At 71.0% G+C, this 52,333-nt stretch carries 44 protein-coding genes and 1 riboswitch (1 of these 45 running past the window's edge); of the genes, 16 read left to right on the forward strand and 28 right to left on the reverse strand.

The features are described from left to right. The 8 genes from AB0G84_RS23100 to AB0G84_RS23135 all read right to left on the reverse strand — a co-directional run. Positions 1-393 carry the 5' portion of a GNAT family N-acetyltransferase gene (locus tag AB0G84_RS23100; RefSeq protein ID WP_361323801.1) on the reverse strand. The gene continues 453 nt to the left of window position 1, outside the view, so the window shows 393 of its 846 coding nt (coding positions 1-393); the start codon lies at positions 391-393; the stop codon falls past the left edge of the window. Between the two features lie 197 nt (positions 394-590). Next, on the reverse strand, positions 591-1,748 hold the full coding sequence (gene ispG / locus AB0G84_RS23105) for a flavodoxin-dependent (E)-4-hydroxy-3-methylbut-2-enyl-diphosphate synthase (RefSeq protein ID WP_361323803.1): 1,158 nt from the start codon (positions 1,746-1,748) through the stop codon (positions 591-593). A 185-nt stretch (positions 1,749-1,933) separates the two neighbouring features. Beyond that, positions 1,934-3,235 carry a site-2 protease family protein gene (locus tag AB0G84_RS23110; RefSeq protein ID WP_361323806.1) on the reverse strand — a complete coding sequence of 434 codons (1,302 nt, stop codon included), beginning with the start codon at positions 3,233-3,235 and terminating at the stop codon, positions 1,934-1,936. Next, on the reverse strand, positions 3,232-4,497 hold the full coding sequence (gene dxr, locus AB0G84_RS23115; RefSeq protein ID WP_361323809.1) for a 1-deoxy-D-xylulose-5-phosphate reductoisomerase: 1,266 nt from the start codon (positions 4,495-4,497) through the stop codon (positions 3,232-3,234). Before dxr ends, AB0G84_RS23110 begins: the two co-directional genes overlap by 4 nt. Positions 4,498-4,607: 110 nt before the next feature. Then, entirely contained in the window at positions 4,608-6,527 is a 1,920-nt protein-coding gene (locus tag AB0G84_RS23120; RefSeq protein ID WP_361323812.1) for an acyl-CoA dehydrogenase family protein, read from the reverse strand. 621 nt (positions 6,528-7,148) lie between these two features. Then, positions 7,149-8,609: an aldehyde dehydrogenase family protein gene (locus tag AB0G84_RS23125; protein ID WP_361323814.1), complete on the reverse strand. Its 1,461-nt coding sequence runs from the start codon at positions 8,607-8,609 to the stop codon at positions 7,149-7,151. Between the two features lie 444 nt (positions 8,610-9,053). Continuing rightward, positions 9,054-10,748 (reverse strand): PucR family transcriptional regulator, encoded by a 1,695-nt coding sequence (locus AB0G84_RS23130; protein WP_361323817.1) that lies wholly within the window; start codon positions 10,746-10,748, stop codon positions 9,054-9,056. Positions 10,749-11,220: 472 nt separating this feature from the next. Then, positions 11,221-13,704, reverse strand: coding sequence for an ATP/GTP-binding protein (locus AB0G84_RS23135; protein ID WP_361323819.1), 2,484 nt, complete (start codon positions 13,702-13,704; stop codon positions 11,221-11,223). A 284-nt stretch (positions 13,705-13,988) separates the two neighbouring features. On the opposite strand from AB0G84_RS23135, the gene gabT reads away from it, so the two are divergent. Continuing rightward, positions 13,989-15,338, forward strand: a complete 1,350-nt coding sequence (gabT, locus tag AB0G84_RS23140) for a 4-aminobutyrate--2-oxoglutarate transaminase (protein WP_361323822.1) — start codon at positions 13,989-13,991, stop codon at positions 15,336-15,338. A 599-nt stretch (positions 15,339-15,937) separates the two neighbouring features. Continuing rightward, a complete protein-coding gene (locus AB0G84_RS23145) occupies positions 15,938-16,663 on the forward strand; it encodes a phosphatase PAP2 family protein (RefSeq protein WP_361323825.1) in 726 nt (241 codons plus the stop codon). Between the two features lie 178 nt (positions 16,664-16,841). Here the strand turns inward: AB0G84_RS23145 and AB0G84_RS23150 are convergent, their stop codons facing one another. From AB0G84_RS23150 to AB0G84_RS23175, 6 genes are all read right to left on the reverse strand, one after another. After that, positions 16,842-18,257 (reverse strand): FAD-dependent oxidoreductase, encoded by a 1,416-nt coding sequence (locus tag AB0G84_RS23150; protein WP_361324095.1) that lies wholly within the window; start codon positions 18,255-18,257, stop codon positions 16,842-16,844. Positions 18,258-18,277: 20 nt separating this feature from the next. Next, entirely contained in the window at positions 18,278-19,126 is an 849-nt protein-coding gene (locus tag AB0G84_RS23155; RefSeq protein ID WP_361323828.1) for an ABC transporter permease, read from the reverse strand. Then, on the reverse strand, positions 19,126-20,064 hold the full coding sequence (locus tag AB0G84_RS23160) for an ABC transporter permease (RefSeq protein WP_361323831.1): 939 nt from the start codon (positions 20,062-20,064) through the stop codon (positions 19,126-19,128). The genes AB0G84_RS23155 and AB0G84_RS23160 overlap by 1 nt, the downstream gene beginning before the upstream one ends. Then, positions 20,061-21,224 carry an ABC transporter ATP-binding protein gene (locus tag AB0G84_RS23165; protein ID WP_361323834.1) on the reverse strand — a complete coding sequence of 388 codons (1,164 nt, stop codon included), beginning with the start codon at positions 21,222-21,224 and terminating at the stop codon, positions 20,061-20,063. Before AB0G84_RS23165 ends, AB0G84_RS23160 begins: the two co-directional genes overlap by 4 nt. A gap of 55 nt (positions 21,225-21,279) precedes the next feature. Next, the gene (locus tag AB0G84_RS23170) at positions 21,280-22,527 is read right to left on the reverse strand and encodes a spermidine/putrescine ABC transporter substrate-binding protein (protein WP_361323837.1); all 1,248 of its coding nucleotides are present in this window, start codon (positions 22,525-22,527) and stop codon (positions 21,280-21,282) included. Between the two features lie 208 nt (positions 22,528-22,735). Continuing rightward, a complete protein-coding gene (locus AB0G84_RS23175; protein ID WP_361323839.1) occupies positions 22,736-24,265 on the reverse strand; it encodes a gamma-aminobutyraldehyde dehydrogenase in 1,530 nt (509 codons plus the stop codon). A 204-nt stretch (positions 24,266-24,469) separates the two neighbouring features. Here AB0G84_RS23175 and AB0G84_RS23180 point away from each other — a divergent pair, with 204 nt between their 5' ends. After that, positions 24,470-25,114, forward strand: a complete 645-nt coding sequence (locus AB0G84_RS23180; RefSeq protein ID WP_361324098.1) for an NADAR family protein — start codon at positions 24,470-24,472, stop codon at positions 25,112-25,114. 52 nt (positions 25,115-25,166) lie between these two features. After that, positions 25,167-26,189 carry an adenosine deaminase gene (locus AB0G84_RS23185; protein ID WP_361323842.1) on the forward strand — a complete coding sequence of 341 codons (1,023 nt, stop codon included), beginning with the start codon at positions 25,167-25,169 and terminating at the stop codon, positions 26,187-26,189. 112 nt (positions 26,190-26,301) lie between these two features. On the opposite strand, the gene AB0G84_RS23190 is transcribed toward AB0G84_RS23185, so the two are convergent. Further along, entirely contained in the window at positions 26,302-27,483 is a 1,182-nt protein-coding gene (locus tag AB0G84_RS23190; RefSeq protein ID WP_361323845.1) for a spermidine/putrescine ABC transporter substrate-binding protein, read from the reverse strand. A gap of 134 nt (positions 27,484-27,617) precedes the next feature. After that, positions 27,618-29,072 (reverse strand): gamma-aminobutyraldehyde dehydrogenase, encoded by a 1,455-nt coding sequence (locus AB0G84_RS23195; RefSeq protein ID WP_361323848.1) that lies wholly within the window; start codon positions 29,070-29,072, stop codon positions 27,618-27,620. Between the two features lie 178 nt (positions 29,073-29,250). Between AB0G84_RS23195 and AB0G84_RS23200 the strand changes: the two genes are divergently transcribed. From AB0G84_RS23200 to AB0G84_RS23215, 4 genes are all read left to right on the forward strand, one after another. Beyond that, positions 29,251-29,736 (forward strand): Lrp/AsnC family transcriptional regulator, encoded by a 486-nt coding sequence (locus AB0G84_RS23200; protein WP_043266334.1) that lies wholly within the window; start codon positions 29,251-29,253, stop codon positions 29,734-29,736. A gap of 2 nt (positions 29,737-29,738) precedes the next feature. After that, positions 29,739-31,100, forward strand: coding sequence for an aspartate aminotransferase family protein (locus AB0G84_RS23205; protein WP_361323852.1), 1,362 nt, complete (start codon positions 29,739-29,741; stop codon positions 31,098-31,100). A gap of 245 nt (positions 31,101-31,345) precedes the next feature. Beyond that, entirely contained in the window at positions 31,346-32,089 is a 744-nt protein-coding gene (locus AB0G84_RS23210; protein WP_361323855.1) for an ATP-binding cassette domain-containing protein, read from the forward strand. Continuing rightward, positions 32,071-33,243 (forward strand): hypothetical protein, encoded by a 1,173-nt coding sequence (locus AB0G84_RS23215; RefSeq protein WP_361323858.1) that lies wholly within the window; start codon positions 32,071-32,073, stop codon positions 33,241-33,243. The genes AB0G84_RS23210 and AB0G84_RS23215 overlap by 19 nt, the downstream gene beginning before the upstream one ends. A gap of 341 nt (positions 33,244-33,584) precedes the next feature. Here the strand turns inward: AB0G84_RS23215 and AB0G84_RS23220 are convergent, their stop codons facing one another. After that, complete coding sequence (locus AB0G84_RS23220; protein ID WP_361323861.1) at positions 33,585-34,016, reverse strand: protein-tyrosine phosphatase family protein; 432 nt, start codon at positions 34,014-34,016, stop codon at positions 33,585-33,587. Between the two features lie 110 nt (positions 34,017-34,126). Next, the gene (locus AB0G84_RS23225; protein WP_361323864.1) at positions 34,127-34,549 is read right to left on the reverse strand and encodes a RidA family protein; all 423 of its coding nucleotides are present in this window, start codon (positions 34,547-34,549) and stop codon (positions 34,127-34,129) included. Between the two features lie 192 nt (positions 34,550-34,741). Between AB0G84_RS23225 and AB0G84_RS23230 the strand changes: the two genes are divergently transcribed. The 3 genes from AB0G84_RS23230 (at position 34,742) to AB0G84_RS23240 (ending at position 37,651) form a co-directional block, all read left to right on the forward strand. Beyond that, positions 34,742-35,149, forward strand: coding sequence for a MarR family transcriptional regulator (locus AB0G84_RS23230; RefSeq protein ID WP_361324101.1), 408 nt, complete (start codon positions 34,742-34,744; stop codon positions 35,147-35,149). 208 nt (positions 35,150-35,357) lie between these two features. Then, positions 35,358-36,464, forward strand: coding sequence for an LOG family protein (locus AB0G84_RS23235; RefSeq protein WP_361324104.1), 1,107 nt, complete (start codon positions 35,358-35,360; stop codon positions 36,462-36,464). 110 nt (positions 36,465-36,574) lie between these two features. Continuing rightward, positions 36,575-37,651 (forward strand): hypothetical protein, encoded by a 1,077-nt coding sequence (locus tag AB0G84_RS23240; protein ID WP_361323867.1) that lies wholly within the window; start codon positions 36,575-36,577, stop codon positions 37,649-37,651. Between the two features lie 156 nt (positions 37,652-37,807). On the opposite strand, the gene AB0G84_RS23245 is transcribed toward AB0G84_RS23240, so the two are convergent. From AB0G84_RS23245 to rlmN, 4 genes are all read right to left on the reverse strand, one after another. Next, the gene (locus AB0G84_RS23245; RefSeq protein WP_361323870.1) at positions 37,808-38,935 is read right to left on the reverse strand and encodes an ABC transporter ATP-binding protein; all 1,128 of its coding nucleotides are present in this window, start codon (positions 38,933-38,935) and stop codon (positions 37,808-37,810) included. Beyond that, complete coding sequence (locus tag AB0G84_RS23250) at positions 38,936-40,585, reverse strand: iron ABC transporter permease (RefSeq protein WP_361323873.1); 1,650 nt, start codon at positions 40,583-40,585, stop codon at positions 38,936-38,938. 68 nt (positions 40,586-40,653) lie between these two features. After that, positions 40,654-41,757, reverse strand: coding sequence for a thiamine ABC transporter substrate-binding protein (locus AB0G84_RS23255; RefSeq protein WP_361323876.1), 1,104 nt, complete (start codon positions 41,755-41,757; stop codon positions 40,654-40,656). A gap of 108 nt (positions 41,758-41,865) precedes the next feature. Next, positions 41,866-42,009: riboswitch (TPP riboswitch) on the reverse strand. A 33-nt stretch (positions 42,010-42,042) separates the two neighbouring features. Next, entirely contained in the window at positions 42,043-43,149 is a 1,107-nt protein-coding gene (gene rlmN, locus AB0G84_RS23260) for a 23S rRNA (adenine(2503)-C(2))-methyltransferase RlmN (RefSeq protein WP_361323879.1), read from the reverse strand. A gap of 296 nt (positions 43,150-43,445) precedes the next feature. On the opposite strand from rlmN, the gene AB0G84_RS23265 reads away from it, so the two are divergent. Both AB0G84_RS23265 and AB0G84_RS23270 read left to right on the forward strand, forming a co-directional pair. Next, on the forward strand, positions 43,446-43,667 hold the full coding sequence (locus AB0G84_RS23265) for a hypothetical protein (protein ID WP_361323881.1): 222 nt from the start codon (positions 43,446-43,448) through the stop codon (positions 43,665-43,667). A 143-nt stretch (positions 43,668-43,810) separates the two neighbouring features. Further along, positions 43,811-44,197 (forward strand): hypothetical protein, encoded by a 387-nt coding sequence (locus tag AB0G84_RS23270; protein ID WP_361323884.1) that lies wholly within the window; start codon positions 43,811-43,813, stop codon positions 44,195-44,197. Positions 44,198-44,274: 77 nt separating this feature from the next. Here AB0G84_RS23270 and AB0G84_RS23275 read toward each other — a convergent pair whose 3' ends face one another. Then, a complete protein-coding gene (locus AB0G84_RS23275; protein WP_361323887.1) occupies positions 44,275-44,898 on the reverse strand; it encodes a TetR/AcrR family transcriptional regulator in 624 nt (207 codons plus the stop codon). Between the two features lie 69 nt (positions 44,899-44,967). Here AB0G84_RS23275 and AB0G84_RS23280 point away from each other — a divergent pair, with 69 nt between their 5' ends. After that, on the forward strand, positions 44,968-45,195 hold the full coding sequence (locus AB0G84_RS23280) for a hypothetical protein (RefSeq protein WP_361323890.1): 228 nt from the start codon (positions 44,968-44,970) through the stop codon (positions 45,193-45,195). Further along, positions 45,192-45,362: a hypothetical protein gene (locus AB0G84_RS23285; protein ID WP_361323893.1), complete on the forward strand. Its 171-nt coding sequence runs from the start codon at positions 45,192-45,194 to the stop codon at positions 45,360-45,362. The genes AB0G84_RS23280 and AB0G84_RS23285 overlap by 4 nt, the downstream gene beginning before the upstream one ends. A 154-nt stretch (positions 45,363-45,516) precedes the next feature. On the opposite strand, the gene AB0G84_RS23290 is transcribed toward AB0G84_RS23285, so the two are convergent. The 5 genes from AB0G84_RS23290 to rpsB all read right to left on the reverse strand — a co-directional run bounded on the left by AB0G84_RS23290 (position 45,517) and on the right by rpsB (position 50,227). Continuing rightward, positions 45,517-46,692, reverse strand: coding sequence for a phosphatidate cytidylyltransferase (locus AB0G84_RS23290; RefSeq protein WP_361323896.1), 1,176 nt, complete (start codon positions 46,690-46,692; stop codon positions 45,517-45,519). Then, a complete protein-coding gene (frr, locus tag AB0G84_RS23295) occupies positions 46,692-47,249 on the reverse strand; it encodes a ribosome recycling factor (RefSeq protein ID WP_361323899.1) in 558 nt (185 codons plus the stop codon). The genes AB0G84_RS23290 and frr overlap by 1 nt, the downstream gene beginning before the upstream one ends. 176 nt (positions 47,250-47,425) lie before the next feature. Next, positions 47,426-48,196 (reverse strand): UMP kinase, encoded by a 771-nt coding sequence (gene pyrH, locus AB0G84_RS23300; protein ID WP_033269446.1) that lies wholly within the window; start codon positions 48,194-48,196, stop codon positions 47,426-47,428. Positions 48,197-48,406: 210 nt separating this feature from the next. Further along, positions 48,407-49,243 carry a translation elongation factor Ts gene (gene tsf, locus AB0G84_RS23305; protein WP_361323903.1) on the reverse strand — a complete coding sequence of 279 codons (837 nt, stop codon included), beginning with the start codon at positions 49,241-49,243 and terminating at the stop codon, positions 48,407-48,409. 105 nt (positions 49,244-49,348) lie between these two features. Continuing rightward, positions 49,349-50,227, reverse strand: coding sequence for a 30S ribosomal protein S2 (gene rpsB / locus AB0G84_RS23310; RefSeq protein ID WP_361323905.1), 879 nt, complete (start codon positions 50,225-50,227; stop codon positions 49,349-49,351). Positions 50,228-51,206: 979 nt separating this feature from the next. Between rpsB and AB0G84_RS23315 the strand changes: the two genes are divergently transcribed. Then, a complete protein-coding gene (locus AB0G84_RS23315) occupies positions 51,207-52,103 on the forward strand; it encodes a M23 family metallopeptidase (RefSeq protein WP_361323907.1) in 897 nt (298 codons plus the stop codon). The last annotated feature ends 230 nt before the right edge of the window (positions 52,104-52,333 follow it).

Here is a 52,333-nt window from a genome sequence, read left to right on the forward strand (position 1 = left end):
CGTGCTGGTGACCATCAGGGGCTGGTGGGCACGGATCTCCCGGGCCGGGCCCCAGTAGGGCTCCAGCAGCGACCACAGCTCGGCGGTGGGCTCGGCGGGCCCGACGATGGAGGAGCAGCGGCGGCCCTGGCGGCGGGCGCGCTCGGCGAAGCCGCGGACGGCCTCGGGGGTGGCACAGACCGGGACGAGGTTGGCGCCGGCGTAGCAGAGCGACTCCAGGCGGCCGCCGGCGTACCAGCCCCACATCTCGCCACCCAGCCGCCAGGGGTCGAGGCCGGCGATCTGGACGCGGGCGGCGACGAAGGCGTTGGCCACCGGGTCGCGGTCGAGGACCGCAAGCGCGTCGTCGAGCTCCCCGGGTTCGAGGACCTTGATGGCGGGGGTGGTCAGCACGTCTCGGAATGCCTCACCGATACGGGCCTGGGAGGCCAGGCGGAAGCAGGTCCTGGCACTTTACCTCCACCTGGGCGGGTGCACCCCTCCCGCGGTGGGGGCCCGGTGGGCACCCGTCGTACGCGGGCGGTCCCGGACGGCCGCGAGCCCCACCGCCTGGGGCGGGCGGCGGGGCTCGGTGGTGGTTCCGACGGCGGTCAGCCGGCGGCGGTGACGATCGGCTCGCCGGAGGCGATGCCGTCGGCCTCCATCTGCGCGGCGATCTTCATGGCCTCTTCGATGAGGGTCTCGACGATCTTCGACTCGGGGACGGTCTTGATGACCTCGCCCTTGACGAAGATCTGGCCCTTGCCGTTGCCGGAGGCGACGCCCAGGTCGGCCTCGCGGGCCTCGCCGGGGCCGTTGACGACGCAGCCCATGACCGCGACCCGGAGCGGCACCTCCATGCCCTCCAGGCCGGCGGTGACCTCGTCGGCGAGCTTGTAGACGTCGACCTGGGCGCGGCCGCAGGACGGGCAGGAGACGATCTCCAGGCGGCGCTGACGGAGGTTGAGGGACTCCAGGATGGAGATGCCGACCTTGACCTCCTCGGCGGGCGGCGCCGAGAGCGAGACCCGGATGGTGTCGCCGATGCCCTCGCTGAGCAGCGCGCCGAAGGCGACCGCGGACTTGATCGTGCCCTGGAAGGCCGGGCCGGCCTCCGTGACGCCGAGGTGGAGGGGGTAGTCGCACTGGGCGGCGAGCTGGCGGTAGGCGTTGACCATCACGACCGGGTCGTTGTGCTTGACCGAGATCTTGATGTCGCGGAAGCCGTGCTCCTCGAAGAGGGACGCCTCCCACAGCGCGGACTCCACCAGCGCCTCGGGGGTGGCCTTGCCGTACTTCTGCAGCAGGCGGCGGTCCAGGGAGCCGGCGTTGACGCCGATCCGGATCGGCGTGCCGGCGTCGGAGGCCGCCTTGGCGATCTCCTTGACCTTGTCGTCGAACTGCTTGATGTTGCCGGGGTTGACCCGGACCGCGGCGCAGCCGGCGTCGATCGCGGCGAAGACGTACTTCGGCTGGAAATGGATGTCCGCGATGACTGGAATCTGGGACTTCTTGGCAATCACCGGCAGCGCATCGGCGTCGTCCTGGGTCGGGCAGGCGACCCGGACGATCTGGCAGCCGGAGGCCGTCAGCTCGGCGATCTGCTGCAGCGTGGCGCCGATGTCCGACGTCCGCGTGGTCGTCATCGACTGCACCGAGACCGGTGCGTCTCCGCCCACGGCGACCGTACCGACCTGGATCTTGCGGCTGACACGGCGGTCAGCGAGCTTGGTCGGTACGTCCGGCATTCCCAGCGAAATGGCAGTCATCTGGCGAGCAACCCCAAGGTATGGATCAAGGTCCCGAATCGGCGGGCTCCGGCCTCCGAGGTTACGGCACACGCGTTCCCCCAGGCACATCGTCCCCCCGTGGCCCCCCGAAAGGAGACGGCCGGACACCTCCAAACGCCACGGAGGTGTCCGGCCGTCGCCAAACCGCATTTTCGGTCGGGTTGTCAGGTCAGCTTCACCGGATTCACCACGTCGGCGACGAGCACCAGCAGGGTGAAGCAGATGAAGATCCCGGCGACGACGTAGGCGACCGGCATGAGCTTCGCCACGTCGAAGGGGCCCGGGTCGGGGCGCCGGACGATCTTGGCGAAGGCCCGCCGGATGGACTCCCACACGGCGCCGGCGATGTGCCCGCCGTCGAGCGGGAGCAGCGGCAGCATGTTGAACAGGAACAGCGAGAGGTTGAACCCGGCGACCAGGAAGAGCATCGTCGCCACCCGCTGCTCCGGCGGGATGTTCAGCGAGAAGACCTCGCCGCCGACCCGCGCCGCACCGACCACGCCCATCGGCGAGTCCTGCTTGCGCTCGCCGCCGTTGAAGGCCGCGTTCCACAGGTCCGGGACCTTGGCGGGCAGGTTGACCAGCGACGAGACGCCCTGCTCGACCATGTTGCCCATCCGGTCCACGGACTGGCCGAAGGTCTGCTGGACGACGCCGCTGGCCGGGGTGAAGCCGAGGAATCCGGCGGTGACGAACTCGCCGGGGACGTAGCCGCCGTGCCCGTCGGTCTTGGCGACCTTGTTCTCGATCAGGTCGGCGTGCAGCGTCCTGCGGGCGCCGTGCCGCTCGACGACCAGCGTCGCGGGACCGGTGGTGTCACGGATCTGCTGCTGGAGGGTGCCCCAGTCCGGGACGTCGTGCCCGTTGAACGAGACGATCTTGTCGCCGGCCCGCAGCCCCGCAGCCTTGGCCGGGGAGTCCTTGGCGCCGGACGGGCACTTGTCGGTCTTGGCGGAGGCCGAGATCACACAGTCCGAGACCGAGCCGACCTGGGTGGTCTGGGTGTTGATGCCGAAGCCCATCAGCACGCTCATGAAGATCACGACCGCCAGGATCAGGTTCATGAACGGCCCGGCGAACATCACGATGATGCGCTTCCAGGGCTTACGGGTGTAGAAGAGCCGCTTCTCGTCGCCGGGCTGCAGCTCCTCGAAGGCCGCCGACCGGGCGTCCTCGATCATCCCGCGGAACGGCGAGGTGGACCGGGCCTGCAGCTTGCCGTCGTCCCCGGGCGGGAACATCCCGATCATGCGGATGTAGCCGCCGAGCGGGATGGCCTTGATGCCGTACTCGGTGTCGCCCTTCTTACGGGAGAAGATCGTCGGCCCGAAGCCCACCATGTACTGCGGCACGCGGATACCGAACAGCTTGGCCGTGGAGAGGTGGCCGAGCTCGTGCCAGGCAATGGAGAACAGCAGGCCGACGACGAAGACGACTATGCCGAGGATGGTCATCCAGGTCGTCATGCGCGAGCCTCCGAAGGTGTCCGTGCCGCACGGGCGGCCAGTTCGCGGGCGCGGGCACGCGCCCAGGTCTCCGCCTCCAGGACGTCCGCGACGGTCAGGGAAGTTCCCCGCGCGGGCGTTCCGTGTGCGGCGACCACATCGGCGACGGTATCCACAATCCCGGTGAAGGGCAGCCCGCCCTTGAGGAACGCATCCACGCACTCCTCGTTCGCGGCGTTGAAGACGGCCGGGGCGGTGCCGCCCAGATCGCCGACGTGGCAGGCGAGCGGGACGGAGGGGAAGGCCGCCTCGTCGAGCGGGAAGAACTCCCAGGTCTGCGCCTTGGTCCAGTCCACACCCGGTGCGGCGTCCGGGACCCGCTCGGGCCAGCCGATGCCCAGCGCGATCGGCATCCGCATGTCGGGCGGGCTGGCCTGGGCGAGCGTGGAGCCGTCGGTGAACTCCACCATCGAGTGGATGTAGGACTGCGGGTGGACGACGACCTCGATGCGGTCGAAGGGGACGTCGAACAGCAGATGCGCCTCGATGACCTCCAGGCCCTTGTTGACCAGGGTCGCCGAGTTGATGGTGACGACCGGGCCCATGGACCAGGTGGGGTGGGCCAGCGCCTGCTCGGGGGTGACACCGGCCAGCTCCCGCTTCGTACGGCCGCGGAACGGGCCGCCGGAGGCGGTGACGACGAGCTTGCGGACCTCGGCCCGGTCGCCGCCGGCCAGCGCCTGGAAGAGCGCGGAGTGCTCGGAGTCGACGGGGATGATCTGGCCGGGCTTGGCGACGGCCTTGACCAGCGGTCCGCCGACGATCAGCGACTCCTTGTTGGCGAGGGCCAGCACCCGGCCGGCCTTCAGGGCGGCCAGGGTGGGGGCGAGGCCGATGGAGCCGGTGATGCCGTTGAGGACGGTGTGGCACTCGGAGGCGGCCAGTTCGGTGGCCGCGTCCGGGCCGGCGAGGATCTCCGGCAGCGGCTCGCCGGCGCCGTACCGCTCGGTCAGCGCCGTGCGCAGCGCGGGCACCGCGTCCTCACGCGCCACCGCGACCGTGGCCACCCGCAGTTGGTGCGCCTGCTCGGCGAGCAGCTCGGTGCGGCCGCCGGCCGCGGAGAGTGCGGTCACTCGGAACCGGTCGGGGTTGCGCAGCACAATGTCGATCGCCTGGGTGCCGATCGACCCGGTCGAGCCGAGGATCACAAGGGAACGGGGGCCATCGGAGTCGCCGGCGGCCGGCTCGAAGCGCAGGTGCGGATGGGCGAGGGAGTCCGTCATGGGTCCATTGTGGCCGGTCGGCGTGGTGCCGTGGACACACAGGTCACGCCGAGGGACCCGGCCGGCGGATCTTCACCGGGCGGGCCCCTCGGCGTGACGTCACACCGGGCTCAGCGGATCGGGCGGTGGACGTTGTCCTTCAGGCTGGGGCCCGGGGAGGCGTCGGCGATCCAGGGACCCTCCCCGCTGGGGTCGACCACGCCCTCCTCCAGCCAGGTGTAGGTGCCGTCGAGGACGCCGGAGACGACCTTGCGGTCGAGTTCGTCGGTGTTGGTCCACAGCCGGCCGAACAGCTCCTCGATCCGGATCCGGGCCTGCCGGCAGAACACATCGGCCAGTTGCTGCGCCTCCCGACCGTGATCGCCGGTCTCGCGCAGGTACTCGGCCCGCACACAGGCGGCGCTCATCGCGAAGAGCTCGGCGCCGATGTCGACGATCCGGCCGAGGAAGCCCTGCTTGGTCTCCATCCGGCCCTGCCAGCGGGACATCGCGTAGAAGGTGGAGCGGGCGAGCTTGCGCGAGGTCCGCTCGACATACCGCAGGTGCCCGGCGAGCCGCCCGAACTCCTGGTACGTACGCGGGAGTTGGCCCGGTCCGGCGACCAGCTTGGGCAGCCAGCGGGCGTAGAACCCGCCCGCCTTGGCCGCCGCCCGGCCCTTGTCGGCGAGGGTCTTGTCGGGGTCGATCAGATCGCCGGCGACGGACAGGTGCGCGTCCACCGCCTCCCGGGCGATCAGCAGGTGCATGATCTCGGTGGACCCCTCGAAGATCCGGTTGATGCGCATATCGCGCAGCATCTGCTCGGCCGGTACCGCGCGTTCCCCGCGGGCGGCGAGCGAGGGGGCGGTCTCGAAGCCCCGGCCGCCGCGGATCTGGACCAGCTCGTCGGCCATCAGCCAGCCCATCTCCGAGCCGTAGAGCTTGGCCAGCGCCGCCTCGATGCGGATGTCGTTGCGGTTCTCGTCGGCCATCTGGGACGAGAGGTCGACGACCGCTTCCAGGGCGAAGGTGGTGGCGGCGATGAAGGAGATCTTGGCGCCGACGGCCTCGTGCTTGGCGATCGGCCGGCCCCACTGCTCGCGCGCCGCCGACCACTCACGGGCGACCTTCAGGCACCACTTGCCGGAGCCCACGCACATCGCGGGCAGCGAGAGGCGTCCGGTGTTGAGCGTGGTCAGCGCGATCTTCAGGCCGGCGCCCTCGGGGCCGATGCGGTTCGCGGCGGGGACCCGGACCTGGTGGAAGCGGGTGACGCCGTTCTCCAGTCCGCGCAGACCCATGAAGGCGTTGCGGTTCTCGACGGTGATGCCGGGCGAGTTCGCCTCGACGACGAAGGCGGTGATGCCGCCCTTGTGGCCCTCGGAGGCGGGCACCCGCGCCATCACCACCAGCAGGTCGGCGACCACGCCGTTGGTGGTCCACAGCTTCACCCCGTCGAGGACGTAGTCCTCGCCGTCCGGCACCGCCAGGGTCGCCAGCCGGGCCGGGTCCGAGCCGACGTCGGGCTCGGTCAGCAGGAACGCCGAGATGTCCGTACGGGCCAGCCGCGGCAGGAACGTCTCCTTCTGCTGCTGGGTGCCGAAGAGCTTCAGCGGCTGCGGCACACCGATCGACTGGTGCGCCGAGAGTAGCGCGCCGATGGCCGGGCTGGCCGTGCCGACCAGCGACAACGCCCGGTTGTAGTACACCTGGGTGAGCCCCAGACCGCCGTACTTCGGGTCGATCTTCATGCCGAGCGCGCCGAGCTCCTTGAGCCCGTTGACGGTCTCGTCCGGGATCTTCCCCTCGCGCTCGATGCGGGCGCCGTCGATCTGCGTCTCGCAGAACTCCCGCAGCGTGGCGAGGAACTTCTCGCCGCGGCGCACGTCGTCCACCGCGGGGGTGGGGTGCGGATGGATGAGGTCGAGCCGGAAACGCCCCAGGAACAGTTCCTTGGCGAAGCTGGGCTTGCGCCAGTCCTGCTCGCGGGCCGCCTCGGCGACCTGGCGTGCTTCGCGCTCGGAAACGTTGCGGATGGACGGAGCGGTCATCAGGAGCTCACCTCGCCGCGGAATCGGGAGTTCTGCGCCGGCGGGCCGGTCGGGCCGCTGGAACAGCGCTACTTGTGAGAGTTACCCGATCCGCACGGGTTGCACCACTGGAGGTACGGGTTGAGCGGGGCCGTACGGCGGCTCCTGGCCATATGGCACATACGCCCCGCCGCGGCCGGGCCGGCACGGCCGGCATCGGCCGTTCGGGGGGGGCGGCATACCGCCCTGATGGCTCTGATGGCTCCGGTGGCTCCGGTAGCCCTAGTGGCCCTGGTGACCCTGAGGGCCCTGAGGGGGACCGGGCCACACCTCGCCCCGGCGCGAGGGGGCGTGGTGCCGGTCGGGACCCGAAGGGCGGGGCGGGAGCCGACGGGCGGGGCGGGATCGAAGGGCGGGGCGGGACCCGGGCCCGGGAAACGGGTGACGCGGCGCGCTCCGGGAACAGGGTGTCGGAGCGCGCCGCGTCGGGGGCCGGCACCGGGGTGCGTCGGCCGGGGCCCGGACGGGGTACGGCCGGCGGGGCGGCCGTCGCTGTCCACCGGTCCGGACGGGCCCGGGTGGAGCGGTGTGGTGGTGCGGTGCGGTGGAGCGGTGCGGTGCGGTGGTGGCGCTGACGCCTGGTTACAGCGCCAGCCCGGTGAGCACCAGCACCCGCTCGTAGGTGTAGTCCTCCATCGCGAAGCGCACGCCCTCGCGGCCCACACCGGACTGCTTGACGCCGCCGTAGGGCATCTGGTCGGCGCGGTAGGACGGCACGTCGCCGATGACCACACCGCCGACCTCCAGCGCCCGGTGGGCGCGGAAGGCGGTCTGGGTGTCGTGGGTGAAGACACCGGCCTGGAGGCCGAACTTGGAGTCGTTGACGGCCGCGAACGCCTCGGCCTCCCCGTCGACCTTGGTCAGTGCGAGCACCGGGCCGAAGACCTCCTCGCAGGCGAGGGTGGCGTCGGCGGGCACGTTCTCCAGGACGGTCGGCGCGTAGGAGGCGCCGTCGCGCTTGCCACCGGCGAGCAGCTTCGCGCCGCGCTCCACGGCCTCGTCCACCCAGGCCTCGACGCGCTTGGCCGCGTCCTCGTTCACCAGCGGGCCGACCTCGGTCGCGTCGTCCGACGGGTCGCCGGTGACCTGCGCCTCGACCGCCGCGACGATCTTCGGCACCAGCCGGTCGTAGACCGAGGCGTCCGCGATGACCCGCTGCACGGAGATGCAGGACTGGCCACCCTGGTAGTTCGAGAAGATCGCGATGCGCTGCGCCGCCCAGTCCAGGTCCGCCTCGGAGGACCAGTCGGGCAGCACGACGGCCGCGCCGTTGCCGCCCAGCTCCAGGGTGCAGTGCTTGCGCGGCACCGAGTCGAGGATGGCGTAGCCGACCTTCTCGGAACCGGTGAAGGAGACCACCGGCAGCCGCTCGTCCTGGACCAGCGCCGGCATCCGGTCGTTGGGCACCGGCAGGATCGACCAGGAACCGGCCGGCAGGTCGGTCTCGGCCAGCAGCTCGCCGATGATCAGGCCGGAGAGCGGGGTGGCCGGTGCAGGCTTGAGAATGATCGGGGCGCCGGCCGCGATGGCCGGGGCGACCTTGTGGGCGCAGAGGTTCAGCGGGAAGTTGAACGGGGCGATGCCCAGGACCGTGCCGCGCGGGAAGCGTCGGGTCAGCGCGAGCCGGCCGGCGCCACCCGCGTCGGTGTCCAGGCGCTGGGCCTCGCCGCCGTTGAAGCGGCGGGCCTCCTCGGCGGCGAAGCGGAACACCGAGATGGCCCGGCCGACCTCGCCGCGCGCCCACTTCATGGGCTTGCCGTTCTCCGCGGAGATCAGCTGGGCGATCTCCTCGGTGCGCTCCACCAGGCGGCGCTGCACATGGTCCAGGGCCGCGGCACGCACATGCGCGGGGGTCGCCGCGAACTCCTCCTGGACCGCGACGGAAGCCGCGATGGCCTCCTCGACCTGGGCCTCGGTGGGAACGCTCACCGTGCCGACGAGACGTCCGTCCCAGGGGGAGGTGACATCGAAGGTGGCATCGCCGGTGGCCTCACGGCCGGCGAGCCAAAAGGCGGTGGGGGCTGCATCAGCGGAGATCGGCACAGTGGAACCCGGCCCTTCAGACGTGGTGGGTGGTGCGCAAGGCTCAGGGAGCGGCTCTGCGGTTTTTGACTCTGGCACCACGGTAGGGGTGCGGCGCCGCCATGGCGTTTGTCCGAAGCGTAGAAATGCGCGGGCGGGTCCCTCCGTGGTGGAGGGGGGTGGGGGTGCGGGGCGGGGTGTGAGAGGCGGGCGGGCTTGGCGGGATCGGCCGACTGCGCGGCTCGGCGGGCCCGGCGGGATTGGCGAGCTTGGCGAGCAGGAGTACGGGGTTCCGCACGGCGGGTTCAGGTGTCGGGCGAGTTCAGGTGCCGGGCAGGTTCAGGTGCCGGGCAGGTTCAGGGGCTGGACGGGTTCAGGGGCTGGGCGGTTACGGGTTCCGACCTGCGAGGTAGGTGCGGCCCCACCGGTAGCTCCTCCCCTCAGTCCCCCTGCGACGCCGACGTCTCACTCCCCCTGGGACGCCGACGTCGCCTTCAGTGCCAGCCACAGCTCCATCCGGACATCCGCGTCGTCCAGCGAACGCCCCAGGATCTCCTCCACCCGCCGCATCCGGTAGCGCAGGGTGTGCCGGTGCACGCCCAGGTCGGCGGCGGCTGCGTCCCACTGGCCGTGTCGGGCGAGCCAGGCGCGCAGCGAGGCCACCAGGTCTCCGCGGCCGGTCGCATCGTGCTCCCGCAGCGCCCGCAGCAGCCCGTCCGCGAAGGCCCGCACCGCGTCGTCGGCGAGCAACGGAAGTACGGACCCGGCCGCCACGTCCTCGTGCTCGATCAGTGCCCGGCCGCGGCGGCGGGCTACCGACAGCGCCTGCTCGGCCTGCCGGTAGGCGTGGGCGGCGGCCATCGGCCCGGTCGGCGCGGACAGCCCGATCGCGATCCCGGCGCCGCCGTGCCCGCCCCCCGCCCGGCCCGGCCGGCCGCGGGTCCGCCCCCGTGCGGCGGTCCGGGCCTCGGCCTCGGCGGCGTACCCGGCACAGGCGTCCGCGGCCGCCCCGCCGTCCGGCACCAGCACGACCAGCCGGCCGCCGTCCGGGACCGCGAGTATCGCCTCCCCGTTCCGCACGGCGGCCGACTCGATGGCATCGGCGAGCCCCTCCAGCACCCCCACCGGGCCGGCCGTCCCACCTGGGGACGAAGCACTCAGGGACGAGGCAGTCAGGGACGAGCCACTCGGGGGCGGTGTCTGCTCCTCGGCCGGCACCGGCTCGGCCACCACCATCCGGAACGGGGCGTCCAGCAGCCCCCCGTAGAGCCGTCCGGCTACCGCCCTGGCATGGTCCGGCTCGCCCGCGAGCAGCATCTTCAGCACCGCAGCGCCCAGCCGCTGCTCGGCGTCCTGCAGCGCCCGGGACCGTTCGGTGGTCAAGGTGAGCAGCGCGACCGTGGAGTGCACGGCGTAGCGCCCGGCGGTACCCAGCGGCGCTCCGGTCCCCACCGCGAGCACCCCGCGGGACCGCCTCCCGGTACCCAGCGACTGCAGCTCGACCCGGTCGTTGCCGTCCGTGTCGCTGACGACCGCGCTGGCCGGCGCGGGCCGCTCGCGCAGCCGCGCCACGTCCCCCGAGAGCCGGGCCGCGCGCCGCGCCGCCCATTCGGGAGCGGCCGCCACCACCGCGCCCGACGCGTCGTAGAGCGCCGCCCAGCCGTCCAGGTGCGCCGCCAGCCGGGCCAGCAGCTCGGCCGGCCCCTCCGCGCCGAGCGCGGCCCGGGTCAGCTCCCGCTGTGCCTCGAACCCCGCGGTCACCGCCCGGTACTGGTCGGCGGCGACCGCCGCCGAGACCGCCTTGCTGATCGCGATGAACGGTGTCCGCCGGGGCACTCCCAGCAGCGGCAGTCCGTGCTCCCGCGCCGCCTGCACCAGCGGCTCCGGCACGTCCTCGTAGTTCACGCCCACCGCGAAGCCCAGCCCGACCACACCCGCCTCCGCGACCCGCCGCACATATCTGCGGGTCGCCTCCGGATCCTCCGCGTCCAGCTTGAGCGCGGTGATCAGCAACAGCTCACCGCCCTCCATGTACGGCACCGGATCGATCAGCTCGCTGGCGTGCGCCCAGCGCACCGGCACGTCCAGCCGCCCCTCACCGGCGAGCACGGTCAGCTTGAGCGCGGTGTGGTTGACCAGCGACGCGAGGGTGTGCGGCATAGGACCTTCGATGGCTCGGAAGCCTTCGACGACTCGACGACTTCGACAACTGCGGTGGTGGCGACGGCTGCGACGAAGTGACGGCCGCGGCCGACGGCGCGCGGCGGCCGACGACCGGCGTTTTGTGCCGCCGCGTACGAACGCCCCCTGTCGATTCTGCCTCAGCGGAGGAATCCGGGGGACTCCCCACCACCGCGCCCCACCCGGCTCCGGCCACCACTGGGGCCACCGCTCCCACCCGGCCACCGCTCGGGGCCACCGCTCGAGGCATCACTCGGGGCACTGCGCGGGCCCGGCAACCGCTCCGGCCCGGGCACCGGCTCCCCGCCGGGCAGCCGGACACCTCTGGACGCCCGGTCGCCGCTGCGGTCCGGCATCTCCCCCTCCAGCACCACGGACACCGCGGCGGCGAGGCAGGCGGATGCCTTCTGCTCACCGCGGGCACGGTGTCCCCCTGGACCTCGACGGGGGCTCAGGAACGCAGGTCGATGAGGACGGGGGGTGCCGCCTCCCCGGAGACCGAGGTCACGGAGAGCACCGCATGCCCGGCCGGGACCTGGTTGGAGAGTTCTGACGCGGACCAGCGCTCCCGCTCCACGGTGCGCACTGTCACTGCCTTCGCCGTCACGTTCTTGCCGGTGACCAGCCTTCGAATGGAGTGCATGACTTTGGTGAACGGCTCGTCGGAAACAATCTGCCGGTCGGTCACATCACGTGTCTCCACCCACGCCTTGCCCCACACCTCGGCGAACCGCGCCCCGTCCCATACGGAGACGCCCGCGAACGCCATGCGGCAGCCGACCGCCGCCAGCACTCCACCGCGCAGCGACTCAGGTACGTCGTCCAGCGCACGCAGGGTCAGGACCGCCCCCGCGTTCGCCGTCCGCAACCGCTGCAACCCGCGCAGAGCCTCCTGCGTGATCACATGTGATGCATCGTCAAGTACCAAACAGGCGAAGACCGATCGGTCCGCCCGGGCCGCCGTGCACTCGGTGAACTGTGCGAGCACCAGCCGCGCCAAGATCCGCGAGGCATCCGCACGCCCGCGCTCGGGGAGGTCGATGCGCACCCGCAGCGGATGGTCCAAGGAGCGCAGCGACACCTGCCGGGAACGCCCGGTCGGATCGAAGAACCCCGCGAAGGCCGGCCGGTCCAGCAGCGCGATCCGGTCCGCGAGCAGCACCCCGAGGTCACCGGTCCGCTCGGCCTGGCGCTCGCGCGCGTCCAGCTCACGCAGGGCGCTGTCTTCCCCGGCAGCCTGCAACACCTCACGCAGTCGCGCCATGGTTTCCCGGGATCCGTCCAGCAGCTCCCTCAGCTCGGGGACCCGGGGGAACCTGTCGTACGCGATCCGGAAGGGCCCGAGCAGCTGCCCCAGTACGGTGGCCGCGCGCCGCCCGTCTCCCCCGGGCAGTGTCGCCACCAGGTCGCCCACCAGAGCCTCGGCCAGAATCGCGGCCGCCTCATCGGGGTCCGTCGTCCCTCCGTACAGGTCCAGGTCGCAGTCCGCATCACGGTGGCCAACCTTGATCACCGCGTCGAAGGCGTCGTCGGGCGCCGAGACCGACCCAGCCGTCCCGACGGACACCACGGCGGCACGCCCCGAGAGCGCCTGTAGGCACAGGGTCTCCACCAGCGGCCGGACCAGGCGAGCCGTCTTGCCGGAGCCGGCCGGGCCGAGGGCCAGCAGCGAGGTGCCGAGCACATCTGGGGCGAGCGCGAAGCCCGTACCACGTCGGTTGTACGGATTGCGCACGTCTTCGGAGGCGGTGCCGATCCGAACCTGGGAGGTTAGCAAGTCGTGTTGTGCGAGGCGGGTCGTCAGGTCACGCGCCCCGGACGGGTGGAGACAGGCCGCTGCCCCGGCTGTCCGCACGCTGTCGACGAATGCCTGCAGCCGACTCGGCTGGGCGCGCACGGACTCCCAGGCACGGAGGATCCGAGCGTGATCGACGTCGTTCATGAGACCGGACCGGGCTTCGGTCGCCAGGCGGTCGGCAGCCTCGGGGGCGCCGGCCGCACGAAGGCCGGCCCACTCGGCCTGGTCCACCTGCAGCACCCGGTGATCCGCCTCGGTGGACTGCGCGGCATCGGATGCGGGGCTTCGCCCCTTCGAGCCATAGCGACGCCACAGTTCGGGCAGACATCCGAACCTGCCGAAAAGGGCCAGCAGCACGCCGAGGTCGACGAGGGAGTAGCTCGTGGCGTAGTAGAAGTACGACTCGCCCTCCCCCGAGGCCGGGGTCAGCTTCTCCAGCTGCAGCATCAACAGTGACGAATCGGTCGTCTTGTCGATGCACCACTGCCAGAGGAACCAGATGAGTGTCAGAGTCAGCGCAGCACGTGCGATCAGCTGCCCGCCAGGGAGCGCAGCCGGGTCCTTGGGCGCCAGCCATGAGGGCAGCCCGTGCCAGATCCGGTTCGCCACCGGCGACAGCAGCCGGCGGACGAGTTCGGGCCACCTGCCCACCCGCCCGAAGACAACGACGATGGCGCCGAGCACCAGCGCCATGTAGATGAACGACGAGATGATGTTGGCGTTGCCCGTCTTCCACGCGTCGGGCAGCATCACCTCGCGGGGCCATTTCCAGTAAGGGCCGAGGTAGTCGTTCATCAGCAGCGACCAGATCAGCCAGGCGCACAGGAACGAGACGACCGCGCCGGCGATCAGCTGAGTCACCGCGATTTCCTGCGGTGGATCCTTCGGTTTGGGCTTGTGCCCGTACGCCCAGACGCCGGGTTCCGCCAGCACTCGCGGAGCGCTTAGCCAGGCCATGAGGGGGGATTGGGGAGTGCCCTCGGCCCGTCGGACGGCGCCGGCAGGTGCGGCCTCACCACGTACGCCCCCCACCCGTGGCGGCCCGCTGGGACGTGGTGGGGCGTCCGGGGGCGCTGTGGGGCGCGGGACCTGGTCGGAGCGGGTGTTGCGTGCGTCGTGCGTGCCCTCGGTGTCCATCCGGTGCCCCTTGTCCCCCTTGAGCCGTGGCCTGGTGCGTCATCGGCGGCCGGGAGTGGACCGGCCGCTCTGCCATTGTCATGCCCGTGCTCGTGCCCGCCGCTGCCGGGCACGCCGTCGCTCAATCTACTGGCCGCGGTCCACCGCTATGTCCGGTGCGGACAACGCAACACGCACACTTCTCCCGAACGGAACATGCCAGAGCCGCCCAGCCGCCCCTAACCTGCGAGAACAAGACGTCTGCAGAAGACCGTGTACGTTCCGTCCCACCCCAGGAGACTGCCATGACCGAACTGTCCGGAGGCCCCGGCCTCCCCCAGGAGCGTCGCGTCGTCACCGCGATCCCCGGCCCGAAGTCGCAGGAGCTGTGGGCCCGTAAGCAGGCCACGGTGGCCAGTGGCGTCGGGGCGGTGCTGCCCGTCTTCGTCAAGCGTGCTGGCGGCGGCGTCCTGGAGGACGTGGACGGCAACTCCCTGATCGACTTCGGCTCGGGCATCGCGGTGACCTCGGTCGGCAACAGCGCGGAGGCGGTCGTCCGCCGGGCCACCGCGCAGCTCGCCGACTTCACCCACACCTGTGCCATGGTGACGCCGTACGAGCCGTACATCGAGGTCTGTGAGCAGCTGGCCGAGCTGACGCCGGGCGACCACGCGAAGAAGTCGGCGCTGTTCAACTCGGGCGCTGAGGCGGTGGAGAACGCGGTCAAGATCGCGCGTGCGTACACCAAGCGCCAGGCGGTCGTCGTGTTCGACCACGGCTACCACGGCCGGACGAACCTGACGATGGCGCTGACCGCCAAGAACATGCCGTACAAGCACGGCTTCGGCCCGTTCGCGCCCGAGGTCTACCGGGTGCCGCTGGCCTACCCCTTCCGCTGGCTGACCGGCCCGGAGAACTGCGCGCAGGAGGCCGCCGAGCAGGCCATCTCGCAGATCACCAAGCAGGTCGGCGCGGAGAACGTCGCGGCGATCATCATCGAGCCGGTGCTCGGCGAGGGCGGCTTCATCGAGCCGGCCAAGGGCTTCCTGCCCGCCATCGCGAACTTCGCGAAGGAGAACGGCATCGTCTTCGTCGCGGACGAGATCCAGTCCGGCTTCTGCCGCACGGGCCAGTGGTTCGCGTGTGAGGACGAGGGCATCGTCCCGGACCTGATCACCACGGCGAAGGGCATCGCGGGCGGTCTGCCGCTGGCGGCCGTCACCGGCCGTGCGGAGATCATGGACGCCGCGCACGCGGGCGGCCTGGGCGGCACCTACGGCGGCAACCCGGTGGCCTGCGCCGCGGCGCTCGGTTCCATCGAGACCATGCGCGAGCAGGACCTGAACGCCAAGGCCCGCCGGATCGGCGAGATCATGAAGGCCCGCCTGAACGCCATCGCCGAGAAGTACGACATCGTCGGCGAGGTCCGCGGCCGGGGGGCGATGATCGCCATCGAGCTGGTCAAGTCCGGTTCCAAGGAGCCCAACCCGGAGGCCACCGGCGCGCTCGCCAAGGCCTGCCACCAGGAGGGCCTGCTGGTGCTGACCACCGGCACCTACGGCAATGTGCTGCGTTTCCTGCCGCCGCTGGTCATCGGCGAGGACCTGCTCAACGAGGGTCTGGACATCCTCGAGGCGGCGTTCACCACGATCTGAGCGGCCCTCGCCCGCACCCGGCGCGGTCCGGAGTACGACCACGGTCGTGCCCCGGACCGCGCCGTTGCACGTCGTCGAACCGGCGCCCAGGCACCCGCCCGGTAGCCGGAATAAACGCCTCCACCTGCGGCGATACCGGTCGGGAGCGGTGTCGGGGACACCGGAGGAGCACCGTATCGGAGGTATGGAGTGAAGAAGATGTGCGGGGCCAATGGCGGCAGGGTGATGCGGCTGTCCGGCGCGCCCGCGGTGCCGTACGGTTTCTGCAGATGAGAGATACACCCCGCCCGCAGGGGACTGCGGGCGACGCCCGGTCGGCGCTTCCCCGGCTCCGATCAGGCCGTGCCCTCGCGCACAACACCGGGACCGCTGGCAGAGCGGGCTCCGGGAATCCTCACCGATCGGACGTCCGCCCGCCCCATACCCCCCGGGGCGCGCGGAACACCGGTCACCACGGCCGCCTCGGAACCACCCCCCCTGTTCCGAGGCGGTCGACCCCTTTTCCGGGCCCACCGGGCCGCCGTTCCGGCCTGCGCCCCACCCCGTCGCTGTGCACCGCCCTCGTCTGCGCCCTGCTGTTCGCCGTCCTCACCTGGCAGGTGGCCGGCCACGGCCCGCTGCGGACCCTCGACGAGCGGCTCGGCCGTGCCGTCTCCGGCAGCGAATTCCCGTCCTCCGTGGCGGAGTTCCTCGCCGATCTCGGCAATACGGCCGTTGCGGTGCCGGCGCTGCTGGTGGTGATGGTGTGGGCCGGGTGGCGCGGGTGGCGGCACTCGCGGCAGGAGGGACGCGCGGACGGGAAGGGTCCGGCCCGTTGGTGGCTGCCGCCGCTCGCCGCCGGGCTCGCGCTGGCGGCGGTGCCCGCGCTCGTCGTCCCGCTCAAGCTCTGGCTTGCCCGGCCCGGTCCGCCGCAGATGGCCGGCGGTGCACACGCCGGCTTCTACCCGTCGGGGCACGGCGCCACGGCGGCGGTCGCGTACGGCGTGGCCGCGTTGTTGGTGTTGGGGAGCCGGGAGGGAGGGCGGCCCCTCTTCGCTGGTGGCCGGAGGGCGGCCGGCGTACTCGTCGGGGCGGTGGCCCTGCTCAACGCCGGTGTGGGCCTCGGACTGGTCCGCCGCGGCTACCACTGGCCGTTGGACGTGCTGGGCAGCTGGTGTCTGGCCGGGGTGCTGCTCGCCGCGTGGTGCGCGGTGTGTGGTGTGCCGGTGGACGGTGTGCGGGCGGGCGGAGTGTCGGTGGGCGACTCCGGGTCGGGGCCGGCCACAGCGCGGCGAGCAGCGGTAGACAGCGGCGGAGCGGTAGCGAAGGGCGACATGACCGGGTAGCGGGAGGCGAGGGGCGGGCGGGCCGGCTGCCGTTCCGAGCCAGGGCCGCCGCGCGGGCGGAGTGCGCCGTGGGGCGGGCGGGCGACCGTCGCCGGTCACTCACCCGCCCCACCGCCCGATGCCGACCCAAAGCCGTCGGCCGTCGGGCCGTGGACCCTCAGCCGAGGGCCGTGGACCGTCAGCTGTCGAAGCCCAGGCCCACCTTGTCCATCGCCTTCAGCCACAGGTTGCGGCGTCCGCCGTGGGTGTCGGCGTGGGTCATCGACCACTGGGTGAGGCCGATGCCCGCCCAGCGCAGCGGCTCGGGCGGGAAGGGCAGCGGCTTGCTGCGCACCATCTCCAGCTCGGTGCGTTCGGTGCGCTCGCCCGCCAGCAGGTCGAGCATCACCTCGGCGCCGAAGCGGGTGGCGCCCACGCCGAGCCCGGTGTAGCCGGCGGCGTAGGCCACCCGGCCGGCGTGGGCGGTGCCGAAGAAGGCCGAGAAGCGCGAGCAGGTGTCGATGGCGCCGCCCCAGGTGTGGGTGAAGCGCAGGCCCTCCAGCTGCGGGAAGCAGCGGAAGAAGTGCCGGGCGAGCTTCTCGTACGTGGCCGGGTGGTGGTCGAACTCGGCGCGTACGCCGCCGCCGTAGCGGTAGACGATGTCGTAGCCGCCCCACAGGATGCGGTTGTCGGCGGTGATGCGGAAGTAGTGGAAGTGGTTGTTGGAGTCCGAGAGGCCCTGGCGGTTCTTCCAGCCGATGGCGGCGAGTTGCTCGTCGGAGAGCGGCTCGGTCATCAGGGCGTGGTCGTAGACCGGGACGATGTACGGGCGTACCCGCCGCACCAGGGACGGGAAGGCGTTGGTGCCGAGGGCGACATGGCGGGCGAAGACCCGGCCGTAGGGCGTACGGACGGCCATGCCCGTGCCCTCGGAGGCGAGGTCGGTGGCTCGGGTGCGCTCGTAGATGCGGACGCCGAGGCCCAGGCAGGCCTGCTTCAGGCCCCAGGCGAGGCGCGCCGGGTTGACCATGGCGACGCCATCGCGGTCCCACAGGCCGGCGCGGAAGGTCGGTGAGTCGACTTCGGCGCGCAGTTCGTCCTGGTCAAGGAAGGTGTGCCGGTCCAGGCCCAGCTTGGCGGCGTCCTCGGCGGCTTCCTTGAGTTCGGCGATCTGGTGGGGCTCGGTGGCGATGTCGATCTCGCCGGTGCGCTCGAAGTCGCAGTCGATGTCGTAGCGGGCGACCGCGTCCCCGATGGCGTCGAGGTTGCGGATGCCGAGCTCTTCGAGCTTGGCGAGTTCACCGGGCCAGCGGGCCAGGCCGTTGCCCAGACCATGGGTGAGGGAGGCGGCGCAGAAGCCGCCGTTGCGTCCGGAGGCGGCCCAGCCGATCTCGGCGCCCTCGATGAGCACGACATCGCGCTGCGGGTCGCGCTCCTTGGCGATCAAGGCGGTCCACAGTCCGGAGTAGCCCCCGCCGACGACGAGCAGGTCGCAGGTCTCGTCGCCGACCAGGGCCGGCCGGGCATCGGGGCGGGCTGGGTCCTCCAGCCAGAAGGGGGTAGGGGCGGCGTCCGCGAGCGCATGGACGGGGGACGCCCCGGACGAATGCGGCATGGCAGCTCGTGCCATGGTTCTCAGCTCCTCTGACTCCTCTTGCGGCGGTTCCCGGCCAGTTGACCGGCGACTACGCACAACACGGCGACCAGGAACATCGCCGTGCCGATGACATTGATCTGGACGGGCGTGCCCCGCTGTGCCGATCCCCAGACGAACATGGGGAAGGTCACGGTGGAGCCGGCGTTGAAGTTGGTGATGATGAAGTCGTCGAAGGACAGCGCGAAGGAGAGCAGGGCGCCGGACGCGATGCCGGGTGCGGCGATCGGCAACGTCACCCGCAGGAAGGTCTGCACGGGTGAGGCGTAGAGGTCCTGGGCGGCCTGTTCGAGCCGCGGGTCCATGCTCATCACGCGGGCCTTGACGGCGGTGACGACGAAGCTCAGGCAGAACATGATGTGCGCGATGAGGATCGTCCAGAAGCCGAACTGGATGCCCATGTTGAGGAAGAGGGTGGCCAGCGAGGCGGCCATCACGACCTCGGGCATCGCCATCGGCAGGAAGATCAGGGTGTTGACGCCGGCCCGGGCGCGGAAGCGGTAGCGGGCCAGCGCGAACGCGATCATGGTGCCCAGTGCGGTGGCGCCGACGGTGGCCCAGACGGCGATCTGCAGGCTCAGGCCGAGCGATCCGCACAGGTCCGCCACACCGCACGGGTCGGCCCAGGCGTCCGTGGAGAAGCGCTGCCACTGGTAGTTGAAGCGCCCGTTGGGCTTGTTGAAGGAGAAGACCATCACGATGACGTTGGGCAGGACCAGGTAGGCCAGGGTGGCCAGGCCCGCCAGCGTGATGATGTTGCGGCGCAGCCAGCGCAGCGCCGGATGGGGCGTACGCGCTGTGGTGTTCGCCGTGGTCTCGGATGCCGCCATCAGACCAGATCCTCCGTCCCGGACTTGCGGATGTAGATCGTGACCATGGCGAGGATGGCCGCCATGAGGATGAAGGAGAGCGCGGCGGCGGTCGGGTAGTCCAGGACCCGCAGGAACTGCGACTGGATGACGTTGCCGATCATCTTCTGGTCGGTGGAGCCCAGCAGTTCGGCGTTGATGTAGTCACCGGCGGCCGGGATGAAGGTGAGCAGGGTGCCGGCGACGACGCCGGGCATGGACAGCGGGAAGGTCACCCGGCGGAAGGTGGTCGCCGGACGGGCGTAGAGGTCGCCGGCGGCCTCGTGCAGCCGCGGGTCGATGCGCTCCAGGGAGGTGTAGAGCGGCAGGATCATGAACGGCAGGAAGTTGTAGGTGAGTCCGCAGACCACCGCGAGCGGGGTGGCCAGCACCCGGTGCCCCTCGGTGATGCCCAGGGCGCTGGTGACGTCCAGGATGTGCAGCGCGTTCAGGGCGCCGACGACCGGCCCGCCGTCGGCCAGGATCGTCTTCCAGGCCAGCGTCCGGATCAGGAAGCTGGTGAAGAACGGCGCGATGACCAGGATCATCACGACATTGCGCCAGCGGCCCGCCTTGAAGGCGATCAGGTACGCCAACGGGTAGCCCAGCAGCAGGCAGAGCGCGGTGGCGACGGCGGCGTAGCCCACCGAGCGCAGGAACTGCGGCCAGTACTCGCCGAGCGCGTCCCAGTAGGTGGCGAAGTGCCAGGTGACCTTGAAGCCCTCTTCGAGGGAGCCGGTCTGGATCGAGGTCGACGCCTGGTAGACGAGCGGCGCGGCGAAGAAGACCAGCAGCCACAGGATGCCGGGCAGCAGCAGCCAGTAGGGGACGAGCCGTTTGCGGACGGCCGGCTTGCGCACCTCCGCGGGGGCCGCGCCGTCCTGCGCGTCCGGCGGGGCGGGCGTCTCGGTCAGGCTCATGCGGCCTCCTCGTCGAGGTCCGCGCCGGCCTGGATGTCCTGGGCGGCGTCCAGCCCGAAGGTGTGCGCCGGGCTCCAGTGCAGGACCACCTCGGCGCCGGGGACGAGCCGTCCGTCGCGGGCGATGTTCTGCTCGTAGACGGCGAGTTCGCCGAGGCCGGGCACCTGGACGACGTACTGGGTGGAGACGCCGATGAAGCTGGCGTCCTTGATGCGGCCGGGGAGCTGGTTGTGGCCTTCGGGGACGTCCCCGGCGTCGTCGGTGTGCGCCAGGGCGACCTTCTCGGGCCGTACGCCGGCCAGCGCCTTGTCGCCCTTGCGGGCCACGGCGCTGCAGCGGGCGGCGGGCAGCCGCAGGGTGTGGTCCGCCGCACTGAGGACCAGCTCCTCGCCGCCGGCCTCGACGACCTCGGCCTCGATGAGGTTGGAGGTGCCGAGGAAGTTGGCGACGAAGGTGGTGGCGGGGTTCTCGTAGAGGTCGGCGGGGGCGCCGAGCTGTTCGACCCGGCCGCCGTTCATCACGGCCACGGTGTCGGCCATCGTCATGGCCTCCTCCTGGTCGTGGGTGACGTGCACGAAGGTGATGCCGACCTCGGTCTGGATGCGCTTGAGCTCCAGCTGCATCTGGCGGCGCAGCTTGAGGTCGAGGGCGCCCAGCGGTTCGTCGAGCAGCAGCACCTGGGGGTGGTTGATCAGCGCCCGGGCGACCGCAACGCGCTGCTGCTGGCCGCCGGAGAGCTGCTGCGGCTTGCGGCGTGCCATCGGGCCCAGCTGGACCAGGTCGAGCATCTCCTCGACCTGCTTCTTGACGGACTTGATGCCGCGGCGGCGCAGCCCGAAGGCGACGTTCTCGTAGATGTCCAGGTGGGGGAAGAGCGCGTAGTTCTGGAAGACGGTGTTGACCTGGCGCTTGTAGGGCGGCAGGGCGGTGACGTCCTGGCCGGACAGCTCGACGGTGCCGCTGGTGGGCTCCTCCAGCCCGGCGATCATCCGCAGGGTGGTGGTCTTGCCGCAGCCCGAGGCACCCAGGAGCGCGAAGAAGGAGCCCGCGGGGACGGTCAGGTCGAGCGGATGGACGGCGGTGAAGGAGCCGTAGGTCTTGCTTATCCCGTGGAGGCGGACGTCGCCGCCGGTGCTCTGGGTGGGCGCGTTCTGGGTCATGTCGGTCGTCCCGTGGGTCGGAAGGGCGGAACAGCTCGGGTGGCCTGGTGGCGGCTCAGGCCCCGGTGAGATCGGAGAACTTCTGGGCGAACTCCTTGTTCTCCTTGGCGCTCAGCGCGCGGAAGGAGTGGGACCGGGCGGCCATCTCCTTGTCCGGCAGAATCAGCGGGTTGTCCGCCGCCGATTTGTCGATCTTGGCGAGCTCCTCGCGCACCCCGTCGACGGGGCAGACGTAGTTGATGTACGCCGCGAGCCGGGCGGCCACCTTCGGCTCGTAGAAGTAGTCGATGAGCCGTTCGGCATTCTGCTTGTGCCGGGCCTTGTTCGGCACCATGAGGTTGTCGGTGGACGTCATGTAGCCGGTCTTGGGGACGGTGTAGGCGATGTCCGGGTTGTCGTGCTGCAGCTGGACGATGTCGCCGGCCCAGGCCACACAGGCGGCCAGGTCGCCCTTGTCCAGGTCGGTGGTGTAGTCGTTGCCGGTGAAGCGGCGGATCTGCTTGGAGTCCACGCCGTTCTGGAGCCGGGCGAGCGCCGCGTCGAAGTCGTCGGAGGTGACCTCCTCGGGCTGCTTGCCCATGTCCAGCAGGGTGAGCCCCACGCTGTCGCGCATCTCGGACAGGAAGCCGACCCGGCCCTTGAGCTGCGGGTCCTCCAGCAGCTGGCTGACCGAGTCGACCTTCTTCCCGCCGGTGGCCTTCTTGTTGTACGCGATGATCGCGGGGATGCCCTGCCAGACGTAGGAGTGCGCGCGGCCCGGGTCCCAGGCCGGGTCGCGGAACTGCGCCGAGAGGCCTGCGTAGGCGTGCGGCAGGTTGGCCGGGTCGAGCTGCTGGATCCAGCCCAGCGAGATCATCCGTGCGCACATCCAGTCGGTGAGCACGATCAGGTCGCGGCCGGTGTCCTGGCCGGCGGCGAGCTGTGCCTGGATCTTGCCGAAGAACTCGTCGTTGTCGTTGATGTCCTCGGTGTACTTGACCGCGATGCCGGTGCGCCGGGTGAAGCGGTCCAGCGTCGGGTGGTGCTTGCCGTCGTCGCTGACGTCCATGTACTCGGTCCAGTTGGAGAAGTTGAGGCGCTTCTCCGCCCTGGAGTGGTCCGTACTCCGGGCCGCGTCGGTCCGGCCGGCGGGCGGGATGCCGCAGGCCCCCAGGGCACCCAGGCCGCCGATGGTGGCCGCCATGGCACTGCCGGCGCGCAGCAGCGAGCGGCGGGTCATGGCGAGGCGCCCGTTGGCCATGCTCCGGCGCATGGCGGCCAGCTCGGCGCGGGACAGGGGTTCGGGCTGCTGGTGGTGCTCCATGCGCGGTGCCCTTTCAAGGGGTGAGCCCGGCGCTCGGCCGGTGGTGACGATGCCGCGCGGCGCTGGCCGCAGGGGTGGAGCCCGGTGGGGGCGGGCGGACCCGGTGGGGGCGGGCCGGTGGGGCTCAGGGGGCCGGTGCGAGGGGGATCTCTCTTACGGGCTGCCCGGTGCGGCGGGGCCGTACCAGGCAGCCCGTGCGGGCGGTCCGTCAGGCACGGTCCCCGAAGATCGTGCGGTGCCAGTCCTTCCTGGCGACCGCGGTGTTGTCGTACATGACGTGCTTGACCTGCGTGTACTCCTCGAAGGAGTAGGCCGACATGTCCTTGCCGTAGCCGGACGCCTTGGCACCCCCGTGCGGCATCTCGCTGATGATCGGGATGTGGTCGTTGACCCAGACGCAGCCCGCGTTGATCTCTCGGCTGGCGCGGCCGGTCCGGTAGACGTCCCGGCTCCAGGCGGAGGCGGCCAGCCCGTAGGGGGTGTCGTTGGCCAGCGCGATGCCCTCGTCGTCGCTGTCGAAGGGCAGCACGACCAGCACCGGCCCGAAGATCTCGGACTGCACGACCTCGCTGTCCTGGGCGGCGCCGGCGATCAGCGTCGGCCGGTAGTACGCGCCCTTGGCCAGCGCGCTGTCGCCGCCGAAGGCGGGTACCTCGCCGCCGGTGACGACGGTCGCGTAGTTGCGCGCCCGGTCGACGAAAGCGGCCACCCGGTCGCGCTGGGCGTGCGAGATCAGCGGGCCCAGGTCGGTGGCGGGGTCGAAGGGGTCGCCGAGGCGTACGGTCGCCATCAGGTCGGCGACGCCGTTGACGAAGGCGTCGTAGAGCGGGCGCTGGACGTAGGCGCGGGTGGCGGCGGTGCAGTCCTGGCCGGTGTTGATCAGTGCGCCGGCCACCGCACCGTGCACCGCGGCCTCCAGGTCGGCGTCGTCGAAGACCACGAAGGGGGCCTTGCCGCCGAGTTCGAGGTGGAGGCGCTTGACGGTGCCGGTGGCGATCTCGGCGACGCGCTTGCCGATCGCGGTCGAGCCGGTGAAGGAGGTCATGGCGACCGAGCCGTGGCCCACCAGGTGCTCACCGGCGTCCCGACCGGCGCCGGAGACGATGTTGAGCACGCCGTCCGGCAGCCCGGCGCGCTGAGCGGCCTGCGCGAACAGCAGTGAGGTGAACGGGGTGATCTCGGCGGGCTTGAGCACGATGGTGTTGCCCGCGGCGATGGCCGGCAACACCTTCCAGGCGGCCATCTGCAGCGGATAGTTCCACGGCGCGATGGAGCCGACCACGCCGAGGGGCTCGCGGCGGATGACGGAGGTGTGGTCGGGGCTGTATTCGCCGGCCGCCTTGCCCTCCAAGTGGCGCGCGGCCCCCGCGAAGAAGGCGGCGTTGTCGATCGAGCCGGGTACGTCGAACTCGGTGCTGAGCTTGATCGGCTTTCCGCAGTTCAGCGTTTCGGCGTAGGCCAGGTCGTCGGCGTCCTCGGTGAGCGCGGCGGCGAAGCGGTGCAGGGTGTCGGAGCGCTCGCCGGGCGTGGCGCCGGCCCACTCCGGGAAGGCCCGGGCGGCGGCCTCGACGGCCGCGTCGACGTCCGCCGTGCCGGCCAGTTCGTAGGAGTACACCGTCTCGCCGGTCGCCGGGTCCACCACGGCCTGGGTGCGGCCGGAGGTGCCGCCGCGGAGACGTCCCGCGATGAATTGCGCGCCCTGGGCGAAGCGCTCGGTGACATCGAATCGGTGGTCCATGGTGCTCTCCTCCGCCGGGCGCCGGGGCCGCTCAGCGGCATCGCCTGGCGTAGCTACTTCCGGAATTGATGGCCGATCTTGACAGAGGAAGGGAGCCTCAACAAGGGATTCCGTTGTTGCCTTTTGGTTACGCGACGAATTCTGCGATTCTTGGCTCGACAACCCCGACACGTTGTCGGTGCCTGCTGACAGAATCCCGGCATGATGCACGACACCAGGGGGACGACCGCGGGGGCGGTCGAGGGAGGCACCGACGGGCGGGTCGCGGACGGGCCGCGCTCGGTCGAGGAGCTGCGCCGGCGGACCGACGCCGGCAAGCGCGTCAAGTACGTCGCTTTCTGGGGGCACCGCCCACGGCCCGACGGCACGCTCGGTGCGAGCTGTTTCAGCCAGTGGTGGCCCGCGCCGTTCACGGTCGACGGGGTCCGGTATGCCACCGCGGAGCACTGGATGATGGCCGGCAAGGCCCGGCTGTTCGGCGACGCCGAGGCGGAGCGGCGGGCGGTCGCCGCGCGCCACCCCAAGCAGGCGAAGGACGCCGGACGCACGGTCACCGGCTTCGACGAGGAGACCTGGCAGCGGCACCGCTTCGAGCTGGTCGTCACCGGCAGCGTCCACAAGTTCGGGCACCACGCCGACCTGCGGGAGTTCCTGCTGGGCACGGGCTCCCGGGTGCTGGTCGAGGCCAGTCCGGTGGACCGGAGATGGGGCATCGGCCTGGCCGCCGATGACGAGCGTGCCGCCGACCCGGCCCGCTGGCGGGGGCTGAATCTGCTGGGCTTCGCCCTGATGGAGGCCCGCCAGCGGCTGCGGGAGGCGGCCAACCAGGCTCCGGGCCGCCCCGCATAGCATGGCCGGGCCGTTCCGCGCCCTGCGCGCGCCCTTTGACCAGGAGGAAGCGTTGTCCGATCTCGATGCCTTCATCGCGGGCCTGCCCAAGGCGGAGCTGCACGTCCACCACGTCGGATCGGCCTCGCCACGGATCGTCTCCGAACTGGCCGCCCGGCACCCCGACTCCGCGGTCCCCACCGACCCCGAGGCGCTGGCCGACTACTTCACCTTCCGCGACTTCGCCCACTTCATCGAGGTGTACCTCTCCGTCGTGGACCTGATCCGCGACGCCGAGGACGTCCGGCTGCTGACGTACGAGGTCGCCCGGGACATGGCGCGCCAGCAGATCCGCTACGCCGAGCTGACCGTCACCCCGTTCAGCTCCACCAGCCGCGGCATCCCCGACGGCGCGTTCGTCGAGGCCATCGAGGACGCCCGGAAGGCCGCGGAGTCCGAGCTGGGCGTGGTGCTGCGCTGGTGCTTCGACATCCCCGGTGAGGCGGGTCTGGAGGCCGCCGAGGAGACCACCCGGATCGCCTGCGGCCTGCAGCCCGAGGGCCTGGTCTCGTTCGGTCTCGGCGGCCCCGAGATCGGTGTCCCGCGGCCGCAGTTCAAGCCGTACTTCGACCGCGCCCGCGCCGTCGGGCTGCACTCCGTCCCGCACGCCGGTGAGACCACCGGCCCGGAGACGATCTGGGACGCACTGCGCGACCTGGGCGCCGAGCGCATCGGCCACGGCACCAGCGCCACCCGGGACCCGAAGCTGCTGGCCCACCTCGCCGAGCACCGCATCCCGCTGGAGGTCTGCCCCACCTCCAACATCGCCACCCGCGCGGTGCGCACGCTGGAGGAGCACCCCCTCAAGGAGATGGTGGACGCGGGCGTGCAGGTCACGATCAACAGCGACGACCCGCCGATGTTCGGCACGGACCTGAACACCGAGTACGGCGTCGCCGCCCAGCTGCTGGGGCTGGACACCGGGGGCCTGGCCGCCCTGGCCAAGAACGCCGTGGCGGCCTCCTTCATGGACGCCCCCGGCAAGGCCCGGCTGGCCGCGGAGATCGACGCGTACACGGCGTCCTGGCGCGGCTGACACCACGCAGGACAATGCCGGCCCGCCGCGGGGCGTCCCCGCGGCGGGCCGGTGCGTTCCAAAGGCCCCGACCGGGCGCCAACCACCCCCGGTGGACGACCCGTTGGCGCCGCTACAGCCCCACGATCCCGTTCCACTCCCGGGCGAACCCGGCCCGCTCCTTGGACGTGATGTCCCGCGCGATGGCCAGCCGCTTGCGCAGGGCGCCGTCCGGGAAGACCAGCGGGTCCTCGGCGAGCGCGGCGCGGTCCTTGTCCTTGGAGGAGGCCAGCACGTCGCGGGCGGCCGGCACGGGGCAGACGTAGTTGACCCAGGCGGCCAGCTCCGCGGCGACGGCCGGTTCGTAGTAGTAGTCGATCAGCCGCTCGGCGTTGCGCTTGTGGCCGGCGAGGTTGGGGATCATCAGGCTCTCCGCCCACAGCTCGGCGCCCTCCTCGGGCACCACGAACTCGATGTCCGGGTTGTCGGCCTGGAGCTGGATCACATCGCCCGAGTAGGCCTGGGCGGCGAGCACATCGCCGGAGTCCAGGTCCTTGATGTAGTCGTTGCCGGTGAAGCGCCGGATGTGGCCCTTGCGGACCAGGCCCCGGAGCTGGTCGGTCATGGCGTGGAAGTCGTCGGCGGTCCAACGGGTGATGTCAACGCCGTTGCCCTGCATCAGCATCGCGAACGCCTCGTCGAGCCCGGACAGCAGTGTGACCCGGCCGCGCAGGTCGTCCTTCCACAGGTCGGAGGTGTGCCGGATCTCCCGGCCGAGCTTGCGGCGGTTGTAGGCGATGCCGGTGATCCCGGACTGCCAGGGGACGGAGTGCCTGCGCCCCGGGTCGAAGTGCGGGGTGCGCAGCAGCGGGTCGAGGTACTGGGCGACGTGCGGCTGGGCGGCCCGGTCCATCTCCTGGACCCAGCCCAGCCGGACGAACCGGGCGCACATCCAGTCGCTGATCACGATCAGATCGCGCCCGGTGCTCTGGTGGTTCATCAGTGCCGGGCTGACCTTGCCGAAGAACTCGTCGTTGTCGTTGATCTCCTCGGTGTAGGTCACCGATATCCCGGTGCGCCGCTGGAAGGCGTCGAGGGTGGGCCGGCGCTCCTTGTCGTGGTCGTCGACGTCGATGTAGAGCGGCCAGTTGGCGAAGACCAGCCGGTGGTCGCGTGCCGAGCGGTCCGGGCCGCCGCGGTCGGCCGCCCGGACGTACGCCGGCGGGACCCCGCATCCGGCCACGGCGGCCAGCGCCCCCGTCACACCCAGTCCGCCCATACTGCGGAGCAGCGCCCGCCGCGAAAGATCAGCCATGGCGAGCACTCTCACGTGTTGCGGGCGGAGGCGGCAAGCGACAGAGCGTCAGTTGCCGGGCCTCCGCCCGCGACGGTGTGTCGAGCGTGGGGTGCCGCTCGACGGTGCAGTTACCCCGGTGCCCTGCCGGCGGCTCAGCCGTCCAGCGAGGTCATCACGTGCTTGATGCGGGTGTAGTCGTCGAAGCCGTAGGCCGACAGGTCCTTGCCGTAGCCGGACTTCTTGAAGCCGCCGTGCGGCATCTCGGCGACCAGCGGGATGTGGGTGTTGATCCACACGCAGCCGAAGTCGAGGCTCTTGGACATCCGCATGGCACGGGCGTGGTCCTTGGTCCACACCGAGGACGCCAGCGCGTACTCGACGCCGTTGGCCCACTCGACCGCCTGCTTCTCGTCGGAGAAGGACTGGACGGTGATGACCGGGCCGAACACCTCGTGCTGGATGATCTCGTCGTCCTGCTTGAGGCCGGAGACGACGGTCGGGGCGAAGAAGTAGCCCTTGTCGCCGACCTGCTCGCCGCCCGCCTCGATCTTGGCGTGCGCGGGCAGCCGCTCGATGAAGCCCTTGACCTGCTGGAGCTGGTTGGCGTTGTTCAGCGGGCCGTAGAGCACGTCCTCGTCGTCGACCGCGCCGGTCTTGGTCTCCGAGGCGGCCTTGGCCAGCGCGGCGACGAACTCGTCGTGGATGGACTCGTGGACGAGCACCCGGGTGGCGGCCGTACAGTCCTGGCCGGCGTTGAAGTAGCCGGCGACCGAGATGTCCTCCACGGCCTTGGGGATGTCGGTGTCCTCGAAGACCACGACCGGGGCCTTGCCGCCGAGCTCCAGGTGGACCCGCTTGAGGTCCTTGGAGGCGGACTCGGCGACCTGCATACCGGCCCGCACCGAGCCGGTGATCGAAGCCATCGCCGGCACCTTGTGCTCGACCATCAGGCGGCCGGTCTCCCGGTCGCCGCAGATGACGTTGAAGACGCCGCGGGGGTGGCCGAGCTCGTCCAGCACGCTGCCGATGATGTCGGCGATCAGCACCGTCGAGGCGGGCGTGGTGTCGGAGGGCTTGATGACGACGGTGTTGCCCGCGGCCAGCGCCGGGGCGAACTTCCAGACGGCCATCATCATCGGGTAGTTCCACGGCGCGACCTGGGCGCAGACGCCGACCGGCTCGCGGCGGATGATCGAGGTGAAGCCGTCCATGTACTCGCCTGCCGAGCGGCCCTCCAGCATCCGGGCGGCACCCGCGAAGAAGCGGATCTGGTCCACCATCGGCGGGATCTCCTCGGAGCGTACGAGGGCGACCGGCTTGCCGCAGTTCTCGGACTCGGCGGCGATCAGCTCCTCGGCGCGCTCCTCGAAACGGTCGGCGATCTTGAGGAGGACCTTCTGGCGCTCGGCGGGGATCAGGTCACGCCAGGCGGGGAAGGCGGCCTCGGCGGCAGCCATCGCCGCGTCGACGTCGGCGGCGCCCGAAAGCGGGGCGGTGGCGTACGCCTCACCCGTCGCGGGGTTGACCACCTCCGTGGTCCGCCCGTCGGCGGCGTCCCGGAACTCCCCGTCGATGTAGTTGCGCAGACGACGCAGTGCGGTGGTCACTGTGCGCCCCCTTCAGTTCAGATGTCCGGTCAGTTAGCACCACCCTAGCCGTGGGACCCACGTTTTCGACACACCCGCCACTCAGGAACAACGGAATCAGTGAATTTTCGATCCCCACACGACTAATTTCATCGATTCGGGGTTGCAACACTGCCGAGGCTCGTGCACAGTGAAGGACGTGGCGCCTTCTCGTAACAGTCCTGACAGAACCGGCACTCCGTCGATCGACTCCGTCTCCCTGGCGATCATCGAGCAGCTCCAGGAGGACGGTCGCCGTCCGTATGCCGCGATCGGCAAGGCCGTGGGCCTGTCCGAAGCGGCGGTGCGGCAGCGCGTACAGAAGCTGCTCGACCAAGGCGTGATGCAGATCGTCGCGGTCACCGACCCCCTCACGGTCGGTTTCCGACGGCAGGCAATGGTCGGCATCAACGTCGAAGGCGACCTCGATCCCGTGGCCGACGCCCTGACGACCATGGAAGAGGTCGAGTACGTCGTCATGACCGCGGGCTCCTTCGATCTCATCATCGAGATCGTCTGCGAGGACGACGACCACCTGCTGGAAATGATCAACAAGCGGATCCGCACGCTGCCCGGCGTCCGATCCACCGAGAGCTTCGTGTACCTCAAGCTCCGGAAGCAGACCTACACCTGGGGAACGAGATAGCAATGAGTCGCGACCTCTCCAAGACGGCCTACGACCACCTGTGGATGCACTTCACCCGCATGTCGTCGTACGAGAAGGCCCCCGTGCCCACGATCGTGCGCGGTGAGGGCACCAACATCTACGACGACAAGGGCAAGCGCTACATCGACGGCCTCGCCGGCCTGTTCGTGGTCAACGCCGGCCACGGCCGGGTGGAGCTCGCCGAGACCGCCTACAAGCAGGCGCAGGAGCTGGCCTTCTTCCCCGTGTGGTCCTACGCCCACCCCAAGGCCGTGGAGCTGGCCGAGCGCCTGGCGAACGAGGCTCCCGGCGACCTCAACAAGGTCTTCTTCACCACCGGCGGCGGCGAGGCGGTCGAGACCGCCTGGAAGCTGGCCAAGCAGTACTTCAAGCTCGTCGGCAAGCCCACCAAGCACAAGGTGATATCCCGGGCGGTGGCCTACCACGGCACCCCGCAGGGCGCCCTGTCGATCACCGGTCTGCCGGGCCTGAAGGCGCCCTTCGAGCCGCTGGTCCCCGGCGCGCACAAGGTCCCCAACACCAACATCTACCGCGCCCCGATCTTCGGCGACGACCCCGAGGCCTTCGGCCGCTGGGCCGCCGACCAGATCGAGCAGCAGATCCTCTTCGAGGGCCCGGACACCGTCGCCGCGGTGTTCCTGGAGCCGGTGCAGAACGCCGGCGGCTGCTTCCCGCCGCCGCCCGGATACTTCCAGCGCGTCCGCGAGATCTGCGACCAGTACGACGTGCTGCTCGTCTCCGACGAGGTCATCTGCGCCTTCGGCCGGCTGGGCACCACGTTCGCCTGTGACAAGTTCGGCTATGTCCCGGACATGATCACCTGTGCCAAGGGCATGACCTCGGGCTACTCCCCGATCGGCGCCTGCATCGTCTCCGACCGCCTGGCCGAGCCGTTCTACAAGGGCGACAACACCTTCCTGCACGGCTACACCTTCGGCGGCCACCCGGTCTCCGCGGCCGTCGGCATCGCCAACCTCGACATCTTCGAGCGCGAGCGCCTCAACCAGCACGTCCTCGACAACGAGGGCAACTTCCTGAGCACCCTGCAGAAGCTGCACGACCTGCCGATCGTCGGCGACGTCCGCGGCAACGGCTTCTTCTACGGCATCGAGCTCGTCAAGGACAAGGCCACGAAGGAGTCCTTCAACGAGGAGGAGACCGAGCGCGTCCTGTACGGCTTCCTCTCCAAGGCCCTGTACGAGAACGGTCTCTACTGCCGCGCCGACGACCGTGGCGACCCGGTCATCCAGCTCGCCCCGCCGCTGATCGCCGACCAGCCGGTCTTCGACGAGATCGAGCAGATCCTCCGCACGGTCCTCACCGAGGCCTGGACCAAGCTCTGACCAGCACGTTTCCGACCGGGTTACCGCGTCACCCCGATCGGAAACGAAGCTTTAAGGGTCACAACTGAACATCTAGCGGCCCAGATTCACTCTCTTCAAGCCATACGAGTGAATCTGGGCCGTTATACGGTCAACAGACGAATACCAGGGGTCACCAATCCTTACCGTGCTAGTGACCGATACCCTCCATGGTCGTTCACCCGCTCGGGGGAACGAGTCGACGCGAACTATCAAGAGGTGCGCAGATGGTGGCCCCGCCTGACAACGACGTTCTCTGGGCCCGCGGCCTGCACCACTCATACGGTGGCACCACCGCCCTCGCCGGGGTCTCCCTCGGCGTCCGCGAAGGCGAGATCCTCGCTGTCACCGGCCCGCGCGGCAGTGGCAAGACGTCCCTCCTGAAATGCCTTTCCGGTCAACTCGTGGCATCCGAGGGCGAGATCTGGTTCAACAGTGCCCCCGTGCACACCCTCTCCTCCCCCAGCCGCGAACGGCTGCGTCTGGACCGGTTCGGGTGGATCGACACCGAACCGCACCTCGTTCCCGAACTCACCGCCTGGGAGAACGCCGCCCTGCCGCTGCTGCTGCGCGGCGCCGGCAGCCGCGCCGCCAAGCACACCGCGCTGGAATGGCTGGACCGCCTCGACGTCGGTATGTGCGCCCGCCGCCGGCCCGCCCGCCTCGACCAGTCCCAGCGCCAGCGCGTCGCCATCGCCCGCGCCCTGGCCACCACCCCGCAGGTGCTGTTCGCCGACGAACCGACGGCGCCGCTTCACCACACCGACGGCACCCAGGTACTGCGCACCCTGACCACCGCGGCCCGGTCGCACCAGATCACAGTGGTCCTGGCCACCCATGACACCGAGGTCGCCACCGCGTTGGCGGACCGCTCCCTCGCGCTGCTCGATGGCCGAACGTCGACCGCAGCGCCCGACACCACCGGCTCCTCCGATGAGGAAAGCAGGGCAGCGTGCTCGCTCTCCGTCTAGCCCGCGGCTCCCACCCCCTCGTTCTGCTGCGGCGCCTGTGCGTCGCCGCTGCCGCCGCCGGCACCGGCTTCCTGCTGCTGTCCACCATCGGCCACGCCGCCGGCCACCCCGCCGCGGTGGAGGAATCGCTGGTACGACTGCTGTGGTGCGCGGCGCCGCTCGCCGCCACCGCCCAGTTCGCGGTGTCCACGGCCCGTACGGACCCCGCCGCCCGGCTCCAGCGCGGTATGACCGCGGCCGGCCTCGGCCCCCTCCGTCTCACCCTCCTCGCCACCGCTTCCACCGCACTGACCTGTGTCCTCGGGGTGCTCCTCGCCCTGTTCGCCTTCTTCCGGCTCCGCGGCGACCTCGGCGGACCTGCCGGCGCCACCTCCCTCGGCATCGACTCCGACCTGCTGGGCGCCGGCCACCCCGTGCCGCTCGTGGGCGCCCTGCTGCTGCTGGCGCTCGTGCCGCTGACCGCCGCCGCCGCGACCGCCGTCTCGCTGCGCCCCCGCGACGAGACCGGCACCGCGGACGCCGAGGTCCGCCCCCGCACCGTGCCGCCCTCCGGTCTGCCGTGGGGGATCGCCCTGGCCGCGGCGGGCCTGGCGATCGAGGCCTACACCAGCCCCGGAACCGCCCACTCGCACGGTCTGCTGCCCCTGCCCGGCCGCCTCATCGGCAGCCCGCCGGGCGTCCTCGCCGGCTGGGCCCTGTCCGCCTTCGGCCTCGTCCTGGCTGGCCCCGGCCTGGTGCACCTGTGCGGACGGCTCCTCTGCGCTGGCCGCCCCGGTGCGCTGCGCCTCCTCGCCGGCCGCGTCCTCCAAGAGGACTCCCACCGCCTCGGCCGTCCGCTCGGTGTGCTGTGCGCGGTCGCCTCCGCCGCCTACGCCGCCGTCAAGGTCTATGAGGCCTCTCCCACCCGCCCGTTCGGACCGCTCACCGCGGTCGGTGCGGCGGTCGTCCTCGCCTGTGTCACCGCCAGCGCCCTCACCGCCGCGCTGGAGTCCCGCTCCGCCCGCTCCCACACCACGGCCGCCCTCCGCCGCCTGGGCGCCTCCGCCTCCGCACTGCACCGCGCCGCCGCACTCCGCACCCTCGCCCTCCTGGTCGTCCTGGCCCCCCTGACCTGGACGGTGGCGGAAATGGCCACGTTGCCACTGGTGCACTGAGGCGTACGACGGGCCGGCCGGGACGCTGGGCCGGCTGCGGCTTGTCGCTTGATCCGGCTTGTCGCCTGGTGCGGCTGGTCGCTCGGCGTTTCCTGGTGCCCGGTGCGGCTTGTCGCTCGGCGTTTCCTGGTGCCTGGTGCGGCCTGCCGCCTGGTACGGCCCGTCGTTTGGTATGCCCCTGATGCCTGGTAGGACTCGTGGCCCTGTGCTGCCCGTTGCCTGGCACGGCCCGTTCCGGCCGCCTGCCGCCCGCGGCGGGTATCCGGCTATCCGGGTGGCCGGCTGCCGGTCGGCTGGGTGCCGAGCCGGATCCGTATGGCCGATGGCCGGCGCTCCCCGTGTCAGCCGGTGAAGCGGCGGACGTAGCGCCGCTGCCAGGGCGTCTCGACGGCGCGGCGGTCGTAATGGCGGCGTACATACGCCACCGCTTGGTCGGGTGCGACGCCGTCGAGCACGGCCAGGCAGGCGAGAGCGGTACCGGTCCGGCCACGGCCGCCCTCACAGGCCACCTCGACGCGCTCGTTCTCGGCACGGGCCCATGCCTCGGCGAGCAACGCCTGCGCCTGTGAGTGACGGGCGGGCAGCCGGAAGTCCGGCCAGCGCAACCATCGGGCCTCCCAGGAGACCTGGGGAGGCTGCTTGCCCAGCAGATAGACGGCGTACGTCGGTCTCGGTCCGTCCGGAAGCGGCCGGCGCAGGCCCCGGCCGCGGATCAGCCGCCCGGAGGGAAGTCGGAGGACACCGGGGGCAGTTGCCGGCCATGTCTCGGTCATCCGCCCACGGTAGTGGTGTCGACGGGATGATGAACGGTGATGCCCGAGCAGAGGGCGCACAGCGCACCGCTTTTCGGCCGAGGGCAGTTGAGGGTCGGGACGGGCCGTCGTCAGCTGGGGGCGAGGGCCGTTGCCTCGATCTCTATCTGCCGGTCCGGCCGGGCCAGGGATGACACTTCCAGCAGGGTGTCCGCCGGGTAGGGCCGGGAGAGGAACTCGCCGCGCAGGGCGATGATGTCCTCTAGGTGGGCGGCCAGGTCCGTGACGAAGATGCCGACCTTCACCACGTCCGCGAGCGAGGCCCCGGCCGCGGTGAGGACCCTTTCGACGTTGGCGAACGCCTGCCGCCCTTGCGTGCGGAAGTCGTCCGAGACGGTCCTGCCCCGTTCATCGATTCCCGCCTGGCCAGAGACGTGGATCAAGCCGCCGGCCCGGACGGCCTGGGAGATCCGGTACGGCTCGTACCAGTCCGGTTCGGTCGCGATGCGCTCGATCCTCCGCTCGGACGGTGCCCCTGTGGTTGCCCTTCCCATGCTGATCACTCCCCCGTAGATCCATGCATCTACATTGCTTGCATGCGCATACATAAGTTTCGGCTGCATGTACGCTGCTGTCAAGACCCCAGGGGAAAACGGCAGATACCGCACAGCGGCACCCGCGGCGGACGGACCGAGCGGCAGACTGACCGAACGACAGACGGGTCCGGCGGAAGAGAGTGGATGGCCATGGACGCGGAGCACTGGGACCGGCTCGGAGCACTGCACACACGCGTCGAGCAGGAGCTGGCACGTGCCCTGCAGCAGCATCACCGCCTCGGCCTCTCCGAGTACCGCGCGTTGGCGCGGCTGGCCGAAGCGGACGACGGCGAACTGCGCATGCAGGAACTCGCCGACCTCATCGGCCTCAACCAGAGCTCCGTGAGCCGGCTGGCCTCCCGCCTGGAATCGTCCGGCCTGACCCGCCGTGACCTGTGCCCCGACGACCGGCGCGGGGTGTACAGCGTCATCACGGACGAGGGCCGGCAGCTGCAGAAGGAGGCCCGCCCGACCTATGACGGGGCCCTGCGCGCCGCACTCGATGCCGCAGCCGCCGACGGGCACCTCCGCCCCCTGGTGGATTCCCTGCGGTCCTAACATGACGGGCGTGCAGCCGAATTCAGAGTCCTCAGCGCCCCAGCCCCGTCCCGACACCCGCTCCCACGCCCCCGACCACAGCCCCGAACTCGGCCAGGAAAACAGCCGGGAAACCGGTCGGGAAACCGGTCGTCCGGGCGGTCGGGAAAGTGACCTTGCAAGCGCTCGCACGGCCGAGGGCACAAGCGACCGCGAGGCCGACCGCGAGATCGAGTCGCTCGACGAGTTCGACCGGGTCGTCGCCGCGGGCGGACTGGCCGGACACCGCGTCCAGTCGGTCGACCTGACGGACCGTACCTTCGCCCTGCTCGGCGCGGACACCACGGACTCCGTGTTCCTCGGCTGCGCCATGGAGCCGGACGCCGCCGCGAAAATACGCGCCGGGGGCGCGCTGGTCTTCCCACCGATACCGGGCCTGCCGTTCGACCCCTACCGGGGCAGCCTCTACGACCCAGACGAGCTCTTCGCGGGGTTGAACGACGCACACGGCTACGGCGCCACCCCCGATGCCCGTACCTACGACTGGTACCAGCGGACCAAGTCGGACGGCGACATCTTCTCGTCCATGCTGCGCAGCATCCACGACGACGCCGTCTCCGACGCGCTGGACGAACACCTCGCCGGCGCCCAGGTGGTGGGCATCATGGGCGGGCACGCCCTGGAGCGCGGTACGCCCGACTACGCGGGCGCGGCCCGGCTCGGCCGTACGCTCGCCCGCGACGGCCTGACCGTGGCGACCGGCGGCGGCCCGGGAGCGATGGAGGCCGCGAACCTCGGGGCGTACGCCGCGCCCTTCGAGGACGAGATGCTCGACGCGGCGCTGGAACTCCTCGCCAAGGCACCGCACTTCGCCCCCTCGGTCACCGACTGGGCGCGGGTCGCCTTCGACGTGCGCCAGGGCTGGCCCGGGGGCGGCGCGTCGGTCGGCATTCCCACCTGGTTCTACGGGCACGAGCCGCCGAACCCCTTCGCGACCCATATCGCCAAGTACTTCATCAACGCGCTGCGCGAGGACGGGCTGCTGGCGCGTTCCCGTGCGGGCGTGGTGTTCCTTCCGGGTGCGGCCGGGACCGTACAGGAGATATTCGACAACGCGACCCCGAACTACTACGGGTCGCGTGGCGAGCCGACCCCCATGGTGCTGGTGAACCGCGCGCACTGGACCGAGCGGCTGCCCGCCTGGCCGCTGCTCCAGGCCCTTGCGGCAGAGCGTCCGATGGCGGCGCGGATCGCCCTGGTCGATTCGGTGGACGAGGCCCCGGAGGCACTGGCCCGTCTCAGGGCGAAGGCCTCCGTGAGCGCGACGAACCCGTGAACCCCGCTCCGTGATATCTGCCCACCCGAGGCAACTCCCGTCCCAATATGAGCGTCTGCCAAGCCAGGTAATGAACGGGTAAGGCAGACAGCGGGCGAACGGAGCTCTTGGTGATCATCGGCCTTCTGACGGCCGTAGCGGCGTCGGCCTGCTACGGCACGGGCTCGGTCCTACAGGCGGTGGGCTCGCGCAAGTCCGCTCGTCGGGAAGCCGCCAAGGCCTCCACCACCGGTGTCACCCAGCACGGCGGCCCCAGCCTTTCCTCCACCGCGAAGGCCGCCGTGACCTGGGAATTCATGGTGGGCACGGTGCTGGACTTCATCGGCTTCGGGCTCGGTGCACTGGCGGCACGGCTGCTGCCGCTGTTCCTCTCCCAGACGGTGATCAGCGCCAACCTCGTGATCACCGCCGTCCTGAGCATCAAGCTCCTCGGCATCCGGCTCGGCCGGGCCGAGTGGGGCTCCATCGCCGTGGTCTGTTCGGCGCTGGTGCTGCTGGCCACGGCCGCAGGGCCGGAGGGCAGCGGGCATACGCCGATCGCCGCCCACTGGTGGCTGCTGGTCGCCTCGCTCGTCCTCATCGGCGGGGGCACGCTGGTGGTGCGCCTGCTGGGCAGCCGGGCCGCGATCCTCGCCGGTCTGCTCTCGGGGCTCGGCTTCGGCGCGCTCGGTGTCGGCGTGCGGGTGCTGAACGGCGCGGCACCGTTCCATCTGCCGTCCCTGCTGACGGACCCCGCGCTGTACGCCATCCTCGTCGCGGGCATCGGCGGTATGTATCTGCACACCGTGGCCCTGCAGATCGGCTCGGTGAACGGCGCCACGGCGGCGCTGGTGGTGGGCGAGACGGTGGTCCCGGGCATCCTCGGGGTGGTGTGGCTCGGTGACGCCTCCCGGCCGGGGTTCGCCTGGGTCGCGGTCCTCGGCTTCGTGGTGGCGGTGGCCGGGGCGGTCGGGGTCGCCTGGTTCGGCGAGCCGGAGCCCACGCCGGAGGCACCTCACCAGCAGCAGAACCGTAGCCAGAACCACAACCAGAATCACGTCCAGAGCCACGACGAGAATCAGGACGAGAGCGGGAATCGGGGACGGGCGAAGGCCCCGTCCGGTGCCACGGCGGAGGCCGGCGGCGCTCGCCCGGCCGTGGGGGACGCCCGCCCGGAGGCCTCCCTGGCGGCCACTCCCGAACGCTGACCCTCCCCGAGGGCTGGCCTTCCCTGAGGGCTGGCCTTCCCCGAGGGCTGGCCTTCCCCGAGCGCTGGCTTGCGGAAGGCTGACCTTCCCCGAAGGCCGGCTGCCGCCCACGGCCAACCACGCCTCACCGGCGACCGACCGCCCGCCCGGCTCCCCCTACCCCTCCGCCGCCTCCACGGCCCCCGAAGCCCCGGAAGCCCCCGAAGCCCCCGAAGCAGCATCCAGCACCACCACATCCGGCGCCGCAAAGGCGATCCCGACCCGCTCCCCCACCTCCGGAGCGTCGCTCAGGGCGCAGGCCGCCTCCAACTGGGGACCGCAGGCCGGCTGCAGGAGCAGGGTGACATGGGTGCCGCGGAACGTACGGGCGGCGACGGTGGCGGGCAGGCCGTCCGCGGCGGGGGTCAGCCGTACCCCTGCCGGGCGTACCAGCAGGCGGCAGTGGCCGTTCGCGGTGTTCTCGGGGACCGGCACCTTGCCCCAGGGGGTGGCGGCGGCCTCGCCCTGCACGGTCGCCTCGACGACGTTGTCGAAACCGAGGAAGCGGGCGACGAATTCGGTGGCCGGTCGCTGCCAGACCTCCAGCGGGGTGCCGGTCTGCGCGATCCGGCCGTCCTGCATCACCACGACCCGGTCGGCGAGCGCGAAGGCCTCACCCTGGTCGTGCGTGACGGCGAGCACGGTCGTACCCAACTCGCCGAAGAGGGAGCGGAGTTCGACGACCAGTCGCTCGCGCAGTCCGCGGTCGAGCTGGCCGAGCGGCTCGTCCAGCATCAACAGGCGGGGGCGCGGCGCCAGGGCGCGGGCCAGAGCGACCCGCTGTTGTTCGCCTCCGGAGAGGGAGGCCACGGCGCGCCGCTGGGCGCCCGGCAGCCCGACGAGGTCCAGCAGGCCGGCCACGGTGCGCTCCCGCTCGGCACGTGAGGAGCCGCGCATCCGCAGCCCGAAGGCGACGTTGCCCGCGACATCGCGCTGTGGGAACAGCTGGTGGTCCTGGAACATCAGGCCGACCCCGCGCCGGTGCGGGGGCACTCCCGACTGCTCCCGCCCCTCCAGCAACACCGCTCCCGCGTCGGCCTGTTGGAGGCCGGCGACCACCCGCAGCAGGGTGGACTTACCGCTCCCGCTCGGCCCCAGGACGCAGACGATCTCGTGCGCGGCGACGTCCAGCTCCACCGCGTCGAGCGCGGGCCGTGCCGAGGTGCCGAAGCGGACGGTCACCCCGTCCAGCCGCAGGAGCCGATGCGCCGGGCTCTGCGCCGCGCTGTTCGCCGGTGCCGTCATCTAGAACTCCCCGGAGTGGTCGGTTCGGGCGCGCTCCAGGGCCAGCAGGGCACCGGCGCACACCAGCATCAAGATGGTCGACAGGGCCATCGCCTGCCCGTAGTTGAGCTCGCCGGCGCGCCCCAGCAGCCGCGCCACGGCGACCGGGAGCGTCGGTCGGTCCGGCCGTGCGATGAAGACCGTCGCGCCGAACTCGCCGAGCGAGACGGCGAAGGCGAAGCCCGCGGCGATCAGCAGCGCCCGGCGCACGATCGGCAGGTCGACCTCCCGCCACACCCGCCACGGCGAGGCGCCGAGCACCGCGGCGGCCTCGCGCAGCCGCGAGTCGACGGCCCGCAGCACGGGCAGCATGGTGCGGACCACGAAGGGCACGCCCACCAGCGCCTGGGCGAGCGGGACCAGCCACCAGGAGGCACGCAGGTCCAGCGGGGGCCGGTCGAGGGTGATCAGGAAGCCGAAGCCGACGGTGACCGCGGAGACTCCGAGCGGCAGCATCAGCAGGGCGTCGAAGCCGCGGACGCACCGGCTGATCACGGGAGTCCGCCCGGACCGGCCGGGCCGCAGCCGCGGCAGGGTCAGGACCGCGGCCGCCAACCCGCCCACCACCAGGGCGATCGCGGTGGCCGCCGCCCCGTAGGCGAGGGAGTTCCACAGCGCTTCCAGGGGTGGCACGGTGAAGGTGCTGTCGGCGGTCGCGGCGGAGCCCAGCGAGGCGTAGAACGTCGTTCCGTAGCCGTCCGGTCCGGCGAACGACCGCTCCACCAGTACGGCCAGCGGTGTGAGCAGCAGGATGACGATGACCAGCAGCGTGCCCCACAGCAGCGCCCACTGGCCCGGGCCGCGCGGCCGGCGGGCGGTCCGCGCGGCGTCCACCAGCCGCAGCGTGGACTCCCTGCGTCGGACGGTCCAGGCGTGCAGGGCCAGGACGCCCAGCACCGCGGCGAACTGGACGAGGGTGAGCACCGCGGCCGTGGACAGGTCCAGGAAGTCCGCGGTCTGCCGGTAGATCTCCACCTCCAGCGTCGAGAAGGTGGGCCCGCCCAGGATCTGCACCACCCCGAAGGAGGTGAAGGTGAACAGAAAGACCATCAGGGCGGCGGCCGCGACGGCCGGCCCCAGGGCGGGCAGCGTCACCCGCCGCCAGGCCGCGAACCGGCCGGCGCCCAGTACCCGCGCGGCCTCTTCCTGCCGCGGGTCGAGCTGTCCCCACAGTCCGCCGACGGTCCGTACCACCACCGCGTAGTTGAAGAAGACGTGCGCCAGCAGGATCGCCCACACCGAGGTGTCCAGGCGCACCCCCCACAGGTCGTCCAGCAGCCCGCCGCGCCCGAGGAGGGCGAGGAAGGCCGAGCCGACGACGACGGTCGGCAGCACGAACGGCACCGCCACCACGGCCCGCAGCAACTGCTTGCCGGGGAAGTCGAAGCGCGCGAAGACATAGGCACCCGGTAGCGCGACCAGCAGGGTCAGCCCCGTGGAGGCGGCGGCCTGCCAGACGGTGAACCACAGCACGTGCGCCACGTCCGGGTCGGTCAGCACCGTGCCGATCCGCCCGAGCTGCCACTGTCCGCCGTCCTTGAGCCCGCGTCCGACGATCGCCACCACCGGGTAGGCGAAGAACAGCGCGAAGAAGGCGAGCGGCACTGCCATCAGGCCGAGCCGCACCGCCGTTCCCCGTGCGGGGCGCCCGCGCCGGGCGCCCGTGCCCTCCGCAGGCGCTACTTCAGGACGAGCGAGGACCACTGCTTGATCCACTGGTCGCGGTTCTTGGCGATGGCCTCCGGGGCCAGCGTCTGCGGCTTGTCGATCGTCGTGCCGTACTTGGTGAACACCGCCGGCACCTTGGCGTCCTTGCGTGCCGGGTTGACGAACATCTGCAGCGGCTCGTCCTCCTGGAACTGCCGACTCAGCAGGAAGTCCAGCAGCGCCTTGCCGCCCTTCTCGTTCTTCGCACCCTTCAGGAGGCCACCGAACTCGATCTGCCGGAAGCAGGTGCCGGTCGCGACGCCGGTCGGTGCCTGCGCCGGCGCGGGCTTCTTGCCGAGGACCTCGGCGGGCGGGCTGGACGCGTACGACACCACCAGCGGCTTGTCGCCCTTGTGCTTGCCGGCGGCGGAGCCGGAGAACCGGTCGTTGTAGGCCTGCTCCCAGCCGTCGACGACCTCGACGTCGTTGGCCTTGAGCTTCTTCCAGTACCCCTGCCAGCCTCCCTCAGACTTCGTCCGGGAGGCGCCCCCATCGCCGTAGGCGGCGATGGTCGCGAGCTGGAAGGCGAGCCCCGGCGAGGACGTCGCGGAGTTCTCGGTGACCAGCAGTCCCTTGTAGCGGGGCTTGATCAGATCGTCGAAGGTCTTCGGCGGCGCCATCTTGTGCCGGGCGAAGTAGCCGCGGTCGTAGTTGACGCAGATATCGCCGTAGTCGAGCGGGGTGACGCGGTGCTGCCCCTTGTCGAGCTGTAGCGCGGCCGGGACGCTGTCCAGCCCCTTGGCCCGGTACGGAGTGAACAGACCCTCGTTCAGTCCGCGCGAGAGCAGGGTGTTGTCGATGCCGAAGAGCACATCGCCCTGGGGGTTGTCCTTCGACAGGATCGCCTGGTTGACGGCCTTCCCGGCGTCCCCGCCCCGGAGGATGTTCACCTTGTAGCCGCTCTCCTTCTCGAAGGCGGCGAGGACGGACTTGGACACGTTGAACGAGTCATGGCTGACGAGCGTGACGGTCTTGGCGTCCGCGCTCCCCCCGCCCTGGCCGCCGCACGCGGTGAGTGCGGTCATGCCGACCGCGGCGGCAACCGCGCTCGCGGCGATCCTGCTGGTGGTGCTCACTGATTTCCTCCTGGCTGGCCAGGAAGAGACGCGGCCCTGCCCCGGGTCCGCGGCTCCGTCGTACGAGGACGTACCGGACGGGGGGGGACCCGGGGCAGGGCGCAACAGCATGAGTGACGACCGAACTTCCTACCCGGAATGACCCGGGCGAGGTTCAAGGGTCTGCGGGCACCGAGGACCGGGACCAGGAAGTGGACCAGGACTACGACGCTTCCGCACTCTCAGCGCTGTGGCGCTCCCCTGTCGGAATGTGCATTTGTTCGACCTCACCGTACCAGCGGGCGGTCAGCGTTCCGAGGCCGCGAGCTGGCCGCAGGCGCCGTCGATCTCCTGCCCGCGGGTGTCCCGGACGGTCACCGGCACCCCGTGCGCCTCGATGGCCTGGACGAACGCCCGCTCGTCCTCGGGGCGGGAGGCGGTCCACTTCGACCCCGGTGTCGGGTTCAGCGGAATGAGGTTCACATGGACCCGCTTGCCCTTCAGCAGCCGCCCCAGGAGGTCACCGCGCCACGCCTGGTCGTTGATGTCCCGGATGAGCGCGTACTCGATCGAGATCCGCCGCCCGGACTTCTCCGCGTACTCCCAGGCCGCGTCCAGGACCTCGCGCACCTTCCAGCGCGTGTTGACGGGCACCAGGGTGTCGCGCAGCTCGTCGTCCGGGGCGTGCAGCGAGACCGCCAGCCGGCACTTGAAGCCCTCGTCGGCGAACCGCAGCATCGCCGGCACCAGGCCGACGGTGGAGACGGTGATGCCCCGCTGGGAGAGCCCCAGCCCGTCCGGCTCCGGGTCGGTCAGCCGCCGGATGGCGCCGACCACCCTCTTGTAGTTGGCCAGCGGCTCGCCCATCCCCATGAAGACGATGTTCGACAGCCGCGCCGGCCCACCGGGCACCTCGCCGTCACGCAGCGCCCGCATCCCGTCGACGATCTGGTGCACGATCTCGGCGGTGGAGAGGTTACGGTCCAGACCGGCCTGCCCCGTAGCGCAGAACGGGCAGTTCATCCCGCATCCGGCCTGCGAGGAGATGCACATCGTGACCCGGTCCGGGTAGCGCATCAGCACGGACTCGACGAGCGTGCCGTCGTGCAGCTTCCACAGCGTCTTGCGGGTGGTGTCGTTGTCGCACGAGATGTGCCGTACGACGTTCATCAGGTCCGGCAGCAGCTCGCCCGCCAGCTTCTCGCGCGCCGCCGCCGGGATGTCGGTCCACTGCGCCGGGTCATGCGCATAACGGGCGAAGTAGTGCTGCGACAGCTGCTTGGCGCGGAACGGCTTCTCACCGATCGCGGCAACCGCCTCGCGGCGCTCGGTGGGGCTGAGATCGGCAAGGTGCCGAGGGGGCTTCTTGGCGCCACGGGGCGCGACGAACGTGAGTTCTCCAGGTGCAGGCATGGTGCGTCCAGTGTGGCAGATCGTTTACGGGGGCCCGGGCCGGAGCCGTGAGCGGTGAGGGGCGTTCACCGACTGCGGTCTTGTGTCATCGGCGGTCCACCTCACAGGGCCCAGACACGGCCCCGGGGCGGCGGGTGAACCGACCCAAGCCCGCCGAGCCGGTGGTGCATCCGCGGCTTCGCGGGGCCGGTGAAGGGGAAACTGGGTGTGCAGTCGTCGCCCCCGGAGATCTCGGCTTGGTTGCGTTAGCCGGCGCGTGCGGGGCTGGCTCGCTCACCAGGCGCATACTGCTCGTAATGACAAAGCCTGCCGCAGCCCGGCGCCATCTGCCGTCCAGTCCCTTCAAGCCCCCGGCCACGCGCCCTCCCAAGCAGTTCGCGCTAGGCGACCGGGTCACACACGACGAGCACGGTCTCGGCCGGGTTACCGGTATCGAGGGCGAGATCGCGGTACTTGTCGACTTCGGTTCGCTACAAGCACGGATCATGAGTCCGTACGGCAAATTGGTCAAGCTCTGAGAACCCCGCGACGTTCGGGGCAGCCGCATGCTCAGCCACGATGGCGGGGTGCCTAACGGAGCACCCACGCCGCACAAAGCCGCATAGCGGCAGCAGCCGCTGCCCCTCTCCGGAGCGTCCGGTCCGCTCACCCTGCTGCATCCGTGACGGCAGCGGTCCGGCGCCCCGCCCCTCCTGACCAGCTTCTCTCCCCCCGGGGGACGGCCCGGCCCTGCCCCACCCCTCGTGCCCCGCGACTGCCGCACGGACGCCGCCCACGGATCCGGCAGAGCCTGCTGGCGTACGGCCGTGCGGCAGCGGCCAAGTGGCCCGGCGCCGCGGCCGGTCGCACCGCCCCCGCGGCCGAGCACGCACGGAACCGCCTGCACACCACCCACGCGCGCATCACACCCCGCAACGACAGCCAACGCGCCTTCCTCACCGGCTCACTCGCGTCCCTGCGCGAACTGAACAGAGCACGGACGGAACGCCTGCTGGAGGCACGCAGCAACATCGGCCCGCCCCCGTCCCTGTGGATGGCGCCCTTCTGACCAGCGGGCTGGTCCTCGGGTTCTCCGTCGCCTTCGGCAACCGCCCGATGCCCCGTCGGCAGCTGAATCCGCTACGGCTACCCGCGCCGGGACAAGTCGTCCAGGTGGACGGCCACGGCCCTGGTGCAGGTCTCGGCGCTCAGGAGGTCGGGGTCGCGTACGGCGGTGAGGCAGAGGCCGTCGAGGAGTGCGGTCAGGCGCTCGGTCTCCAGGGCGAGGTCTCGGCCGGGCCGCAGGGTCCCGGACTCGTCGAGCCGGGCCAGGACGCGGTGCACCAGCCTCCTGGCGCCGGCGGCGGTCTGGTGTGCCAGGTCCCGGAAGGCCGGGTTGGTGCGGGCCGCGGCGTTGAAGTCGAGGAAGACGGTGACCTCGGCGCGGCGGCGGGCGTCGAGCGGCAGCAGCTCGGCCAGGAGGCCGGCGGCGAGGCGCAGCCGCTCCTCACGGGGGTGCCGGCTCAGGTCCCCGATCCGCTCGACGTGCTGGAGCAGCCGCTCGGTGAGGCCGTCGAGCATCGACTGCATCGCGAAGTCCATCAGCTCCTGCTGGCTTGCGAAGTAGTGGCGCAGGGAACCGATGTTGAGCCCGGCCTCGTCGGCGACGGCGCGCAGTGAGGTGCGTTGCAGGCCGTCCCGGACGACGACGCGGAAGAGGGCGTCGACGACCTCGCGGCGACGGGCGTCCGGATCCACGACCTTTGGCATAACGCCTTTGTATCACATGCGTGATACATTGTTTTGTATCACATGCGTGATACAAAAAGGAGGGACTCCATGGAGCGCTACCTCAACCTCATGCTGCTCCGGTTCGGCGTCATCGCGGGTGGGCTGGTGGTCCTGGCCCTGGTGATCTTCGCCGTGGCCCTGGCCCTCAAGCGCCGGGGCAGGCTCGACCAGGCCCGCCGGTACGCGAACCCCGCGCTGCGCGCGGTGTGGCGTGCCGCCGCCCGGCGCCTGGAGGACGGCCCGGCGCGGGCCCGTACCCGGGACCGCCGGCGGTGACCGGCCTGGCGATGGACTCGTCGGACCTGGTCCACCACCTGCTGCGGGACTATGCGATCAAGGGCCTCATCGTCGTGGCCGCGGTGGCCGTGCTGGCGCTGGGGATGACGGTGATCTGGCGGCGGGCCGGCCGGACCGGAGACCGGCGGGGCGCCCCCAGCGAGTGACGCCCCGGTGCGGGACCTCACTCCCTCATGGGCCGCACCACCACCCGGCCCACCACACCACAAAGCCCCTTACCTGCGGCAGAACCGCTGGTAAGGGGCTTCGGACCGGGCTGCGGGGACCAGGAGCAGCTACCTCTCTCCGACCGGGACGACCTCAGCCCGCCCCGACGAAGATCACGAAGAGCAGCCAGACCACCGGAGCGGTCGGCAGGAGGGAGTCGAGGCGGTCCATGATGCCGCCGTGGCCGGGGAGCAAGGTACCCATGTCCTTGATGCCCAGGTCACGCTTGATCATGGATTCGCCCAGGTCGCCGAGGGTGGCGCTGGCCGCGACGGCGAAGCCGAGCAGCAGGCCCTGCCACCAGGCGCCGTGCTCGATCAGGAACTGCAGGCACAGTGCGCCGGCCACCATGGCGAACAGCACCGCTCCGACGAGGCCCTCCCGGGTCTTGCCGGGGCTGATGCGCGGGGCGAGCTTGTGCCGCCCGAACCGCCAGCCCACCGCGTAGGCGCCGGTGTCGCTGACGACCGTCAGCAGCAGGAACGTCAGCACCCGCTGCGGCCCGTCGGCCTCCGCGGCAAGCATCAGGGCCACGAACGTCGCGAGGAAGGGCACGTAGAACGCCGCGAAGACGCCGGCGGTGACGTCCCGTAGGTAGTTCTCGGGCGACTCGGTCATCCGCCAGACCAGGACCGCCAGGGCGGTGAGCGCCATGGCGACCCAGGCGCCCTCCGCACCACGTACGTATCCGGCGATCACCATGGCGGTGCCGCCGACCGCGAGCGGCACCAGCGGCACCCGGATGTCCTTGCGCTCCGCCAGCCGCGAGGTCAGCTCCCACAGCCCCACGACGACGGCGATCGCGATGACGCCGATGAAGAGGGGCTTGTAGACGAAGAGCGAGGCGAGGATGACCGCGCCGAGGCCGATACCGACCCCTATCGCGGCACGCAGGTTGCGGCCCGCGCTCTTCTTCTTGGGCTTGTCGGAGTCCGCCGAGCGGTCGGACCCGGGAACGGAGGTGGGCATGGGCTCCTGCGGCTTTTCGTCGCGAAACAGGGGGCCGCTCAGGCGAGCAGCCCCCCGGTCGTCCGGGTGGTCCCGGTCATCCCGGCTGTCCCGATGTTCCCGGTGGTACCGGTCGTCGTCCTGGTGTCCGCCCGGCTCGGGCACGATGGGCATGGGCCGAGTCTGCGCCGCACCGCCCCAGTCGTGCACGGGACCCGCCGGGGCGGTCGACGCGGCTGCGCGCAGCGGGGAGGCCGGTCCGTGGTCGGGCGGTCCCCATTGACCGGCGCCGGGCGAGGCCCCCCAGGATGACTCGTTCATCAGACCTCGAGGAGCTCGGCTTCCTTGTGCTTGAGGAGCTCGTCCACCTGCGCGACGTACTTCGCGGTGGTGTCGTCGAGCTCCTTCTCCGCGCGGCGCACCTCGTCCTCGCCGGACTCCTTGTCCTTGACGAGCTTGTCGAGTGCTTCCTTGGCCTTGCGGCGGACGCTGCGGATCGAGATCTTCGAGTCCTCGGCCTTGTTCTTGGCGACCTTGATGAACTCCTTGCGGCGCTCCTCGGTCAGCTCCGGGAAGGTCACCCGGATGATGCTGCCGTCGTTGCTCGGGTTGACGCCGAGGTCGGAGTCGCGGATGGCCTGCTCGATGTTGCGCAGCGCGCTCTTGTCGAACGGGGTCACCACGGCCATCCGCGGCTCGGGCACCGAGAACGACGCCAGCTGGTTGATCGGCGTCATCGCACCGTAGTAGTCCGCCACGATCTTGTTGAACATCGCCGGGTGCGCACGCCCGGTGCGGATCGCGGCGAAGTCCTCCTTGGCGACCACGACGGCCTTCTCCATCTTCTCCTCGGCTTCGAGGAGGATCTCTTCGATCACCACTTGCTCCTGGTCTTTTCGGTAAGAAGCAGAGCCTCGCCCCTGCCGCGCGTCTTCTCCTGCACGGTGTCCGACCGGCAGGCGGTTGTCCATCCCCGTACCGAGGGTCATCCCCCGGCCGGGGGTTGCCGCCCGTACGGGCCGATGCCCGTACGGAATCGCGGCAGTTGGGGCCGTCAGGCCCGGGTGTCCTGATCGCTGACGAGCGTGCCGATCTTCTCACCCTTCACCGCACGCGCGATATTGCCCTCGGCGAGCAGTTCGAACACGAGGATCGGGAGCTTGTTGTCCCGGCACAGCGTGATGGCGGTGGCATCGGCGACCTTCAGATCGCGGGCGATGACCTCGCCGTATTCGAGGGCGTCGAACTTGACCGCGTCCGGGTTCTTCTTGGGGTCGGAGTCGTAGACCCCGTCGACGCCGTTCTTGCCCATCAGCATGGCCTCGGCGTCGATCTCCAGGGCGCGCTGGGCGGCGGTGGTGTCCGTGGAGAAGTACGGCATGCCCATGCCGGCGCCGAAGATCACGACGCGCCCCTTCTCCAGGTGGCGGACCGCGCGCAGCGGAATGTAGGGCTCGGCGACCTGGCCCATGGTGATCGCCGTCTGGACGCGGGAGTCGATGCCCTCCTTCTCCAGGAAGTCCTGGAGCGCCAGACAGTTCATGACCGTGCCGAGCATGCCCATGTAGTCCGAGCGGGCCCGGTCCATGCCGCGCTGCTGCAGTTCGGCGCCGCGGAAGAAGTTGCCGCCACCGATCACGATGGCGATCTCGTAGCCGTCGCGCACCACGGCGGCGATCTCGCGGGCCATCGCGTGCACGACATCGGGGTCGACGCCCAGCCCCCCGCCGCCGGCGAATGCCTCGCCCGACAGCTTCAGAAGGAAGCGTCGCCTGCCACCGTGACCGGCATGGTCTGTGTGCGCGCCGTCGGCACCGTGATTCATTGAGCTCTCCTCGTGCACATACGAAGAAGGCCATTGCCGTGGGTCCGGTCCAGATCCCTGTGCGGCAATGGCCTCCTCGTCACATCTGCGGTCGGCCGTGGAGCGGCCGACTGCGTACGACCCTAGCGGGGTCGTAGGTCATTCGCTGCCTCCGCGACGGACGGTGTGTGGCCCGGAGGCCGTGGCCCGCAGCGAAGGCTTCGTTCTGCCTCAGATGCCGACCTTGATGCGCGCGAAGCGCTTCAGGGTGACACCGGCCTCCTGGAGGACCTTCTCGACGGACTTCTTGTTGTCGAGCGCGTACGGCTGGCCGAGCAGCGTCGCGTCCTTGAAGAAGCCGTTGAGACGACCCTCAACGATCTTGGGCAGGGCAGCCTCGGGCTTGCCCTCGGCGCGGGTGGTCTCCTCGGCGACGCGGCGCTCGGACTCGACGACGTCGGCCGGGACGTCCTCACGGGAGAGGTACTTCGGCGCGAAGGCGGCGATGTGCTGCGCGATACCCTTGGCGACCTCGGCGTTCTCCTTGTCGAGCTCGACGAGGACACCGATCTGCGGCGGCAGGTCGGGCATGGTGCGGTGCATGTACGCCGAGACGTAACCGCCGGAGAACTGCGCGAAGCGGTCCAGGACGATCTTCTCGCCGAGGTTGGCGTTGGCCTCGTCGACGTACGCCTGGACGGTCTTGCCGGCCTCGATCTCGGAGGCGAGCAGCGTCTCGATGTCGGCCGGGTTGGTGGCGGCGACGTGGGCAACGAGCGCGTTCGCGGCGGCCTGGAACTTCTCGCCCTTGGCGACGAAGTCCGTCTCGCACTTGAGCTCGAGGATGACACCGGAGGTGTTGTCGTCGGCGATGAGGGAAACCACGGCGCCGTTCTCGGCGGAGCGGCCCTCGCGCTTGGCGACGCCCTTCTGGCCCTTGATGCGCAGCGCCTCGACGGCCTTGTCGACGTTGCCCTCGGCCTCGTCCAGGGCCTTCTTGCAGTCCATCATGCCGGCGCCGGTGAGCTCGCGGAGCTTCTTGACGTCAGCGGCGGTGTAGTTCGCCATGGTCTGTGAATCTCTTCTCGAAATCTCGAAGTCGAAAGATCTACGGGTGGACGGCGGGGGCGGTGCTCGTGGCACCGTCCCCCGCCGTCATCACCGGTCCTGAGGTCAGGCCTGCTCGGCGTCCGCCGGCTTCTCGGCCTCGGCGGCCGGAGCCTCGGCAGCCGGAGCCTCGGCGGGCTTCTCGGCGGCCTCGGAGTCGGCCTTCTTCTCGCCCTCGAGCAGGTCGCGCTCCCACTCGGCCAGCGGCTCGGCGGCGGCCTTGTCGCCGGGCTTCTGGTCGCCGGTGGCGGCACCGGAGCGGGCGATGAGACCCTCGGCGACGGCGTCGGCGATCACGCGGGTGAGCAGGGTGACGGAGCGGATCGCGTCGTCGTTGCCCGGGATCTTGTAGTCGACCTCGTCCGGGTCGCAGTTGGTGTCGAGGATCGCGACGACCGGGATGTTGAGCTTGCGCGCCTCACCGACGGCAATGTGCTCCTTCTTGGTGTCCACGATCCAGACGGCGCTGGGCACCTTCTGCATCTCGCGGATACCGCCCAGGGTCTTCTCCAGCTTGGCCTTCTCGCGGGAGAGAACCAGGAGCTCCTTCTTGGTGAGGCCGGAGGCGGCCACATCCTCGAAGTCGATCTGCTCGAGCTCCTTCAGGCGCTGCAGGCGCTTGTAGACGGTCGAGAAGTTGGTCAGCATGCCGCCGAGCCAGCGCTGGTTCACGTAGGGCATGCCCACGCGGGTCGCCTGCTCGGCAATGGCCTCCTGGGCCTGCTTCTTGGTGCCGACGAACATGACGGAGCCGCCGTGGGCGACGGTCTCCTTGACGAACTCGTAGGCGCGGTCGATGTACGACAGCGACTGGAGCAGGTCGATGATGTAGATGCCGTTGCGCTCGGTGAAGATGAAGCGCTTCATCTTCGGGTTCCAGCGGCGGGTCTGGTGCCCGAAGTGGACGCCGCTCTCCAGCAGCTCCCGCATCGTGACGACGGCCATTGCCGTACTCCTTGTTGTTCTCGGTTCCACTGCGGCCGGTCGGCCGCGGTGCCTGACGCCCCGACGCGCCTGCCGGGGAAGACACCTTGCGGAGCCGTCCGAGGACCGAGGAGCGCGGCCGTCGTGCTGCCCGAACGGGACTGCTGCACTGACGGCGGGGCGTGCGAAGTCGACCCGGTGACCCGGATCGCCACCAGAAGTGTACGGGACTGCCGATGCACCGGGCGACACGCGCCATTTTGAACCCGCGCGGGTGAGCAGCATCGCTGGGCGACTGAGCCTCCGGCCACGGACACGCGCGCCGCGACTCACACGCGCAGCCCTCCCCTCGCCCCCACCTCTCTGCCTCCCTTCGCGCCCTTTCCCTCGCCTCCCCACGCCTCCCTCCCGCCGTTCCCTGCCCCTCGCCTCCCTTCCCTCCCTTCCCACCCTTCCCTCGCGCTGTTCCCGTCTTCTGCCTCACGAGGCCCGGCCCCTCTCCTGCCCCTCGCCCTGCCCGTCCCCCCGTCGAGTGACGCCGTTGTCCACAACCGGCCGGTTATCCACAGCTGCCGACCAAGATCCCCGAGCATCGGCCCGCCTACGCCAGGGTCGACCCATGCCACGACACACACGACACAGCACACGAACCTGTCGGCGAGCCCGACACAGGACCGCCACTGCGGGCGGTCGCGGCCGGGGAGCACCGTCCCGCCACTCCCGCCGCTGGTGCCTCCACCACGTCTGCCCTCCCTTCCCCTCCTCTCCACCCAGTCCCCCACCCCTCCCCGCTCCCATTCCGCACTCCCCTCCCGCGCCCGCACCTCCCTGGCCGGGCCACCGACACCGCTTCCGGGCGCCGACGTCATCACCGCCCGCACCCCCTGGCCGGGAGCCGGGAGCCCATGGCCCGAGCTGCTTCTTCCCCGCCCGGGCGGCAGCCGCCCTGCTGGCTCCCGCCGCGGCTGCACTGTTCACCCTCACCCTCCCGCTGCCGGCCATGGCTGCCGCGGCAACGGCCCACACCGCCGCGCACAGCTCGCCGGTAGGAACACCGTCCGCAGCAGCGGAGGAGCCAGAGCGGCGAGCGCCGGCCAGCCACGGGACGAGGAAGCGGACGGAAACCGGGCACGGGCAAGGCCCCGGACCCGGCAGCCAGCAGCCTCACCGGCCCGTGCCCGGACTGACCTCGTCGGACCGGGCCTGGCCGGTGGAAGGGCCGGGGTCGGCAGGCATAGGCCCCACGGTGTTACGCGGCTGGGAACCGCCGCCCTCCCCGTGGGCAGCCGGGCACCGCGGCGTGGACCTGGCCTCGTCCGCGGGCCAAACGGTGCGGGCCGCCGCGCCGGGCCGGGTGGTGTTCACCGGGACCGTCGCCGGCCGGGGTGTCCTGACCATCGCGATCGCCGATTCCGGCCGCCCTCCCCTGCACACCACCTACGAGCCCGTGCGCGCCACCGCCCGGAAAGGCCAACGCGTCACGGCAGGCCAGCCGGTCGCCGTCCTCCAACACGGCCCGTTCCACTGCCGCGCACCGTGCCTCCACTGGGGCCTGCGCCGCGGCAAGACCTATCTGGACCCGCTGTCACTACTGCCACCGAGCATGCGCAATAGCGGCCCCTCCCGACTGCTCCCGGTCTTCGGCATCCCCTTACCGGAAACTGACCGCGCAGGTCCGGTGCCCAGACTCCGGCACACAGAACCAGCAGGTCAGGGGGCTGCCAGGTCCGCACCAACAGGCACCGCCTTGGGAGCTGCGGTCGGCCTTGCGGCGGTGGCCCTCTGGGCTCTCGGGCGGCTCTCCACCCACCAGTCGTCGGTGTGGAGGAGCAAGCACCCGACGATGACGGGTGAGCGCGCAAGAAGCAGCACGCCTCATGACATAGACGGACGCTGAACACTGACGCCGAGGGGAAGGGGAGGAAAGGGGAACGACGTAGACAGGGCGCGGCTGATGCACTGACGACGGCGACGACGGCGCGGCGTGGTTCGCCCAGTCGGACCGCTGTACCTCGACACGCCGCTGCGGGCTGCGGGCTGCGGGCTGCGGGCTGCGGGCTGCGGGCTGCGGGCTGCGGGCTGCGGGCTGCGGGCTGCGGGCTGCGGGCTGCGGGCTGCGGGCTGCGG

It is taken from the genome of Streptomyces sp. NPDC020742 (assembly GCF_040641675.1).
Taxonomy (GTDB): domain Bacteria; phylum Actinomycetota; class Actinomycetes; order Streptomycetales; family Streptomycetaceae; genus Streptomyces.

Excerpts from the sequence above, each read along its gene's own strand:
- AB0G84_RS23245 (WP_361323870.1), bottom strand. The coding sequence starts at position 38,935 with ATGACGGCACCGGCGAACAGCGCGGCGCAGAGCCCGGCGCATCGGCTC.
- tsf (WP_361323903.1), bottom strand. The coding sequence starts at position 49,243 with ATGGCGAACTACACCGCCGCTGACGTCAAGAAGCTCCGCGAGCTCACC.
- AB0G84_RS23275 (WP_361323887.1), bottom strand. The coding sequence starts at position 44,898 with ATGCCAAAGGTCGTGGATCCGGACGCCCGTCGCCGCGAGGTCGTCGAC.
- AB0G84_RS23265 (WP_361323881.1), top strand. The coding sequence starts at position 43,446 with ATGACAAAGCCTGCCGCAGCCCGGCGCCATCTGCCGTCCAGTCCCTTC.
- AB0G84_RS23175 (WP_361323839.1), bottom strand. The coding sequence starts at position 24,265 with ATGGACCACCGATTCGATGTCACCGAGCGCTTCGCCCAGGGCGCGCAA.
- AB0G84_RS23165 (WP_361323834.1), bottom strand. The coding sequence starts at position 21,224 with ATGACCCAGAACGCGCCCACCCAGAGCACCGGCGGCGACGTCCGCCTC.
- AB0G84_RS23130 (WP_361323817.1), bottom strand. The coding sequence starts at position 10,748 with ATGCCGCACACCCTCGCGTCGCTGGTCAACCACACCGCGCTCAAGCTG.
- AB0G84_RS23290 (WP_361323896.1), bottom strand. The coding sequence starts at position 46,692 with ATGAACGAGTCATCCTGGGGGGCCTCGCCCGGCGCCGGTCAATGGGGA.
- AB0G84_RS23190 (WP_361323845.1), bottom strand. The coding sequence starts at position 27,483 with ATGGCTGATCTTTCGCGGCGGGCGCTGCTCCGCAGTATGGGCGGACTG.
- AB0G84_RS23160 (WP_361323831.1), bottom strand. The coding sequence starts at position 20,064 with ATGAGCCTGACCGAGACGCCCGCCCCGCCGGACGCGCAGGACGGCGCG.
- pyrH (WP_033269446.1), bottom strand. The coding sequence starts at position 48,196 with ATGAATCACGGTGCCGACGGCGCGCACACAGACCATGCCGGTCACGGT.
- AB0G84_RS23170 (WP_361323837.1), bottom strand. The coding sequence starts at position 22,527 with ATGGAGCACCACCAGCAGCCCGAACCCCTGTCCCGCGCCGAGCTGGCC.
- AB0G84_RS23110 (WP_361323806.1), bottom strand. The coding sequence starts at position 3,235 with ATGACGACCTGGATGACCATCCTCGGCATAGTCGTCTTCGTCGTCGGC.
- AB0G84_RS23155 (WP_361323828.1), bottom strand. The coding sequence starts at position 19,126 with ATGGCGGCATCCGAGACCACGGCGAACACCACAGCGCGTACGCCCCAT.
- ispG (WP_361323803.1), bottom strand. The coding sequence starts at position 1,748 with ATGACTGCCATTTCGCTGGGAATGCCGGACGTACCGACCAAGCTCGCT.
- AB0G84_RS23220 (WP_361323861.1), bottom strand. The coding sequence starts at position 34,016 with ATGACCGAGACATGGCCGGCAACTGCCCCCGGTGTCCTCCGACTTCCC.
- rlmN (WP_361323879.1), bottom strand. The coding sequence starts at position 43,149 with ATGCCTGCACCTGGAGAACTCACGTTCGTCGCGCCCCGTGGCGCCAAG.
- AB0G84_RS23210 (WP_361323855.1), top strand. The coding sequence starts at position 31,346 with ATGGTGGCCCCGCCTGACAACGACGTTCTCTGGGCCCGCGGCCTGCAC.
- AB0G84_RS23230 (WP_361324101.1), top strand. The coding sequence starts at position 34,742 with ATGGACGCGGAGCACTGGGACCGGCTCGGAGCACTGCACACACGCGTC.
- AB0G84_RS23225 (WP_361323864.1), bottom strand. The coding sequence starts at position 34,549 with ATGGGAAGGGCAACCACAGGGGCACCGTCCGAGCGGAGGATCGAGCGC.
- gabT (WP_361323822.1), top strand. The coding sequence starts at position 13,989 with ATGACCGAACTGTCCGGAGGCCCCGGCCTCCCCCAGGAGCGTCGCGTC.
- dxr (WP_361323809.1), bottom strand. The coding sequence starts at position 4,497 with ATGACGGACTCCCTCGCCCATCCGCACCTGCGCTTCGAGCCGGCCGCC.
- AB0G84_RS23250 (WP_361323873.1), bottom strand. The coding sequence starts at position 40,585 with ATGGCAGTGCCGCTCGCCTTCTTCGCGCTGTTCTTCGCCTACCCGGTG.
- AB0G84_RS23135 (WP_361323819.1), bottom strand. The coding sequence starts at position 13,704 with ATGGACACCGAGGGCACGCACGACGCACGCAACACCCGCTCCGACCAG.
- rpsB (WP_361323905.1), bottom strand. The coding sequence starts at position 50,227 with ATGGCCGTCGTCACGATGCGGGAGCTGCTGGAGAGCGGCGTCCACTTC.
- AB0G84_RS23280 (WP_361323890.1), top strand. The coding sequence starts at position 44,968 with ATGGAGCGCTACCTCAACCTCATGCTGCTCCGGTTCGGCGTCATCGCG.
- AB0G84_RS23120 (WP_361323812.1), bottom strand. The coding sequence starts at position 6,527 with ATGACCGCTCCGTCCATCCGCAACGTTTCCGAGCGCGAAGCACGCCAG.
- AB0G84_RS23150 (WP_361324095.1), bottom strand. The coding sequence starts at position 18,257 with ATGCCGCATTCGTCCGGGGCGTCCCCCGTCCATGCGCTCGCGGACGCC.
- AB0G84_RS23180 (WP_361324098.1), top strand. The coding sequence starts at position 24,470 with ATGCACGACACCAGGGGGACGACCGCGGGGGCGGTCGAGGGAGGCACC.
- AB0G84_RS23315 (WP_361323907.1), top strand. The coding sequence starts at position 51,207 with ATGGCTGCCGCGGCAACGGCCCACACCGCCGCGCACAGCTCGCCGGTA.
- AB0G84_RS23205 (WP_361323852.1), top strand. The coding sequence starts at position 29,739 with ATGAGTCGCGACCTCTCCAAGACGGCCTACGACCACCTGTGGATGCAC.